The following is a 57,671-nucleotide window of genomic DNA, read 5'->3' as shown; positions in this document are numbered from 1 at the left end:
TGATTTAATAAGAGCAGGTTCAGACTCTTCTTTAATAGATAAGATTAACAAAGCAGAAGGCATCTTTTTTGCTGGAGGCAATCAAGCTGATTATGTAGATTTTTTAGAAGGGTCTCCCGCTCTTACAGCATTAAATAATCGTATTAATCAAGGCATTCCTTTTGGAGGAACAAGTGCTGGTACTATGATTCAAGGGGATCACATTTACGACTCTATCTCAGCAGGCTCTACAACTTTAGATTCTAAAACAGCGCTAAACAATCCTTATAGTTCTCTTATTTCCTTTACAGATTATTTGATTCAAACACCTCATAACAACAACATTCAAACAGACACCCATTTTGAACAACGAGATAGAATGGGACGCTTTTTAACCTTTCTTGCACGTAATATTAAAGATGGAGAAGAAACTGGAACAAGCGCAAAAGGGATTGCTGTTAATGAACAGTCAGCACTGTTGGTAGAAAAAGATGGTTCAGCTAAGGTCGTAACACAGCCGGGCTCTACAAATGCAGCTGTTTATCTAGCTAAAACGAATATGGCTCCTACCACTTGTGCAAACGGTCAGCCGCTGACGTTTAATAATATTTCTATCTATAAACTATTTAATGGCAGCACTTTTAATCTTTCCACTTGGACAGGTTCTGGAGGATTAGCTTATACTTTAAACGTAAACAGCGGTGTTATTACTTCTTCTACAGGAAAAGTTTACGGCGGAAATCAGCCGTAAACGGTAATTGAATAAGAAAAGGGAAGCTTGATCAGTAAAGTTTCCCTTCCTTACGCACATCAAGGATTGATTAAATGCTGTTTTGTTTTTAAATGATATAGATAATGCAGTCCTTTTTCTGTTATTTTCGTTCCGGCTCTGCCTCTGCGCTTTATAATATACTCTTTTTCTTCTAGTACATCCAAACGATTTCTCACCTGCTGTTCTGTAAGCGTAAAGCCTTTTAAATGCTGGGTGATCCACTTTCTGCTTGCTGCTTTTCCTGTATCATTACACTGTTTTATCGTTTCTAACAGGGCACGATTTTCTTGAAGTTCGATTAAGTCAACCGATTCATTTTCAACTTCATACAAAGAATGATCTTCTTTTTGACTACTAAGCCTATACTCTACGTCTCTTGCTTTCACTTCGTTGTCATCGCAGACGGTAAGTAAATACTCAATTACGCCTTTTAATTCTCTTATATTTCCTAACCATTCATGTTCGATAAGCAGCTTCATCGCTTCTGGATGGATATGCGTCCACGTTTTCGATTTGGACATAAAATGATGAATCAGTAAAGGAATATCGGTTCTTCTATATCTTAAAGGAGGAATCGTTAAAGATAATACATGTAAACGATAGTACAGATCTTCTCGAAACAGACCTTCTTTCATTTTATGTAGTAAATTGTTGTGAGTGGCTGCTATGATTCTTACATTAATCGGAATGACTCTTGTACCTCCTACCCGCCTAATTTCTTTTTCTTGAAGCACCCTTAAAAGCTGAGTTTGTAAACGCGGGCTGATATCACCAATTTCATCTAGAAAGATTGTACCTTTATCAGCGCTCTCAAACAGCCCTTTTTTGCCGCCTTTCTGCGCTCCTGTAAAGCTGGCTTCTTCGTACCCAAACAGCTCACTTTCTAGTAATGTATCGGTCATGGCACTGCAATTTACGGCAAGAAACGGTCCATTTTTACGTGTAGAATGATTGTGGATAGCCTGAGCAAACAGCTCTTTTCCTGTACCGGTTTCTCCTTGAATCAAAATAGGATACTCAGTGGCAGCCATTTTCCGGGAAATTTCAATCGTTTTAAGCAAAGCTGGGTGTTCTCCTATAATATCTTGATAGTTATACTTAGCAGAAAATCCGTTTTTTCTAAGTTCTGACTGCGCTTTTCCTTCTATTTCAACAGCTTGATTAACACTTTTAAACGTTGCTACAGTAGTATTGCTTTTCTCAATCATCGACTTATAGATAACCATTTCGTACCCATTTATGTTAAAGTACTGACTTTTCTCATCGGACGATATAATAAACTCCACAAGGCCTTTGTTAGAAATTACGCTTTGAATCTCATGATCTATAGCATCGGAAGAAGCTAGCTGGAACAGTGATTCTAACCTTTTATTGAATAACGTAATTTTTCTATTAAAATCCACGGCAAGAATACCATCTTCTACTACGTTTACAATACTCTTTACATGAAGGTGAAGTTCTTTCATTTTCCCTTCTGCTTCTATTAGTTTTTTTTGCAGCACAATGATGTTTCGCAAATAGCGATCCCAAATAATTGAATGATTAGACTGATTAAAACCGAATGATTTTATAAGTTCAAAAATGGTCGCCATGTCAAAAAGTCTAACGCCTATATCAATTACATGCTTTACGTATGGGGGACACAAGTGAACCTCACCTGGAGAAACTGCAATTTCAACACCTTCGTAATAGGTCTTTTGCTTTTTAAAAGGGATAAACTGAACATGATTAATGCCTACTTGATAAAGAGATTCTATTAATTTAAGAGTTTCTTTATCGTCATCATTTACAATTAATACTTTTGTATGGGCAGGGATTTTCAGTAATTCATTTATATGCTTATGATGAATTGTTCTATTTCCTACAATTTCATGTGCATGCTGAACGTCTAATCTGTTCTTCATTTCATGATATATACTCTCTGATGAATAAAGAACAACATCTCCATCAATTTTTCTTGGTAATTCTTCATCAATCGCAAAGCATTCAATAAAAATATAATCGCCTAGCAACTCTTTTAATTGATTGTGTAAAATGATTCTAGTTTGCTTGCTTCCTGTTATTAAAACTAATTTCTTTTTCATCGTATGGACACCTTTCTACAGGCCTTTAACTTGACTTGCCTTCAGAGATTAGTCTTGGAATACTATACCTATCATTTTATACTTTGCTGTGCATTTCATCTAGCGGACGTTTGTCCCTTTTGTAAATAAAAATAAGTAGAAAAAAGCGCCTCCACTTTAATGGGTGGAGGCACGATATGCTAAAGTGCTAGATGCATTGAATTACTTTTTTCTCATTTAATGTCTACGTTTATTGGTTTGATATCTAAGGCTACTTTCACAATAGAGTAATCGTCTTTTTGACCGTCGGTATAAGCCCAATAGCCATTGCTTTCAGGGCTTTTTCTGAAGGTAAGCTCAAAACCTTTGCCTTGGTTAAACGCATAGCTCTTTATTTCTTTGCTCTGAGCGTTATCGATAAGATCGTAAGCTAAAAATTTCCTTAATACACCGTGCGGAGAGAAAAGACCCGTGTTTGGCCCAACCTTTTCACTGTAGTATTCATTTTTTCTAGTAGATGTTTTAGCTGGGTTTATGACGATTTCTTTTGTTGTGATATTTACTTTATCACCTGGCGTAATACAAGAGATAAGAATATTTTTGTAATCACTCGGAAATTTGTCATTTGCCTGTACCTTTGCTAAGTCAACTAGCGTAATACCGCCTCTTCCAACAACTTCTATTTGTTTTTCTTTATTGTTTACCACCATAGCAGTATCTTCATCGATGCCGTAAGAAAGCTGATTTTTATTTCCTTTTTCATATGCTGTTGCAATAAGGCGTCCTAGTCTTGCTTTGTTGTCAAAATGCTGATCTACAAGACCGTATTGGAAAAAGCCGAGCCCTTTTTCTAAATAAGCAGGACCGCCTTCTTGCTGAGCCATATCATCGTACGTGTCTGTAAATCCGTATGAAAGCGCTCCGTAGCTATCTCCGCCAGCCAGCATAGTATTACTCATAATTGCCGCTCCGGCACTCGTACCGCCAAGTACTGCCCCGTTTTTATACGTATGCCATATGGCTTGTAAAACGTTTGAGTCCGAACCATTTTCATTACGCAAGGAGCCCGTAATCAAGGTTTGATCTCCTCCTACAAACCAAATGCCTGTTAGCCCTTTAACTTTTTGGGCTAGTTTATCACTGTTCATATTTGTTTTCCAAGTCAACTCATCTTCAGAAGTTCCTTTAAAGTCGTGGTTTGAAATAGGTAAAATCTCTATATTTTCTGCCTTCACTCCGTATTTAACTAAATCACTTTTAAACTGATTAGAGGAGTCGAACTTAGTACTTGCTGCAGGAACAATCCCTATTTTGGCCTGCTTTCCTCCTGCAAGAGTAATAAACTTGTCATACACGCTTGAATTACTGCTTCCAAGCGCTCCTCCTGCAATTAAGAGATTACCTTTAATCTCATCGTATGCAGGACTTTCAGATGAAGAAAAAGTAGGTTTTTTATACGTTAAACTAGTTTTTTTATCCGGTTGAAATTTTACGGTTTTAGGTGTAATGTCCATTCTTACATTGACAATGGAATAATCATCTTTTTGTCCATCAGTATACCGCCAGTAGCCGTTTGTGTCATTATCCTTTTGGAAAGCAATTTCGTATCCAGACCCTTTACTGTCATAAACATAGCTGTTAGCAGATTTCATTGATTTATTATCAACGAAAGAATATGATAAATAAGCCTTTAATCTTCCATACGGTGTAAAAACACCCGTAGCAGGCAGTGCGTTAAAGGAATAATATTCAAACCCCTTTGTTTCTACTTTATCTTTTGGAAATTCAAATGACTTTAAATGAAAGTTAATTTTATCTCCAGGAGATAAGTAACTGACTTTTATGTTCTCTAAGCCTGAACGCACTTTTTGCTTAGATATAAGCTTAGCTTTGCTCATATCTAATACAGCTAATCCACTTCTTCCAACGACTTCAACCTTTTGATCTTTATTGTTAACGACCATAGCAGTATCTTCGTCTACACCGTATGCAAAGTTTTTTTCTTTGTCACGTTCAGCATTATACGCAGCTACTGCCAGTCGCCCAAGTCGTGCTCGTTCATCCATATGCTGATCAATTATGCCGTGTTGGAAAAATCCCAGCCCTTTTTGAACTGATAGAGGCTCGTATTCTTTCTTATTGTGTTGGTTTTCGTTTACATGTTTATTTTCCTTGTTTCCTATACTTTCTTTTAAAGCTCCTAGACTGTCTCCTCCTGTAATCATGACGTCACTCATAATTGCAGCTCCTGCACTTGTACCTCCGATAACTGCTCCCTTACGATATATATCCCAGATAGCTTTTAACGCTTCAGAATCGTTTCCATTATTTTCACGAAGGGAATCCACAATTTTTGTTTGGTCTCCTCCAACAAACCAAACTGCCGTTAGTCCTTTAATCGTACGGGATAACTTCTTGTCGTTCACTTGATTCTTCCAAGTCGATTCATCTTTTTGTGTGTCAGAAAAATCGTGATTGGAAACGGGAAGAATTTGAATAGAATCTGAGTTTACTCCGTATTTCACGAGGTCTTCCTTAAACTTTTCAGAAGACTGCAGCGTTGTGCTAGCAGCTGGAATAATCCCTACTTTGGCTTTTTCTTTTCCCCCAGCAAGCAAGAGAAATTTTTCATATATATCGTGATTGGATGTTCCTACACCTCCGCCGGCAATAACAAGGCTGCCTTTAATGCCCTCAGTATTTTCTTGTGCTTTTGCAAGCAGGGGTGTACTCAACGAAGAAAGTAATGTAAAGCTGATGAGACATGAAACCAGTTTCTTTTTCATTTGAAAGATCCTTTCCACGCAAATTTTAATACCCTTCTCTAATTAGCTCGTATCCTTTCCGCGATACTTTCGATAAATGATATCTAAACCCTGTTATTCAAACGTTCCTTTCACAACAGGGACACCGTCTTTTACCATTACTTTACCTTGAGCAAAAACCGTTTTAATTGTTAGCGTCTCTTTGTCTAAAAGGACTAAATCTGCATCTTTTCCGGGTTGAATATGCCCTTTATTGGACAGTTTTAATACTTTGGCAGGATTAGAAGTAATGACTTGAAGAGCTGTTTCTAACGGTACTGATTCCTCTAATACTGCATCTCGTACTTCTTGAAATAAAGAAGACACTTTTCCAACTTGAAGACCTTTATAATCTCCGTTATCATCAAAAAACGGCAGGCTCGCGTTTCCATCGGATGAAAACGTAATGCTGTCAATCGCCACTTTCTCTTCCAGCATGATGCGTAACCCTTTGCTGCACTTAACTTCGCCTTCTTCTAAAAAGTGAGGGATCGTGCTAGTCGTAAAATCTACATATCCGCCTCGCTTTGCAAATTGAATTCCTTCTTTAAACAGCTCTTCATTTCTATTAATATGTGTAGGGTGAAACTGACGAATTGGCAGGTCTGTTTTATCTGCGATTTGATTCAATAAAGATAATTTTCGTTCTCCGTCTCCTACGTGAATCTCTAATATTCCGGCTTTCCCTGATAAAATCCCTCCATTGCGGGCAGCGGAAGCCACCTTCACCAGTTCTTCAAATGTCGGTTCAGAAGAACGGTGGTCGGAAATGGCAATTTCACCTACTCCGATAATTTTATCAATTAAAATAAGATCTTCTTCAATGCTATTAGTTAACGTTTTTACCGGTATTTGATAGGAACCTGTGTGAATGAAGCAGCTGATCCCTTCTTCTTCTAACCCTCTTGCTTTGGCCAGAAGGTTTTCCATTCTTCTTGTTGTACCGTCTGTTCCAAGTACACCTACAATAGTTGTAACACCGGCAGTCGTTGCATCGGTTAACATTAGTTCAGGAGTGCGTGTTTTATATCCACCTTCTCCTCCTCCGCCAATAATATGAACATGTGAGTCAATGAAGCCTGGAGCTATAATGTGATTAGCGGCATCTACAACATCAATAGGAATGGACGTATTTACATGATCAATACAATCTTTTATAAGGATGATTTTGCTGTCTGCAAGCAATATATCTTTTTTTCCTAAGTGCTGTGGTGCATATACTTCTGCGTTTTTGATTAAGGTTAACAACTTCTATTCCTCCTAGTAAGCTCAACTTACAAATTACATTTTTCTATCTCTTAAAATGGCCCGTAATTGATAAAATAAGCAATCACAACGGCTATTAGACCAATCACATATTGAATAAGGACTAACGGCAACACCCATTTTGCCCACTTTGTCCATGAAATCCCCGCAATCGCTAAACCAGCCATCAATGTTCCAGCCGTTGGGAAGATAATATTTCCGATGCCGTCTGCAAAAGAAAAAGATAATACAGCCGTTTGTCGCGTAATATCAAGCAAATCTGCAAGAGGGGTCATGATTGGCATCGTCAGCATCGCATGACCCGTTCCAGACGCTAAAATAAGATGAATCAGCGCTTGGAAGTTGTAGATTCCGATGACGCTTAAATATCCCGGAATATGTTGAATAGCTCCAGATACTTGATGAAGCATAGGGTCTACAATATGACCTTCATTTAAAACAACAAGAACTGCGCGAGAAACTCCAATAACAAGCGCTCCTCCAACTAGTGCTGCTGCCCCGTTTGTAAACGACTTAACCGTATTTTCAACAGAGAGCCTTCCAATAATCCCAATCACCACTGTCAAAATCACAAACAGAGAGGCAATTTCAGTAATGTACCACTTATATTTAATAACACCAAAAGCAAGAATTACATAGTTAACAAGAAATGCTGCCATAATCCATTTATGCTTTCTAGTTAACTTCGCATCAGAGTTTAAAAGTTTATGTGCATTAGTTATGCTGTATTTTCCGTATGTTCCTATAGAAGGACTTCTTTTCACTTTCATCGCATATCGGTAGACAAACCATACTGAAACAGCATAAACAACTACGAATAAGATGAGACGAAAGCCCATTCCAGAAAACATAGGAAGCTCTGCTACTCCTTGTGCAACACCTACTGTAAATGGATTCATAACAGCCGTAGTAAAACCAGCCGATGCGCCAATTAAAACAATAGCAGTCCCTGTTAATGCATCGAATCCAAGAGCAAGTGCCAGCGGAATTAAAAGAGGAATATAAGCTAGCGTTTCTTCCGCCATCCCCATTAAAGAACCGCCTACCGCAAAAAATAGCATCATAACAGGAATTAATAATTTTTCTCTAGTAGCAAGCTTTTTAGCCATCGTTGTAATCAATACATCTACTGTCCCCGTAGCGCTTAGTACACCAAAGAAACCGCCGATAATTAATACAAAAAAGATAATGTCGGCTCCTTCTACCATTCCTGTATGTATCGCTTTGACCATATCAAAGAATCCAACAGGTGTAGAACCAATCCATTTAAACGACTGAGGATCTACCGTTGTTCGTCCGTCTACTTCTACACGTGCGTATTCTCCGGCTGGCAAGATATACGTTAAAATAGTAGCAATCACAAGAAAGCCTAACAATAAAGCAAAAACGTTTATTTTTCTCTCTTTTTTCCGTACCTTATTTAATGAACTCATTTCCTTTTGCGGTTCACTCATTCTTCTTCTCCCCTTCATTATGAAATAGTAACTTTAAACAGACATCTCGTTCTTTAAAAGCAGCTTCCTTATCTGCAGCTACACATTGCTCCTTTCTCTTGTATTCTTCACATATAGTACAAGCAATTTTCGTGCCAACGTATAACCGTTTAATTTTCTGAATTATGATATAATTAAAATGTGTTTTAGGTGTTAATTGGGTGTTTTTTAAAATTTAATAACGCCAATTAAGAAGCTAGTTGATAGAAAATCTGGAGCATGAAACCATTAGCTAGTTCTTTTTTTAAAAAGGGGCAAAACGAAAGATAAAAGAATTTAATCTATAGACATAAAAAAATACTACACTCAAATGGCTAGCTGAAAAACATGCGGATTACAAACTTACAAAAGTGGCTGCTACAGTAGAACACGCACTTTATCAAACGCTTCAAGATGAAGTGAAAACGAAAGATTTAGGCGGACATGCCTCTACATTGGAGTTTACAGCAGCTATTTTAGAGAAAATAAAATCCACGCAAAATTAACAGCAATTTATCCATTCTATAGAGGTGATCATAATGAAAAAAAGAAAGATTATTATGGACTGTGATCCAGGTCATGATGATGCTATTGCTATTATTTTGGCTGCCGCACGACCGGAATTAGATATTTTAGCGATCACAACTGTTTCGGGAAACGCAGAAATTGAAAAAACGACAGTGAACGCTTTGAAAGTGTGTGATTTAGTATTTTTACATAACGTGGTTGTCTCAAAAGGAGCAAGTGAACCATTGATTCGCACGCGTGAAAACGCTCCTAGCATACATGGTGATTCAGGGTTAGACGGCCCTGAGTTCCCTCCTCTGTCTCGCAGCTGGAGTGAAGAACACGGAGTAGATACTATTATACGAATGGTAAAAGAGTCAGAAGATCCCGTTACACTTTTACCTACAGGCCCTTTAACAAACATTGCCTTAGCTTTAATGAAAGCTCCAGAAATGAAAGAAGACATTGAAGAGATTATCCTTATGGGCGGTGGAACCTTCGGGAACTGGACACCAACGGCTGAGTTTAATATTTGGGCAGATCCAGAAGCGGCTAAAAAAGTGTTCGATAGCGGCATCCCACTCGTAGTAATGGGGTTAGATATTACGCATCAAGCCGTTGCAACAGATGACGTTATTAACCAAGTCATGAACATCGATAATAACGTAGCAAAAAAGGTCGGGGAATTATTAGCATTTTTTAAATCTGCTTATAAAGAAACCTTTGGATTTAATGGCCCTCCTGTTCACGATGTATTGACCGTTGCTTATTGTGTAGCTCCAGAACTATTTACGCTAAAAGAAATTAATATTGTAGTAGAAACACGCGGAGAATACACGGCTGGAACAACTTCAGTTGATTTGCTTGGAGTCACAGGGAGGAAACCCAATGCTAAATTCGGTTTAACTCTTGATGTAGACGGATTTTGGAATTTAATGATTGAGGCTCTCAAAACATATTCAGCTTCGTAATGTTCATCTAGAAGATAAATTTTATAGAGGCAGCACCAGAACGTCGAGTTCACAACTTGCTGGTGCTGTCTTACGTTTATTCATACTATCTAGCTGTTTTTTTCGCTTTTTGATTGAGCATTAAAGTAATGATTGAAGCAACAATCACACCTGTAATCAAGCAGTTGGATATATCTTTATAAATTACTCCCATTACTGTCCCGCCTATAACACCTACACTAATGAGTGAAATCCGTTCTCTTTGGTTCATAATTTATCCCTCCATCTTTTTTAACAAAATATTTAATTTATGAAGAGCAAACTGCAGGTCTATTTGCTCTTCTTCATTTAATTTGGAGATATTTGTATTGAAATTACTATAAATCCCTCTCCATTTTTCTTCTTGAATATTTTTTCCTTTAGACGTTAATGAGACTAAAACTGCACGCTTATCTCGCGGATCAGGCATTTTGATTAAATATCCTTCATTTTCTAATTCACTGATAACATTCGTTAACTGTTGTTTGGCAATATTTAATCCATTACTAATTTCCTTAATATTCAAATCTCTTTTTTTCATATACATGAATTCAACTACGTGATTTTGTAAATGTGTTAATTTCACTTCATTCTTGTTTAAGTTCTTGAAGTTTTCAAATAAAACCGGTATTAAAGCGATATATTCCTTAGCCAGTTTTTCCTCCATAAGATACTCACCTTCTTTAGTAAATATATTATTACTAATTTTAAATAAAAACAATATAAATAGTTTATTTTAGTAAAAATATATTTACTAAAATCCATACACACTTCTAAAGTTATGTTATCTCGCTCTAAAAAAAAGTTTATTAATCCTATGTAAGCAGCTATTTAACGATAAAAAAAGCAAGGAAGTATACTCCCTTACTTTCTGTTTACAACTCCCGTTAAAAAATTCAAAAATACATGTACGCCTGCTTTTACAGTTATTTCTCTTACATCACGCAGCGGATCTAGACAAACGATATCCATTGCTTGAACAAGCGGATGACTCCCAGCCGTGTATACCGCTTCAAACAATTCCTCCGTTCTCATTCCCCCTGTGGTTCCTGCTGGAACTCCAGGTGCGTAAGCAATATCTAACACGTCCATATCAACGGTTAAATAGATCATGTCTACTTCTTTGCTCAGCTGTTTTAGTACTTCTTTCACCGTATGAGTTACTCCCGCTTTTCTTGCTTGCAGTAGCGTTACATAATGAACGCCTTTGCTATCCGCATATTCCTTTAACGATTTTGAGTTGTAAAACCCGTGAAGCCCAATATTCCATACATGAGTTGCATCAATTGTGTTGCTTTCAATTAAATTTCGTATGGGTGTTCCGTTAGAAGGGCCATTGTCTTCTAAGCTTCGTAAGTCAAAGTGCGTATCAAACTGTAAAATTCCTATTTTCTGTTCGGGATGTGACTCTTTCCATCCTTTTACTAACATAGCTGTAATGGAGTGGTCTCCTCCGAGCATAACAGGCAGCGCATGCGGATGACATTTCCGCATAGACATCATCGCTTCTTTTATATACTGATGAGACTTCTCTATATCCGTTACGTGCTGTTTGACGTCACCTAAATCCAACACTGACAAGGAAGTCAAATCCGTATCATACTCAATATGATACGGATTAAAGGATTTCCAGAGTTTCCTCATGGCCATTGGCGTCTCACTGGCTCCAGAAGCGCTAATGGAGGATCTTGAAAGAGGCACGCCCAAAACCGTAATATCTATCGATGTAAAGTCGACTTTGCACCCATCTTCAACTGTCTGAATCCAATCACTTACTTTTGGGTCAGAAGTACTTTGACGCTGCCAGCAAAAAGGCGGTCGATCAAGCTGTGGGTACGGATAGTTCATGTAAAACACCGCCTTCAACCACAACTTTCCCATCTTTTAATACCGTGTCTACAAGATTTACGGCATAGTTATACTGCAGCGTTTGGTAATTGGGCGCATCAAATAGCACTAAATCGGCTTTTTTACCTACTTCAATACTTCCGATTTGATCCCCTTTGCCAATGGCATGAGCCGCGTTGATCGTACAGGCTGTTAAAACTTCTGCTGGCGTCATTTTCATCGTTAAACAAGCTAAATTCATAATAAACGGCAGCGATTCCGTAGGAGAAGACCCTGGGTTTCGATCTGTAGACAAAGCAACCGGTACCCCTGCTTCGATCATTTTTCTAGCACGCGCCGGCTCTTCCATTAAAAAGAATGCAGTACCCGGCAATAGAACGGCTATAACTCCGCTTTCAGCCATTTGCTTAATTCCTTGATCCGATGCTTTTAATAAATGATCCGCAGACACAGCTCCCACTTTAGCCGCTAATTCTGCCCCGCCAAAAGACACAATTTCATCGGCGTGGATTTTAGGTTTTAGTCCGTATGCTTTTCCAGCTTGTAAAATACGCTCTGACTGTTCAACTGTAAACACACCTTCTTCACAAAATACATCACAAAACTCCGCTAGCTCTTCTTTTGCAACAATTGGTATCATTTCTTCAATAACGTGTTGAACAAACGCATCTTCATTCCCTTTGTACTCAACCGGCACCGCATGAGCTCCCATAAAGGTTGAAACAACATCTACTGGATGCTGTTCATTCAGTTTCTTCGCTACTTTTAATTGTTTGATTTCATCTTTAAGATTTAAACCGTACCCGCTTTTGGCTTCGACAGTTGTAACTCCGTACTGCAGAAATTTATTTAAACGTTTTGTAGATTGCTTGATTAGCTCCTCTTCTGTTGCTTGTCGTGTACTAACGGTTGTTTGTAAAATTCCTCCTCCCGCTTTTAAAATATCAATATACTTTGCCCCGTTTAAGCGCATTTCTAATTCTTTTTCACGACTGCCTCCAAACACAAGGTGAGTGTGGGGATCAATTAACCCAGGCGTTACGATTTTTCCTTCGGCATCAATTATATTAATAGGTTCATGGATATGCTCAAGGTATTCCTGCGCTTTGACGTCAGGTCCAACAAATACAATTCTTCCATTTTTCACGAGTACGCTGCCATTTTCAATGATTCCTAGAGCTGACATTTCTTCCTCTCGTCTAGGCTTACTTCCGCCTTTAACCGTAATGACTTGTTCAGCGCATTTGATATACGTAATAGTCATACGTATCCCTCCTTTTTTATTCATGTAACGCAGGAATTTGTATCCCTTTTTCTTTTGCAGTTTGAATGGCCTTATCATAGCCGGCGTCTACATGACGAACAACACCCATGCCAGGGTCTGTTGTTAAAACACGTTCTAGACGTTTGGCGGCATCTTCCGTCCCGTCTGCTACTACAACCATTCCAGCGTGCAGAGAATACCCCATACCTACTCCTCCTCCGTGGTGAACGGATACCCAGCTTGCGCCTGCTGCCGTATTGACTAATGCATTTAAAATAGGCCAGTCTGCTACTGCATCACTGCCATCTTTCATTGCTTCAGTTTCACGATTTGGCGAAGCCACAGAACCGGCATCTAGATGATCTCTGCCAATAACGATAGGCGCTGACAGCTCTCCGTTTGCTACCATGTCATTAATAATTTTTCCAAAGCGCGCTCTTTCTCCGTAGCCTAGCCAGCAGATACGAGCCGGCAACCCTTGAAATTCAATTTTTTCTCTCGCCATTTTAATCCAGTTGCAAAGATGCGTATTATCCGAAAACTCACGTAAAATGACTTCATCTGTTTTATAAATATCTTCTGGGTTTCCTGACAAAGCGACCCACCTGAACGGTCCTTTTCCTTCACAGAACTGCGGACGGATGTACGCTGGGACAAATCCCGGGAAATCAAATGCATTCGCGACACCTTCATCGAGCGCCACTTGGCGAATATTATTGCCATAGTCAAAAGCAACCGCGCCTTTTCTTTGCATCTCTAACATAGCTTGAACGTGAATAGCCATACTTGCTTTTGATTGTTTTATATATTCATTTGGATTTGTATTCCGCAATTTTTCTCCTTCTGCTAAGCTGACTCCAATCGGCAAATATCCGTTAAGCGGATCATGTGCCGATGTTTGATCTGTCACAATATCTGGGATAAATCCTCGCTTTATCATTTCAGGAAGAATCTCGGCTGCATTTCCAACTAATCCAATGGACAGCGCTTTGCCCAATCTTTTTGCATCTTCAGCTAACTTGATTGCATCAGCTACACTTTCGACTACCGTATCGCAATACTTTGTTTCGATACGTTTTTCAACACGCGTGCGATCAACATCAATTCCAATGACAACGCCGCCTGCCATCGTAACGGCTAGTGGTTGTGCACCTCCCATTCCTCCTAATCCAGCTGTTAACGTAATGGTTCCTTTCAAAGTTCCGTTAAAATGCTGGTTGGCACACTCAGCAAATGTTTCATACGTTCCTTGAACAATGCCTTGGCTTCCGATATAAATCCAGCTTCCTGCAGTCATTTGCCCGTACATCATTAACCCTTTTTTATCGAGCTCATGGAACGTCTCCCAATTCGCAAAAGCAGGAACAAGATTTGAATTTGCTAATAAAACACGCGGCGCATCACTGTGCGTTTTAAAAACCGCAACCGGCTTGCCGGACTGTATGAGAAGCGTTTCATCTTCTTCTAATTCTTTTAACGTATCTACAATACGATCGAACGCCTCCCAGTTACGGGCTGCTTTTCCGATCCCTCCGTATACGACTAACTTTTCCGGATGCTCTGCTACTTCGGAATCTAAATTGTTTAGAAGCATGCGAAGAGCGGCTTCTTGTACCCAGCCTTTTGTCGTTAGTTCTGTTCCACGAGGTGCTTTTATTCCACTTTGTTTTGTCTCCATTTCGTTTTCCTCCTCTATAAAAATGAAAAACTGTTAAACTAACTTTTTATTACAGTGCTAGTTCATAATTCGTATCTTGCACAAAAGTTTTGAAATCAGCTGCTAACGCCTCAATATCACGTGAGAAAATTCGATCTTTCATAATGGTTGGTACGGTTTTTCTAATTCTTGAATACATTTTTCTTGTTTCTGAAGCAAGTTTATCCACTCCTTGAATATCGGCTGCTTGAGCCGCACAAATTGCTTCGATTGATAGAACTCTTCTTGTATTTTGGATAATTTGATAAGCATGACGTGCAGCAGTCGTTCCCATGCTGACATGGTCTTCTTGATTCGCTGAAGATGGGATAGAATCAACACTTGATGGATGCGCTAATACTTTATTTTCGGAAACTAATGAAGCCGCAGCGTATTGAGTAATCATGAGCCCGGACTCTAGACCTGGATCTGCACTTAAAAATGCGGGCAGCCCGCTAAGCTGAGGGTTTACTATTCGTTCAATGCGCCGTTCAGAAATATTCCCAAGCTCCGCCATTGCAATTCCTAGAAAATCCATAGCAAACGCAATGGGCTGCCCGTGAAAATTCCCTCCAGAAATTACTTTGCCGCTGTCAGCAAAGATGAGCGGGTTATCAGTTGCTGAATTAATCTCAATTAACAGCTTTTCTTTTACATAATTTAAAACTTGATAAATAGCACCATGAACTTGAGGAATGCAGCGCAGTGAATAAGCATCTTGCACTCTTATTTGACCTTGAGAAGTAGTTAATTGACTGCCTTCTAAGTACGAAAGAATTCGGGCAGCTACCTGCTGTTGTTCCGGGTAAGGTCTTACTGCATGTGACTCAGGCATGAATGCTTCTACAATACCTTGCAGACCTTCTAATGTCAGTGCTGCAATTCCGTCAGCAAGATCAGCGAGCTTTTGAGCTTCAAGGTACGAAACTACTCCTACAGCCGTCATTGCCTGAGTGCCGTTGATCAAAGCTAGCCCTTCTTTTGCCTGTAATTGTATAGGTTCAAGCCCTGCTAGCTTTAAAGCATCTTCTCCTTGCATTCGCTGACCATTATATACAGCTTCTCCTTCTCCAACTAGCAGCAGCGCTAGATGTGATAACGGGGCTAAGTCACCGCTAGCTCCAAGCGAACCTTGACTCGGGATAACCGGTACTACGTTTTGGTTTAAGCAATCGATAAGAAGCTGCAAGGTTTCCAGTCGTATTCCGGAATACCCTTTAGCTAATGCGTTCGCTCGTAAAAACAGCATGACTCTGCTTACTTCTAACGAAAATGGCTCTCCTAGTCCGCAGGCATGACTGCGAATCAGGTTAATCTGCAGATCAGCTAAGTCTGTTTTTGAAATAACCGTATCACTAAACTTTCCAAATCCCGTATTTACTCCGTAAATTACGTTGTTGTTCGTAATGCTCTCTTCAACTAACGTTCTGCTTTTTTGTATATGTTCAACTGCGTGATCGCTAATTTTCACGGAGTATCCTTGGTAAATAACTTTGTAAATTTGGTCGAACGTCAGTGAATTTCCATCAATTTGAATAAACATCATACCCGCTCCCTTGTTAAACTGTAGACTGCCTTTTCTTTTTGAACACAAAAAGGGGCTATATCAAAGAGGAAACAAGCTCCTTTTGATATAGCCCCCTATAAACTAACCTACTTACACTATGGGCTTTTATTAATAATCAGTATTTCACTTATACATACAATCGCTAAATGACTAAATCACTATACACTTTAAGCTGTACAACTTAAAGCAACTAGGGTACCTACACTAAGTATTACGCTGAATTAATCATTTGTCAATTATTATTTAAGAAAATTTTAAATAATCTGAAATAAAATCGTTATTTTTTATAGCAGCGATGATTCACGGCTGCACAATTTTATTTTTTAAACGTTATCGGACGTTCATGTCGCTTGGGTGCGGACCTTTGCGGCGGTTGCTGTTTAATCCATTAATCTCTGCCATATCATCAGCAGTAAGTTCAAAATCAAACACGTTAAAGTTTTCTTCTATTCTAGACGGTGTAACTGACTTAGGAATGACAATTGTGTTGTTCTGTAAGTGCCAGCGCAATACAACTTGAGCCGGAGTTTTGCTATGTACTTCAGCAATTTTTTGAATAACCTCGTCTTGTAACACTTCTCCTCCTTGATCAAGAGGGCTCCATGCTTCCACGAAAATATTATGTTTGGCGCAAAACTCTTTTAATTCATTTTGAGCAAGATACGGATGGCACTCAATTTGGTTTAAAACAGGCGTTACGTCACATTCATTTAACAAGCGCTCCAAATGCTCAATTTCAAAGTTGCAGACGCCAATTGCTTTTACTTTGCCATCGTGATAAAGCTTTTCTAATGCTTTATACGTCTCCACATACTCATCATATTGAGGAGTAGGCCAGTGAATCAAATATAAATCCACATAATCAAGTCCTAATCGTTCTAGGCTTTCATCAAACGCACGTAGTGCATTTTCATAGCCTTGGTCGCTGTTCCAAACTTTTGTTGTAATAAACAGCTCTTCCCGAGGAACAGAAGATTCTTTAATCGCTTGACCTACTCCTTCTTCATTTTTATAAATCATAGCTGTGTCGATAGAGGTATATCCAACTTCAATTGCTTTTGACACTGCAGCTGCTGCTTTGTTATCTTCTACTTGCCATACGCCAAATCCAAGCTGAGGCATTTTTAAGCCGTTGTTTAATGTGACAATATTCATTTTACATGTCTCCTTTTTTGTTAAAAAGTTCAAAGTTTTAATGATGGTGCCAGCCGATCAGCATAGCAACCTGGCCCATTATAATGCCGACTGGGATTCCTACAATCATGGCTCCAAATCGAAATTTAAAAGACCATGCCCGCGGTACAAGGGAAAACAAATAAATCATACTCATCGTTGCCATACATGTACTGCTAAAGAAACTGACGATAGTGTGTAAATTTGGCATTCCTTCTCCTCATTTCACTAGAACATTTGCGCCTTTTCAATTTCATCATTTATCTTTTGTTCTAATGCCTATGTTTTCGCAGCCGACATAGTTACATTCGTCAAAGGGTTCCGTAATCCTGCTTCAATCAGCTAAAAATACTTTACCTACGTAACTTTTTTAATTAAAACGAATATGTGCTTTTAACTGAGAAGTTGTGTATAATTTCCGTATATACAAAATAATAAGAATTTTTTATTTCAAAGAGAAACTGTACATCCTCTGTAAGGCAATCATACATATTTGCAAGAGTTAACGAAAGGAATGGATATAAAAATGGCGATTGAAAGAGTAAAAGCATATTTTAAACAATATGGCATGGAGAATCGAATTATTGAAATGGATGAGTCCAGTGCTACTGTAGAACTGGCAGCGCAAGCTTTAAAATGTGAGCCGCAACGGATCGCAAAAAGTCTTTCTTTTAACGCAGAAGGAACCGTTCTATTAATTGTGGCAGCAGGAGATGCGAAAATTGATAATCGAAAATATAAAGAAGAGTTCGGAACCAAAGCAAAAATGCTTGGAGCAAGTGAAGTAGAAACGCTGATTGGTCATGCCGTAGGCGGAGTATGCCCATTTGCCGTTAATGAAGGTGTTCACGTGTATCTAGATGAATCTCTGAAACGTTTTGTTACCGTTTTCCCTGCCTGTGGAAGTGGAAATAGTGCAATTGAATTAACAATACCCGAACTAGAAGAATTTTCGAAATGCTTAAAATGGGTTGATGTGTGCAAAGGATGGAATGAATAACTTAGGTAAATTAAGGTACAGATATACATAAAATAAATCAATCAGTACGCCAATAAGCTGAAACAGTTTTTTGTTTCAGCTCATTGGCGTACCTAAACGAATTTATGAAACAGCTTAACCCAACCTAGGTAAGAAACCCCTAAGAGAAATACAAAAAGAAATAGTAAAGGAATGTTCCTAGGGATAAAAAGCCAGCCGTCTAACGTATTCCACAGAAATTCACTTTTATTTGCTTTTCTCATCATTTTCACCTCAAGCAGATTTACTATTTTGTATTCAAAAATTCTTTTACATAGTTATATACAGTATCTTCAACTTATGACCTTTTTTCAAGAAAAACGTGCACGAAAAATGGACTGAATCTGAATCTTCTTAATGTATACCTGTTATGTACTCATTCATCGTCTTAGTTTCATCTGTAAAAAAGAAGAAGCCTACATGTTTAGATGCAGGCTTCTTCTCGTTGATTCAGTCTTTCCTTTGTTTGCCTAGTCAGGCCCTTTCGTTACGTATATCGGTTCATAACCAAAGTGCCTTGCGTGAGATACGGATATCTACTTTCAATTTGCGGTAATACATTTGCTGAAGTCGCTGTTAAGCCTTTCAAAACTAATCAGTCCCTTCAAACGCTAAGTATTTAACCTTTCACAACAACCATTTGCATGATAGCTGCTGTACTATATGTGTACCCCGTATTTATATAGTAAAACCTAAAAAAACAATTTTTTATTACATGTAATTTTCTAGACTTTATAGCAAAGAAAAGTTAGATAGTATAGGTGAAAGAAGCACGACAGCCATTAGCGCTCTACTGTTCAGATTCACGCATTCAAAGAAAAAATCTGAACTTGAAATTCAAAAAATTATTTAATGTATGGTTTCATCAATTTTTTGAAATGCATCTTCAAGTGAAGTATATCCGTTTGTTTCTCCTTCGTTACCTTGAAGAGTCCATTCTTGCTTTTCGACTGCTAATTTCCCGTCTTTATCTTTTAGATAAGGTCTGTTAACCATAAACACATGATCATTCTTTTTTACTGTGTAGCCAAGATAATAGTGATTACCTTCTCCTTCCTCTTCATATACGGAGACGCCTTGAAGGTTATATTTGTTTAAAATGTCATCCATATGATGAGTCAGTTCACTTACAATCGCTTCTCTTCCTACATATTCCACATTTCATACCCCTTTTCATTTCGATTTATACTTAGCATTCCCTTGAGCATATTCAATTACACTATCTTTCAAACGTTGTATGAACAAAGCAAGTCAATATAATAGTCATTCATTACATAGTAATAAAAAAGCTACCTCACTATAATGCAACGAAAAAACATTGCTAAGTGAAGTAGCTTTTTTGTTACCGAAATCTACAGAGAAACTTGATTATAGTTCAGTTAAAATAATCGGTTCACCGTTTGTTACAACAATCGTATGTTCACATTGTGCTACAAGACTATTATCAGGTGTAACAAACGTCCAACCGTCGTCTCCGCGTTCAATGATATGATCAGCCTTCATAGAGATAAACGGCTCTACAGCAATAACAAGACCTTTTTTCAAGAGGGCTTTATCCATTGGATCATAATAGTTTAAAATGTGGTTAGGAGCGTCATGCAAGCTGCGGCCAACACCATGACCCGTTAAGTTTTCAATAACAGCATATCCGTTTTGGTGTGCAAAGTTAGAAACAGCACGACCAATTTGATTTTGTTTTGAACCAGCTTTTACTTTTTTCATAGCTGCCCAAAATGCATCTACTGCAGCTTGACACAGCTTTTCTTTTTCTTCGTCTTGCCCAATAACAAATGAAATACCCGTATCCGAATAATAGCCATCAAGTACTGCGGATACATCCACATTTACTAAATCGCCATCTTTTAATACGCGGTCTCCCGGAATACCGTGAGCCACTTCTTCGTTGACACTAATGCACGTTACACCTGGGAAATTATATTCTTTTTCAGGTGCAGAAATAGCACCGTGTTCATCTAATATTTTTTTACCGATCATATCAAGCTCTTTTGTTGTCATACCTGCTTTTGCTTGTTTTTTCATTTCTTCGCGCGCAAGTGCAACGATACGTCCAATTTTGCGTAAACTTTCTAAATCCTGTTCGTTACCAATAATCATAAAAAAACACTTTCCTTCCTCGAAATATATATCCTATCCGATTTTATCATATTTTTATGAGGATTTTTCAAAAGACCTTTTAAGAACTAAAATGTACGATTAATTAGACTAGTAAGATATTTATCATATGTAAAAATCCTCTTCATTAACCTATGAAATTCAAAAAAGCATGCTACTTCACCGCAGCATACTTTTTTATGTTATATAAAAGCTGCCTTAGTAAGCGGCAGCTTTCACAATTCCTTAATCCACTGTTTCAAATTTCACTTCATTAAACAAACTAGTAGAATTCCACACATTCAGCCCAGCATAACCTTCTGAAAAGGTAGGGTCCATCGTATCGATCACCGGCTTATCATCGAGATAAACTTGAATGTGTTCTCCTTCAGCCGTCACTTTTAGATGGTAATCCGTATTTGTCTTTAAATCCAGCTTTCCCCCATCATCGTAAATAATGAGATCCTTGCCTATTCCGTCTCTAAACGCAATGAGCTTTATTTGATTATTCAGCACATCTACATTCGCAGCATAAGCATTGTTTGCCTGTTCATCCGAACGGAATACTAGCGCTCCTGCTCCTGTAGAATTTGAAACAGAATCGTCTAACACCTTTATCTTTGCTTCATATGTGAAATTTTTTGCTTCTTTTGATGATAAGGTAAAGGAATCTTCTTTGCTTCGTCCTTGTTTTCCGTTAATCGTATCGGCCCATAGTCCGCTAATATTCTTCCATCCAGATAAGTTTGTATCAACAGGACTTTTATTCCAAATAGATTTTAACGGATACATCTTAAGAGAATTTAATTTTACAGCGCCTCCTTTGCTGTAAAGCTTTATTTTATTACTTGAAAGCGTCGGAAAGAGCTGGTCTGTTATTACTGCAGTGCCGTCATTGCCAAATACTTCTACAGACGAATGGTCTACAAACATATGGAGCTTAATCTTTCCCTCTTTTGGAAGCATGGGAGCAGAGTGTTTGCCTTTCACATTTTTACCAAAATTAAAACTTCCAGAGTGTGTTCGATCAACAGATAATTGCTGCTTGTTTATGTTATAGCTGACTTTTGTATTTTCGCTGCCTTCTTTTTGAATTTGAAAACCAAATTCTTGTGCATCTGTATTTGAAACATCGAATTCTGCAATGATTTCATATTTGTTTTCCTGTATGCCTGAAAGAAGATTTTTGTTTTCAGTAACCATCAGATTCTTCAACACCTTTTTTTCTTGCTTATTGCGAATTGAATCAATTGAAACAGGTATTTGTTTTAAACGAAGCCCTTTTGCTGTGTTGGTGAGTTCTATTTTTCTTGGGATTGACATAGAGCTTCTCCAAGTAGTAGTTGGGGTATTGTTGGCATATTGCCAGTTGCTCATCCAGCCTAGCCAATACTTTTCTCCGTTATCTCCTTCAACTCCGCTCCAATCTACAGCGGCATAAAAGTCGGCACCATAATCTGTCCAAAGCACTTCCTCTGGCGGGTTTTCATTTTTAAATGTTTTTCCGTCAAAATCACCAACAAAGTACTGCATACCTGAACCTCCAGCTGCCGCTCCATCATTGATGCTGACTTGCAGCACCCATTTTTTCTTTGTGCTGTCTCCATCAACCGGCAGTTGAAGTAAAGTAGGACACTCCCAAATGCCTCCGTTGCTTCCGTGAGTTGAATTCACCCATTCTCCTGACACTGTGTTCCAATCTGAAAGCTCTCCGCCTTCTCTTTGTTTAGCTTCCTCTGGTTCTTTTGCTACACTGTCTACTTTCTCCGGCATTTTTTCTGTATTAAATACATTTACATCATCTAGATTAATATGCCCCCATCCGCCTACAGCTTGATCAACGGCTTTAATGTACAGTACTTCTCCTATATACTTAGAAGCATCCCATACGTAGCGCTGGTACTTTTCATCTGCAAACTTTGTATTCGCTTGACGAATCAATTCTTTATCGTCGGATGCCCGGACTAAGGCTACATAGCGGTTTGTGGGGTCGTTTCCGCCTCCCATTAACAAATTAATTTCACCTGAACCGCTCAATTTAAAATAAGACGAATGTAATTCTCCAGTGGCATTATCGCCATCTTGCTTATCAGAAAAACCCCATAAATGATACTTTCCTTTTTGTTCAAAAAGACCGCTCCAATTTGCGGTTGCATCCGTTACATGATCGTTTGTGAATGCATTTCCCTTTATCGTTTTCCAGCCGGTGAGATCTCCTGTTTCAAAACTTTTATTTTTAATTTCTTTTTCATCTGTATCAATAAACTTTGTCATGTTAACGTCTTGAAACCGGACTGAAGATTGATTAACATGTAGTCCAAACAATCCTTTTGAAAAAGTTTCATCTTTTGCAGTAAGGGTGAAGTTATCGTCTATATGCAAATCAAGTTCATTTCCCGATGCAGTTACTTTTACTTGATGTGATTTGCTCGTATCAATTTTTTCGTTTGTTTCAGCAAGGACAGTTGAAATGCCATTTTGAAGTTTTACTAGTTTGATTGTATCCTTAGAAGCATCTACGCTAGCTATATATCCGTTTTTGGCTTCCGCGTCTGCTCGGAAAAGTAGCGCACCTGAACCATGGTTTTCATCTAAAAATGTCATATTTGACTCGTAAATGAACTGATCTCCCTGTTCTTCACTCATAATATATCCGTCGCTGTTAGATTTACCGATTTTTCCAGCAGCAGTATCATTCCACGTTCCCGTAATAGATTTCCAGTTAGATAGATTGGTTATGAAATTAGATTGATTCGTAAATTTAACATGACGAAAGACAGCTGTGGAATTCCATGCTGTTAGTCCAAACTGACCGTTTTCAAAAGATGCATCACTGCCTTCTAAAACCTGTTTTCCATTTAGCAGTATCTTAAAGTGGTGACTGTTTGCTTCTACTTTCACGTGATACGCTTGTGACGTATCCAGCCTCATTGGCTTTGAAACAACGGTCGTTACGCTTCCTTTCTCTACTTTGTTAAGTGTTAAGAGGTTCTTTTCAGCATCTAAATTGACGGTATATGCGTTTGTTGCATCTTTATTAGAACGAAAAACAAGGCCTCCTGCACCTTCGCGTCCATTCTTTTCTACAAGCATAATTTCTCCCTCTAGAGTAAAAGATTGACCTTTTTGTTCAGACAAAGTATATGAGTAGGCACCGCTTTGACCGTTTGCTTGGATGCCTCCATCAGGTCCAAACTCACTTGCGTATTTCCAATTTTTCAAGTCAGGTGATGTATAAAACATAATTTTATCTTTAGCAGCTAAAGACATCATCCACTGCTTGGTTTGCTCGTGCCAAAACACTTTTGGATCCCGCCAGTCAGGAACTGGGGGATTTGGCATAACAGGATTTCCTTCATATTTGGTCCATGTTCTTCCGCTGTCCGTGCTGTATGCTAGACTTTGCACCTGCCCTTTACTGCCTGAGTGCGTAAAGATAGCTACCATCGCTTCTTTTCCAAATCCTGCGGTATTATTCCAATCGATAACGGCACTTCCTGAAAAGATCTCTCCGTTCTCATCTGGCGAAAGAGCAATCGGAAGGTGTTTCCATTTCACTAAGTCTGTACTAACTGCATGCCCCCAGTGCATAGGTCCCCAGGTGGTACCGTAAGGATAATACTGATAAAAAAGGTGGTACTCCCCGTTATAATAGACCATTCCATTTGGATCGTTCATCCAGTTCGCTTCTGGAGAAAAATGAAATTGATTCCGGTATTTTTCTTGATAATACCCTGTATTATCAGCTAATACAGGGTATACAGAAAACATACTTATGGAACAAGCGACTCCAATCATCAATAACTTTTTGACGGTTCTTTTCATCTTTCTTTCCTCCTTTATTGGCATACTGGCTATGCAAAACATGTTCACCAGCGGATGCTAGAAGAATAGATGACTCCTCTTATTTATCAGCCTAAAAAGCCGATCCAATAACCTCCTATACCGATTAAGAAAATACCGAAAATAATAAGCAGCGGATTTGTACCTTTTCGAAGCATCCATGCTACTAATAAAGTTAGCGCTAAAGGAAGCAGTCCCGGTAAAATACTGTCGAGTACGTCTTGCACGGTTTTCACGACAACTTTACCAGAATCATCTTTGATCCTAGAAACAACCACTGGTATATTAATAGTGGTCCATTTCGAAACCAATGCTCCCATTACAAACAGTCCTAAAATGGATGCACCTTCCGTCAGTTTTTGAATTCGATTGCCTACTAAATCTTTTAAAATTTCTGTTCCTTTTAAATAACCATATTTTAATCCATAATATTTTGTACTTAATCGAATGGCATTAATTAAGATGAAAAACAGCAGTGGCCCGGCAATATTCCCGCCTAACGCAAGAGATGCGCCTAGTGCTGCGAGGACTGGTCGCAGCGTTCCCCAGAAAATAGGGTCTCCTACGCCAGCAAGCGGTCCCATTAATCCAATTTTCATTCCGCTGATGGCTTTTTCATCAAAATCTTTTTTGTTTGCCATTTCTTCTTCCATTGCTGCCGTGACGCCGAATATAGGTGCAGAAATCCACGGATGTGTATTGAACCATTCTAAATGACGCTTTAGTGCTGCATTTCGCTGTGCCCCTGGTCCGTATAAACGTTTAATTGCTGGAATCATCACGTAACAGTAGCCCATTGCCTGAACACGCTCAAAGTTAAATGAACCGAGTAAAAAATTCGAGCGAATAAACATGCTAAAGATGTCTTTTTTCGTTAATCTTTTTTCATTTTCCATCTCTATCCCTCCCTTAAGTTCGCCGTTTAGGCATCTAAATCATCATCGTCGTCATATACTTGTTCGCTCCCTGTAGCTGCGGGAACGCCTGCCGGCTGCATTTGATTTCGCTGCTGCATTACTTGCTGATAAAGAAGGGCTAAACAAAGACCTAACGCCCCAAATCCTACCAGGTTAAACCCTGTAAATGCCGCTAATAAGAACCCGATATAGAAAAAGGGCTTTAAATGAGGAATGTTCATCATATTGATAACCATGGCATATCCTACGACCACGATAATGCCTCCCCCAATTTGCAGACCTTTTGTAATAACTTCCGGAATATTTCCGAGGAAAGTTTGCACGGCGCTTACGCTGATTAATGTAACAATTAACGTTGGAATCATAACGCGGAGAGCCTGAAAACCCATAGCAGTAATATGCATAATTTCAATTCCTTTAAAGTTCCCTTCTTCCGCGTACTTATCAGCTCGATGAATTAAAAATACTGTGATGGTACGAACAAAAATGGTGAGTACTTGCCCTGCAGCTGCTAAAGCTATAGCTACCGCAATGCCTTCACCAATCCCCTGACCAGCTGTGATAACCAAAATAGTTGAAATAACAGAAGCAATAGCCGTATCAGGTGCCATCGCCAATCCAACATTCATCCATCCAAGAGCCATTAATTCCAGCGTTCCGCCTAAAATAATGCCCGTTTTTAAATCTCCAAGCACCAAGCCTACTAATGTGCAGGCAATGAGAGGACGATGGGATTGCCCTTCGTCCAATACGCTTGCGATGCCAGTTACCGCTGCAATGACTAATAATAAAATAATTTGTATGGAAGACATAAACTCATCTCCTTATTTGATTTTTGTTTCATTTCTCAGTAGTTGAATAAAATTTTCGCTAGAATCTGAAGGTAATTGGCGCAGCTCAAGCTTTACGCCTAGTTCCTGCAGTTTCTCAAAAGCATCGATATCTTTTTCGGTAACGCTTACAGATTTGGTGATTTGTTTTCGGTCATTAGCAAAACGCATGCCGCCTACGTTTACTGTCTCAATAGGCACTCCAGCTTGAACAAGAGCAACAATATCTGCGGGACTTTCAAACAGCAGCATGGCTGTTGTATCCTGATAACGAGGGCTGTGAAATGCTTTTGTCATTTTAGAAATTGAGACAGCACTTGCTTTTATATTCGAAGGAGCCACAGAAAGAATAAGCGTTTTTCGCATTTCATCCGCTGCCACCTCATCTGAAACAATGATAATTCGATCTGCTGCATTTGTTTTGATCCATCTTGTTAATACCTGCCCGTGAATAAAGCGGTCATCAATTCTTGCTAAAACGATTTTCATAATAATCCATCCTCTCCGATTTGGTTTGCTTGCTGGACTTTCTCCAAATGTTCACTGCACACTTGAAAACTTTCTTCATTCACTTGCTTTAATCTCCCTAGCATCTCTTTTAATGTAACGTGTTCCCTCATGGCTAACACTTCTAATAACATAGGCAAGTTAACTCCGGATACCATATCCGCTGTTTTGTTTTTAAGGATATATGGAGTAGCCGCATTGTAAGGTGTACCTCCAAAAATATCGACTAGAAAAAGCACTTCATTTTCTAAGGGCATCTCCTCTAATGCTTGCTTATATTTTGCTTCAAGCGTTTGGATACCCTCTCCTTTTAGAAAAGGTACGGCTACTACGTGATTCTCTTCACCAAATATCATTTTGGAAGCCCCCTCTAATGCTGGTGCGAAATCACCATGCCCACTAATAATGACTGAAATCATGTACACTTGCTCCTCTCTTTTACGTTCTACACTTATTTATTGCAAGTATCGTGCCAACAAAGAGTATTAAGCGCTTTCATTTATTTTTCAATACCTTTTTCTATGTTGTTGATACAGGTTCCTTAAAATAAACAAACCTGTATCAAAACGTCATGCGTTTTAATACAGGTTTTTCTGTTATTTAAAAAATGGGATAAAAAAAGAAACTAGCGGCATATAAATTAAACTAGTTTCTTGGGATTATCATATGATTTTTACATTTCATCCGCAAAAATGGTGGCAATAAATAATTTTTCATCTCTTGTTAAGGTAAGTTTAAGCTTTTTTTCGACGGCTTGTAATGTTTTTTCCGTTTTTTGATAAATACTTTCTAACTGATGAGTGATTTCTTCATCCTCCGGAAAAGCAAGGGGTTCGTTTTTTATCATTCTTTCTAAAGCAAAGGCTGTATGCATCACAATTCGAATCATAACGGTGTTGCTTAATTCCATTTCTAACTCATCTTGTACGTGACTTAACCACTCTAACAGAATTTCACTTATGAGATACGGATTAATAAATAGAAGGTACTTTCGCAAGTTTTCTTCGCAAAGTTCACGCACTACAATATTCCCTTCAGTCTTCTCCTCATCATAGCGTATCGTTTCTTTTGTAATTGCCTGTTGAAGTATTCGCTCTCCCTGCCCTTCAATAAGGACTTCTAGTGATACATGAGGCGCATCAATCTTAGGGTTTTTGGTACCTGCTGTTGCGACAATTTCATATTCTTTTTGAATTTCCCGAATGTTTGCTGCTAATTTAATAGAAGAAACGGTTAGAATTTTAATAGGCTCTTGAGATACTTTCCGTGAAATAATCGTTAAGATTTTTTCTAATTGTTTTGCTGTACCGCTTCCTGTTGTACAAATAGAAACAAGGGCTTTCTTTTTCCCAAACACATGCTGCTGCTTATCTATAAATTCCATAAAGTCTTTTTGCACCGAATCAAATATGGCATATAAATTTAAGTCTAAATAATTTACTTTTCTAACGGTGTCTAACACCATAGACGTCGTCACGTTGCTGATTGTTTTAATCTTAGTCCCTGTTTTTTGTTCTAACTTGCTTTCTAACATGGCAAGCGAGCCCATGTCTACAAGCATTAATACGCCTTCTCCTTCATCTACTTTCTTAATTCCCTGGATTAATCTATCTACAATTTCGACTGGAGATACCGTCAAAGGCACATCAATAGCTATAATAGGAGTACTTCCTAAAAGCTCCGTAGCCACTTCTACCATAGAAGTTGCCGTGCTGTTTCCATGGGCAGCAACTATAATTCCTACTCGTTTATTTTCTTTTAACGTTCGAATTGATTGAATAACCATTGTGAGATAAATAACTTCTATTTCTGGTACGCTGATGTTAAACCACTTTTCGATTCGATTTTTAAAAAGCAGGGCTACCGCATATTCTTTTGGATACGTTTCGCGAATTTCATCTATCTCCTTTGTATTTAATACGTCTACTTGTTTTTTTCGCTTTAAAAAGGATTCCATATGCATACTCAAAAAATGAATAAATCTGCGATCAAATTTACAGTTCAATTCTTTTTCTGCTAAATGTTTTAATTCTTTTGTAAGCTGAATTACGTCGTCTTCTACGAATTTCATTAAATTAGAACTCTGGCCATTTTTTTGATTAAAAAAGCTCCGAACATTCAAATGAATGTCGGTAAGAATATATTGATTGATGTCTTCTTGAGATAAACCTTCTTTTGTTAAAACATCTACTTTTTCTTCTATTAACTGATATAAATTAAACGATACGTCTTCCTCTATTTTTATTTCTTGGCTCTCCATAGCCGGAGAAATGATCGTTTTGAGATTTACATATTCAGAAATTTTTCTGCTGCGCTCCATATTTTTACTATTTGAAATCCAATCTCGTTTAATATCATCAGGCAAATCTCTCACTGTAAGTTCCACCATATGTTTACTATCAAGGTTATTTAAAAATCCGTGTGCGCACACGAGCTGTACATTGGACTTTAACTGCCCTACATTCCCAAATTTTTCAGTGTGGATTAAAGCATTTAATACATCAATGTGGACACTTAGCTTTTTATTAATTCGTTTAGCTTCTTGTTCTAAAAGAAACGTTGTGAGATGAATCTTTTCTTTGAGAGATCGCTCTTCTAATGACGGAATATGGATAGTCATCGGAATTCTTCTTAAGAAAGTTTGCAGTAAGGCTGAACCGGGATTTTCAGTTGTAGCACAAATAATTAATACTTTAGACGTTCGCTTATGATCTGTTTCCCCCAGGCGATTGTACGTACCTTGATCAATGAGGTAAAAAAGCATTTCTTGACCTTCAGGAGGAAGCCGGTGTATTTCATCCATAAAGAGAATGCCTTCATTTGCTTGTTCTACTAAACCTACTTTACTTTCAGTTGCTCCAGTGAAACTCCCTTGCTTATGACCAAATAACTGAGAAAGAAGTAATTGAGGATTGTGATAGTAATCAGCGCAGTTAAAGGTAATGAACGGGGCCCCTGTTTTTAACCTCTCTGAATATATAGCAAATTGATAGATTCGTTTTGCAAAAAGAGATTTGCCTGATCCCGTGGGACCTAATAGCAGCATATGTAACCCATTGGGCGGGTAAAGAACAGCAGCTTTTGCTTGAGAAATCGATTTTTTCAAACTGCCTGTGGCTCCAATCATTAATTCAAAAGGATTAGCAGAAAGTGCTTCTTCTTTTCCCCCATTAGATAGCTGCTCTAGTTTTTCCACTTCCATCTTATTCGTATCCCACTTTTGACGAAAAATGGTTTCGACAATCTCTAGCGGAGCGTAGCGAACGGGGAACATTTTAATTTTAATTACTTTTTGCATGCGGACAAGTTTGTTCAGTTCAAGACTTACATTAGATCTCTCTAAATCTAACTGTTCAGCAATTTCAATCGCTGAGCTTCCTTGGTTATGTAAAAGTTCCACTTCTGTAAACTCCTGAAAATTACTCAACAGCTGATTGTATACCTTATCAATTCGTTTCATTAGAAGCACCTTCTTTATTTTCAGTTCACGATCGGAAGTTTCTCTTTCAAAGAAATGAGACATTCCCTACTACTACAAGTTATTTCACCTATAAGTACCATCATGTCATACTAATCTATGAAAGCGTTTCAAGCCATTATATGTAAATATATTAAGTTAGTCAACCTTGCATGTCAACCGGTTTCATTCTTAAAGTTATAGTCTGTCTGAATGTTTCATTTTCTTTGAATAACTGTGAATCTGTATATACTACTTTTTCATTTTACTTAGCACTGCAGTTACAGCATATTTTTGCTTACATAATAAAACGAAAGAAAACAGCAGCAGTTGTCGCCATTCTCTTTCGTTTTTAAAAATTATTTATCTGCAGTTAATTGTCCTTGTTGTAAAATACTATTTTTCACAACAGCTGTTTTTGATCCTTTAATACTTAACAAGAAGCTAGGAGCAAACGTAGAGTGTTCCTCTGAATAGAAGCCTCTGTTTGTCATGTAACTTGTAATCACGACATTGTCTCCTTTAACTTGCGGAACTGCAAAATGTGAATACGTGAACGTTTTGTCATTAGGATCGAGGTTCATATGTAAAACAAGTCCTGTATCATTTAGCGGTTTGTATTTTCCTGTCAGCGTATTTGATACGTATCCTAGCATATATACGTCATCTTGGCCGATACCATCAATGGTCATTTTAGACCCGCGAGAATCTGTGAATAAGTACCATTTTCCATCTTTTTTGAATACATTTGCGCGTTCAATTTCATCTGTTACCGTGTTTGAGGTAATCAGTGGATCCATTACTTTTTTTAAGGTATAGTCGTTATTTAGTTCTACAATGCCTAATGCGCCGTTTGCTAAAGAGGCTTTCTTTTTATTAGAACTCTGCAGTAATTTCTCTTTTTCTGATTGGAAAAATGGATTGTTTCCACCGTAGTAAGCTCGATTGTAAAGAGAATCCTCCCCTTGATAACCATCTTCAGTTCCTGTGTTTGCTTCAAACACAAGGTATTTATGCCCTTTATCTTCTACATAGTGAGGATCTCTCAACGTATGATTATCTTCTGAACCATATGCGCCTTCGTCGATAAACTGCTGAATATTTTGATATTTTTTACCATCACCATCAAAAATGGATTTATGATCTTCAACACCTTCAATTTTTAACGTATCTGCACTTGGCTGAGATACATTTACTTGAGCTGTTGTTAAAGTTTGTTTTCCATAGTTTGTACCTGAAAAATTAGTATAGAATAAGCGTACTTTTCCGTCTGATGTTAAAGTAGCAGATCCTGACCATTCTTGTGTTTGTTTTTTCAAATGAGGGTCATTCGGTACAAATTTATCACTGTCTTTGAACACTCTTCCTGCATTTTTCCAACTGTCAATCGACTCTTCACCTATTTTTTTATAAAACACATAAATAGATGTATCATCCGCATCTTTAGGATTGCCTGCTAGCGCAAATACAACTTGGTAACCATGGTAGTTGGCTACTGTTCCGTCAGCATTTTGCAGAGGCCAGCTGTCCCATACGTCTAAGTCAATTAAATTACCCGATTTATCATACCCTTTTGCAGAGGCAATATTTTTGATTGTTGCTTTATCAAAAGCTGGAACTTTAAACTGTTCGCTTTTTTGCTGCTGAGGAATTTTCAGCATGTTATCACGTGTAATATGAGAAACTCTATAATTATTATTTGTATCTTTATGATTGCTTTCAGCTGCCCATGTTTGAGATCCAGCACCTACTAACATAGCTGCAGCAAAAGATAATGCTGTTGTTCGCTTTGCGATTTTCTTAATGTTCATCTGTTTTCTCCCTTTTGTATCATACTTTTTCTTGTGTTACTCACAAGTGATCCATTTTCTATGTATCGAGAAGTCATATCCATCTGGCGAAATAACAGAACCGGTTCCATTACCTTTCCAAGATTACTTGCATAATATTGAAAAGTCAAATAGGTAAAATGGAGTGATCATACCCTTTTTTATCCCTTTGTTTTTTTAATTTAGTTATAAAGTCTTAAATCTTTAACTTTTTAATTAAATCGGCAAATTCATCATCATATTTAACCTACTATTCTTTTATAAGCTTTTCTACAGCTGTTAAAGTACCCAGGCTTCAAGAAAATATCGTTAATGTATTTTTTGTGAAATAGTGGAATAATTTATTATATAATAGTTTCTACTGGTAATAATAAGAGACAAAAGAATTAGGTAATCTCTTTTTATTTTGATTCTTTTATACTGTTAAATTTTATGCAGCTCTTCCCAAGTAATCGCTATCATTTCAATTAATCAATCATACATTTTTCAGGAAATCAAAAAGAGCTCTTTATAAAGAGCTCTTTTTGGTTTCATTTATGCTGTCTTTAAATAGCTGTTCTTATCTAAATAAATCAAGTGCCGCAGTACGTTTGATAAGGCTGATTAGACGGAGCAGACGGTGTACAATACTCTGACTGATCCGGCGATTCATATGGGCTAGAAAGCACTTCTAGAAGATCTTCCATAACGCTGTAGTCTCCTTTTTGTGCTGCATCTAGCGCTGCTTCTACTCGGTGATTTCGAGGAATGACAGCGGGATTGTTATGTTTCATAAGCTCTTCCGACTCTGCTTTAGATTGTTTTTGTCTGCCTAGTCTTTTCTGCCATAACTCCTGCCACTGTGCAAATTCTTCGCTTTCAAACAGTTCACTCTTTCCTAGCTTATTGAAAGTTAATGCACGAAATGTATTTGTATAGTCAGCTTTATAGGTTTTCATCATGGTAAGAAGCTCTTGGAATAATGCTTCATCTTCTTTTTCTTCGTTAAAAAGCCCAAGTTTAGCCTGCATACCCGCCAGCCAGTTTTCTCGATAGAATTTTGGAAATTCCGTCACGGCGTTTTGTGCTATTTCAACTGCTTTTTCTATATCTTGATCCAACAGAGGTAATAAAGCTTCAGCAAACCTCGCAAGATTCCACCCTGTAATGCCTGGTTGATTTTGATATGCATAGCGCCCTTGTACATCAATTGAACTAAATACAGTTTCTGGATCATAGGTATCCATAAATGCACATGGCCCATAATCAATTGTTTCTCCGCTAATTGTCATATTATCCGTATTCATGACGCCATGAATAAAACCAATAAGCTGCCATTTAGCAACTAGGGTAGCGTGACGCTTAATCACTTCTTGAAGCAATGATAAATATTTTTTTTCATTCTTTTCTATGTGGGAGAAGTGACGTTCTAATGCATAGTCAGCTAAAGCTTGAAGGTTTTCGACTGTTCCCCATTTTGCAGCAAATTGAAATGTGCCAAAACGAAGGTGACTGGAAGCTACACGCGTCAAAATCGCCCCCGGCAGTTCTTTTTCGCGAACAATGGATTCGCCTGTTGTTACGACTGCCAGGCTCCGAGTAGTCGGAATACCAAGGGCCTGCATCGCCTCACTAATCATATACTCACGCAGCATAGGTCCCAGAGCTGCACGACCGTCTCCACCCCGGGAATACGGAGTTCGGCCTGAGCCTTTAAGCTGAAGATCCACTCGTTCACCCGAAGGCGTAACTTGCTCCCCTATCAGCATAGCCCGTCCGTCTCCTAGCATGTTAAAGTGGCCAAATTGATGCCCCCCATAAGCTTGTGCAAGCGGGAAAGCACCTTTTGGAACACTGTTTCCAGCCAAAATGCTAACTCCTTCTTGGCTTTGCAGCTGTTCTTTTTGTAACCCTAGAGATGCGGCTAAAGAGTCGTTAAATTTGACTATTTTAGGTGAACTCACTGGATTAGGATCAAGAGGCGTAAAAAAAATGTTTGGTAACTCCGCATAGCTATTACGTAAATTCCATCCTGTTTCTTTTTGATTAGTCATCGTATCTCCTTTTCTTCTTGTGTCTTAAAACATAACTCTTTTCTTTACTGATCGTGGTTTTATAAGTGCAGCAGCCCTGCTCTATCCTGCTTTCTTTTGGGCATCTTAGAGCAGGACAGTTTCTCTTTCATTCATTATCTCTTTTACTATTATATCGTATTTGCTCGTACTTTTAATCTAAAGTGCCTTATCCATTTATATACCGCCACTTTGTTGACGAGCTATTAAATGCTCAAAAAAGAAGAAGTATTAATATACTTCTTCCTCTGTATTTTACCCCCAAATATCTTTTAAATTCCAATACGTTAACTCTTTTACGATTACGTCTCCTCCTTCAGTAAATAACTCAATTCCAAGCCTGCTTTCTTTTGGATAAATGCGGCTTGTCATGGTAGCTTGTCCTTCGTTTGCAAATACTTCGATGGAAGAACGATCCACAAATATTCGTAAAGCTAGTGTCTCACCTGCTTGCAACGCTACTTTCCTCACTCCATCTTCTTTTCCCGAGTGAGTACAGTCAAGCACTAGCTTTTGCTCATTAAGGTTATAACACATAAGCGTTTCATCATTGTTTATTCCACAAATTTTTATTCCTACTGATGAAGCTTGGCAGTCCGCTAAATCAAATACAGCTTGTATCTCTAGCAAATCTTCATTTACTTCTACTACACAGCTTTCAGAAAGAGCTTTATTGGTTAGCATATTATATTGAGTTTTCCGAAGTGATGTCAGCTCTTGGACGGGGTTCATTAACACTTTATCCTCTCTTAAAGTTAGTTCTCTCGGAAGCGTTAGCGCACCGCACCATCCATCCTCTTTCGTTGGCATATTAGCTTCCCACATGTCCATCCACCCGATTGCAATTCGTCTTCCTTTATCATCTAAAAGCGTTTGAACAGCATAAAAATCGTGGCCGTGATCTAATTCAGTAAATGACCCATGATGAAAGGTATTGGTTTCATAACTATATTCTCCAACTAAATATCCCGTTTGGAAAAGGTTGTGATAGGAATCACCTTTTGCTTCTATCCCTTGAGGAGAAATCATTAACACATGCTTTCCGTCTAACTCAAAGAAGTCCGGACACTCCCACATATATCCTAGATCTCCATCGCTTTTAGCAAGGACGCCAACATATTCCCATTTTCGTAAATTTGAAGACCGGTATAAAATAACGCGTCCCTCTTGTTTCTTTGTTGAGTTTCCTAGAATCATATACCAGAAATCCTCGTGCTTCCATACTTTAGGGTCTCGAAAATGATGAGAACTATCTGCCGGCGGCTCCGCAATAACTGGGTTGACCTCTACTTTTTCAAAGGTAATGCCGTCTTTACTAACAGCTATATTTTGGTTTTGAAAAAAAGTATCCAGCTCTTTGTCTATATAATTATGTCCTGTATAAATTAGCGTAAGCTCTCCTTCGTTATCCACGGCACTTCCAGAAAAACATCCATCTTTATCAAATGTATCTCCAGGAGCTAAAGCAATCGGTAAATGCTGCCAATGAACAAGATCTTTGCTTTTGACATGTCCCCAATGCATCGGTCCCCAATTCTCGTCATAAGGATGATGTTGATAAAAAACATGATATTCTCCTTTATACTGAACCAACCCATTCGGATCATTAATCCAGTTCGCTGGCGCCATAATATGATACCCTAACCGATATTGATGATTTACCTTTTTCTCTGCTTCATTTAATGAACGTTGAGCTTGCTCGATTTTATTTATCGTTAACATCATCATATCCCCCTATATAATCTGCGTGTTTTCTTGTACATCTTTTCTTATAAACTTATGTTTTTTAGAGTTTAGTAGTGTAAACATGGAAATAACGTTAAATACCAAAACCATACCTCCCATAATTAAATAGGTACGGGAAAAGCCTACGCTATCATATAATCCTCCCGCTATGGGTGAAAGAACTGAAGCACCTATTTGTGAAGCGAATTGGAATCCAACCAAATAAAGGATAGAAGATAGGCGCGTGTCAAAGTTAGCTGCCAAATATTTAAAGATGGCAATGAGCATAATAGGAAGTTCTAATGCATGAATAAGCTTCATCGAAGATATTCCAATTGGACCAACCACAAGTCCTGACCCAATAATACGAAATCCCATTAGAAATCCTGCTAAAATCAAACTATTTTTTGCACCGATCTTATTTACAATAAACGGTGCTGCGAACATCATTCCGGCTTCTAAAAATACTTGAAACGAATTTAAGTAGCCAAATACTTGATTACCTATCGATTCAGTAGGAAACAAAGATGCGTAATAGATAGGAAATTGCTGATCGTATACCCCATACACGCACGTAACGCCAACAACATAAATCATAAAAAACCAAAATTCCTTCAATAAGAATAAATTACCTACATCTCTCAGCGTGACAGATTCAGCTTTTTCCATTTCATAGCTGCTCATTTCTACCTTCACAGAAAAAATAATAGCCACTAGGATAACCGCTGAAACGGATGCCACCCAAAAATTAATATGAGGATTAATGTTAAATAGTTGTCCTGCAAAGAATGTAGCTGCAGCCCAGCCTAATGACCCCCACATTCTAGATTTCCCGTACTCAAATTTATATTTTCGGCTGACTTTCTCTATGTATGTTTCAATCGCTCCGATGCCCGCCAAAAACGCTACTCCTAAATATAAGCCTCCAATAATAGCTCCTATCAACACATTGTATTGAAGTAAGGGCCCATAAACAAAAATATAAAATGGTCCTACAAACACTAAAAGACAGCTAATAAAAAATAAAATGTGCTTCTTTAAACCTATCCTGTCAGATATATATCCGTACAAAGGCTGCATACACAATGCAAAGATAGCGTTTACAGAAAAGATTAAGCCTGTAGCTGATCCGTTCAACTTAATCTCTTGCCCTAACCAGATAGAAAATAAAGAGTAGCTCGACGACCACGTAAAAAAGAAGAAGAAAAAATATGCACTCAGCTTCCAATATAAACTTTTTGAACTTTTCATTTTAGTTACCCCTTTAGCTTAAGATATAAAATCTTTTATCTAACAAAATGAAAGCACTTTCAACTTGATTTTATGTCAACCGGTTTCATATGTCAACCGGTTTCACATTTTATATTGCAAAAAGCTTGTATTAGGCGTAAAAGTGGGCTTTGTGGTATGTTTAAGTTGTTCAATAAACCGTTTACAATCCTTACATAGATTTTTATGTATCAAAATAAAACGTAGCGACTGGAAAGCTGCTTGCTTGATTGCATTTATTTTAAGGCTTTTCCACAGCAGATATATACTATAAAAGCAAGGTTTTGGAGAAATTAGGAGGAAACTAGATGAAAGCCAAAATTAGTGATGTAGCAAAAATTGCAGGTGTTTCACCGACTACAGTTTCTCGTGTATTAAATAACCGTGGTTACATAAGCAAAGAAACGCGAGAAAATGTCTATAAAGCAATGAAAGAAATTAATTATTTCCCAAATGATATTGCGCGTTCATTATTTAATAAGCGAACAAATTTAATCGGGATGATTGTCCCGCAAACGAGCAACCCTTTTTTCGGAGAGTTAGCCTTTCATATTGAAAGTATATGTGCTTCCCTTAACTACAAAGTACTTCTTTGTAACAGTCTGAATCGCATTGATAAAGAAAAAAAATATGTAGAAATGCTTATCAGAAATCAGGTAGACGGTGTTATTGCCGTTACTTATAATAGAGGTATTTTTGATTCCGAAAGTCAAAGCCTTCCTGTAGTAGCAGTCGATCATTATTTATCAAAAGATATTCCTACCGTATCTTCTGATAACTATTCTGGAGGAGAACAAGCCACGGAATTGCTTATTTCAAAAGATTGTAAGCATATTATTCATATTAACGGTCCCCTTAAACTTGAAACTCCAGCTAACTTAAGAAGGAAAGCATATGAAAACGTGATGAAACAGTACGGAAAACAGCCTATCACGTATGAGATTTCAAATACCTTTGACCGCAACATTCAGCGAGAAACTATTTCTAAGGTTTTTGAAGAACATCCGGAAGTAGACGGTATTTTTGCAAGCGATGACTTACTTGCAGCTTTAGTAGTTGCTGAAGCACAAAAAAGAGGAAAATGCATCCCAAAAGATTTAAAAATCGTGGGCTATGATGGAACAGAAGCCAGTCAGACTTTGTTACCTGGCCTAACTACAATTCAACAGCCAATCGAATCGATTGCTCAAACAGCCATTGATATTTTACTAAAAGAAATTGAAGGAGAATTTAGTAATGTCCCCCGTGAAATCTGTCTTCCTGTTAAGCTTCTAGAAGGGCAAACGACGTAAAAATATGTTTTTTATAAAATAAATATCAGTTTGTTGCATATTCTTCTTCCTTTATTCACACCTTAACGTTACAGAAAGGAGTTGAATACAATGGCAAACAATAAAAGCAGCAATAATAATGAATTATTAGTATACGGAGCTGAACAAGCAATCGATCAAATGAAATATGAAATCGCTAGCGAGTTCGGAGTAAATTTAGGAGCTGACACTACTGCACGTGCAAACGGATCAGTAGGCGGCGAAATCACAAAACGTCTTGTACAATTAGCTGAGCAACAACTTGGCGGCGGACGTTTCTAAGACAATTTCATACACACCATGACTTAAGGAAGAATGGATATCCATTCTTCCTTTTCATATATTTAATTTCCATCTTTATATAAAAATTATTATTGCTCATCTTCTTTACTGACTGATTTTGTTTTTCCTTTCTTTAGTACAGCACTGATTCCTAAACAACAGACAGCTGCTATCCATCCGGAGATGAGAAAATAAACAGAAGTATTTGCAAAGAGTGTACCTATTAAAATAAACAGGCCTCCGAGAATAATAAAAAAGACGTGACCTTCACCAATTTTTTTCACCTTCATCACCTCTCCCCTACCTGCGTATACAAACTAATGTTCAGATACAAAAGAAACTTCTTGATAAACAAGAAGTTTTCTTACGTCCGTTTCTTTTTCAATAAAAAATAAAGGTGTTTTCTTTTTATTTATTCAACAAAACCACTCAATATTCTTCTCAATTACGTGCTATTTAATAATTTCTTCTGTTTTATACTCTTTCATAAATACATCAATAACATCTCCTGCTTCCTCGTTCTCCTCCTGCATTTGAACGAGTATTTCGTTTTGTGCATTTAATGACATTTTTTCTTATGTCTTTTATTTAAGCAAAACAAAAAAACGGCTTTTATCAGCCGTTTTTTTGTTTTGCTTTTCGATTATGAAAAAGCATATTTATTTCTTTATTTGACCGTTCTCTGTATCAGGTATCATACGTTTATTGATTCCGAATGCGTAAAAACTAATGACAACGAGAGCGAGGAAAATAACCCCTACAATAAGTGAAATACGCGTTTCATCATTAAACCACATGCCTACAAGCACCATTAGTAGAAAAGCAATGGTTACATAGTTCGTTACAGGCGCAAAAGGCATTTTGAAAGGATGACTATCCATTTCAGCACCTTTAGCTTTACGGAAACGAATTTGGCTGATAAGAATAATGAACCAAGGAATCATTCCAGGAAGCACGCTAGCACTGTATACATAAACAAATACATTAGGTGGAGCGATGTAGTTTAAAATAACACCAATTACTAATCCAATCATAACAGCGAGCGTACTGTAAATTGGAACGCCGTTGCGAGAAATTTTTGTAAAGAATTTAGGTGCTTGACCGTTTACACCGAGCGTATAAAGCATGCGTCCTGCACTAAAGATTCCGCTATTACAGCCTGACATCGCTGCCGTAATGACTACAAAGTTAATGATACCTGCAGCTGCCGTAACACCAACTTTAGCAAATGTAGATACAAATGGACTTCCTAAAGAATCTAACTCATTCCAAGGATATACCGTCACGATGACGAAAATAGCGCCAATATAAAAAATTAAAATGCGCCAGATGATGCTTTGAATTGCGCTTGTTAACGTTTTTTTAGGATCCTTTGCTTCACCAGCTGTAATCCCAATTAGCTCGACTCCTTGATAAGCTGCAATAACAAGAGATAGCGCGAAGAAAAAGCCTGACCATCCGCCTGCAAAGAAGCCTCCGTGTGCCCAAAGATTTGATAACCCGATTGCGTCTCCATCATTTCCAAATCCAAAGAAAATTAATCCAAGTCCCGCGATAATCATTAAAATAATTGTTACAATTTTAATCATCGCAAACCAAAATTCAAACTCTCCAAATGATTTCACTGAAACTAAGTTTGCTGTGCCTAAAATCAACATGGCGATAATACCAGGCACCCAAGCTGGTAAATGAGGGAACCAGTAATGCATATATGCTCCTACCGCTATAATTTCGGACATCCCTACGATTACAAATTGAAACCAGTTACTCCAAGCAGCCATATAACCTGCTAATGGATGAATATATTTGTGGCCAAATGTAGCGAATGAACCTGTGCTTGGTTCCATGTACAGCATTTCGCCCATAGCACGCATAATAAAGAAAATAAACATTCCGCAAATTGCGTAAGCAAGCAATACCGATGGACCTGTCCATTGAATCGTGCTTGCTGATCCCATAAATAATCCAACGCCAATTGTTCCACCAAGCGCGATCATTTGAATGTGACGAGATTCTAAGCCTCTTTTTAACTCTTTGTCTGCCATTCCATTTCCTCCTCCTAAACTTGTTATAGCTCTGTTAGGAAAGATACTTTCTGTTTCTGATGGAACAGCTGTCGTTTTTAAATCATTCCATTTTTACCTAGTACCTTTACAACTAAACTATTTTTTCTATTTTTAGCTATTCGACTGTATAATTACTTATTTTATAATAATAAATTTTCCTCAGAAATACAATTGTTTTTTTCAGAAAAACACTTAAGTAAACCATTTACCTCTGTCAAATCAGTCATTTTCGTAAAATAGTTTTTCATTTCAGTATAATTAAAATTTTATGAATATTAAAATAAATATAGTCTCAGCTTGGATGCTGGAACACTCTCTTTCACAAGGATAACGAAATGAAACCATTACTTAATCGAATAAATTCCTTTTTTCTACTTTTACGTTTTTTCTTTCTTTTCTTAGGGAAAGTATCCATAGAAAATAGAGATGAGGAGGGATTTTTCATGTGGCAAGCTGCGATGTGGGGCGGAATTTCAGGATCAGCTGTCCTTCTTGGTGCTTTGGCAGCAGTTTTTTTGCCTATCGGCAAAAAGATAATTGGTTATATTATGGCTTTTGGGACGGGTGTATTAATTGGAGCATCTACCTATGAGCTGCTTGGAGACTCGGTTCATAGCGGCGGGTTAAAAGCTACTTCTCTTGGGTTCCTTGCGGGGGCTGTCGTTTTTACTTTTTTAGACTATCTAATTTCACGTCAAGGAGCGAATAAAAGAAAGAGGTCTACAAAACAAATGGCCGCGAATAGTTCTGGAATTGCTATATTTATAGGAACCGTCATGGATGCAATCCCAGAGTCCATTATGATTGGAGCTAGCTTAATTGAAAAAGCAACCGTTAGCTGGCTTCTTGTTATCGCTATTTTTATAAGTAATATTCCTGAAGGACTGTCCAGTACGACCGGTCTAGTAAAAAGTGGATTCTCTAAGAGGAAAATTTTTTTACTATGGGCAGCTGTTTTGTTCATTTCAGCTTTTAGTTCATGGACAGGCTTTGTTTTTTTAGATCATGCATCTGAGACACTTATGGCTGCTATTGCTGCTTTTGCCGGCGGTGGTATTATTGCTATGGTAGGTTCTACAATGATGCCAGAGGCCTATGAAGAAGGAGGTTCTATTACAGGATTGATTGCTGCACTTGGATTACTTGCTTCATTGATACTGGATCATTTTTCTTAATCGGCTTCATACTACTTTTATCGTTTCCAAGTAGAAAACAGAAAGCCTTCTACTTGGAGATATTTATCTCAAGCACATTATGATAAATGTGTCTTCTTAATAAATAAAATCGTAGTTCTCTCTTATTTCCTGAGTAAAAGCTTTCCAATCCGTAGCTTCAAATTCCGCATCCCGTGCTTTTAACTCTTTTTCCATTCCTTGAATCTCTTGAACAGCTTCTATTGTTCTTTCACTTCCTGGCCCTACTCTCCAAATTAATTCTTTGTATTCTTTAATTTTATCCATTAGATAACCTGTCTCTAATTCTTTATATTTAGACATATTAGCTGACTCCTTTTACTTCATTCTTTCTTCTAAGATATCATATTTCTCCTTTATGGATAAGCCTCTCCTCTGACGTTTCTTTAACCTCAAAGATAGGAAATACAACAACAAAAAAGCAAGCACAAGTGCTTGCTTTCACTATTATTAAGGCAGTGGTTCAACCGCTACGTTCCCTACCGTTACAGCTTCTGTATATGCGTTCGTACTGCTTTGGCGTAAACGGAGATTAGCACTCCCCGCTGCACTTGGATTTAGTTGGACATTTACAACCTTTTCTCCATTTCCAGCTGCGTCCGTTGTAATTGAAAAATTGCTGCTGTATCCATAGGATGACGGCCAGCTTCCATCTGCGTTTTGGACTTTAGCAATTTGAGTTCCCGATCCGTTATATACACCTAGATTAAACGTGCTGTACGCAGTGTTAGCTGAAAGCCCGCTTACCTTTACGCGTATTTGGAATACGCCGCTCGTTGGTAAAATGGCTTGATGTTCAAATGTGTAAGCACTAGCAGTTGGTGGTTGCGTAGTTCCACCTTTATAACCATATGAACCAGATGCAAAAGTTGACGTATCGTACCATTTATACCCTGCTGTAGGTGAAGACCATGGTTCTGGCTGAGGCTCAGTGGACTGACTTGGCGTTTCCGACGAAAGTAATGCTGTAGCTTGATCCAATTGAAGTCCTGATACTTGATTCAAAGAAATATAGCTTTCTTGCTTCGCTAACCAATTGACCATATTTACAAGCAGTGTAGAATCGTCTTGTTCCTTAAATCCGTCATATGTGGTTTTAGAAGATCCTGTATCTTCTCGTTTATATTTTGGTGTAGCATCTTCAACCGGTGAAGAATCTCCTATAAAAGCAGCTTTACCTGCCCCTACTTTTGAAACAGCAGCAAAAGGACCTTCTGCTCTTCCCCCTCCGTTATACACTCCTTGATCTACAGCATTTGACCATTTTGCCGTTGTCTTAGGAAGATACACAATTCCTTTTGCTTTGTTTGGGTCCGTAATTGCAACCGTAGAACCTGCATGCATAGCAACGGTGGAAACACCTAGCGTAATACCGAATGCTTGAGAAGGAGATACAATATCATTGGCTGTCACATCACCAATGGCATTATAGCGAAAGCGAACACCAAAGTTACTTGCTAACCAGTCAGAACTTGTTACGTTTTGCATTGCCTCAGAGTTTGCTTCTTCCGTTGTCATGCCTTTTGCTGGGTTTGTCCATGCTCCACGACGGTACCCGTTAAAAACTTCTGAAGAATCCCAGCGGTTTTTGTTTCGGTCTGCATTGTAATGATCAGCAATAAAGAAGACGCTTCCCCCGTTCTGAACATATTGTAAAAGGGCAGCTTGTTCAGAAGATTTATACGGAATATTTGCTTCTGGCACAACAAACACACTATAGCCGCTAAGGTCACTGTATGTAATCGGCGTAGATTTCCGCAGCTCTTTTACATCAAACCCGCTGCCAGCCAGCCCTTTCCCAAAATCAGAAAAACCTCCGTCAATAACCCAATCTGCTGTACCCGCCGTTTGACCATGGGTATTATCAAACAAGATTTTTTTACCATTGTTTTCATTTACAACAGAAGCTTTAATTTCTGGTGCAGGGTCAGCAGCGCTTTCTGCTGATGCTGGATGAGTAGTAAAAGGCAGTGAGATAGATAAAGCTGTACACATTGTCAAAACGGCATAACCTACGCGATTATATTTTTTCCGCATATAAAATGCTCCCCTCAAATTTTTGCAACGCTTGTCTTTTCAAGAGGATTATAGCAGGTTCATTTATGATTTTTTTAAATTTATTGTAAATAATATATATTTTTTCAAAAAAGGTTCTTTATACCTTATATTTGTCGAGACATTCCCTTTTAAATATGCCCATGATTATATGTAAAATTTGTTAACGATAACGACTTGAATATTCGAGAATACTGCGCAGCATTTGACGTGTACTCTTTGATTCGTTTGCGCGTTCTTTATATTCAAGAGGACGACTAGGCGTTGACTTATTTTCTTCTTTATACTGAGAATTTTTGTGTTCTGACACGTTTTTTCACTTCCCTATCTCTATTTTATCCAGAGCAGCTCAAAGCTGCTCTTTTGTCTGTCACTCTTTTATTTGTTATGACGACTTGCTTTTGCTTTTTGAAGCTCATCTGTATGAATATCGTTTGATAAAATATTTTTATTCACATTATCAACAGGAGCTGCTGCACTGCTGCTGACTCCTTGGTTTGTGCTTTTATTTTGTTTACTCATTTCATCCACCTCCATGTGTAACGTCTATATTTTATGGAGTTATAAAAAGAAAATAAGAGGTAGTATTAGGAAAATGACTTTCTTTTCTTTTTGCTTGCATCCTCATATTGAATAAAAATAAAATCTCCATATTTAACAGAATGCACCAGAAATAAATGTTCATACTAAGAGTAGAAATTCTGCATATTCATTTTGAAAATATAGGAGGAACTAAGTGTGAGTACAAATAGAAACACACTATCCATTTTTGCTTTAGGGGGCATTAATGAAATAGGAAAAAATATGTATGCCGTTCAATATGATGATGACATCATTGTAATTGACTGTGGCTCTAAATTCCCTGACGAAAGTTTATTAGGAATTGATTTGATCATACCTGATATTACATACTTGCAAGAGAACCGAGAAAAAGTTCGAGCACTGGTTGTTACACATGGTCATGAAGATCATATCGGAGGTATTCCTTATCTTCTAAAACAGTTAAGCCTCCCCATTTATGCAACAAGCCTTACACTCGGATTAATCGATATTAAACTCCAGGAGCATCAATTATCTGCTGAGACGGAGCTTATTGAAATCAACGAAGAGTCAGAAATTACATTAGGCAATATTCCGCTTTCTTTTTTTAAAACGAATCACAGCATTCCAGATTGTCTTGGAATTGTCTTTCATACGCCTGAAGGAGCTGTTGTACATACGGGAGATTTTAAGTTTGATTTAACTCCTGTTAACGACCAATATCCAGATCTTCATAAAATGGCGAAAATCGGCAGTGAAGGTGTACTGGCTTTAATATCAGAAAGTACAAATGCTGAACGCCCCGGATTTACACCTTCAGAAAAGCTAGTTGGCAAACATATAGAAGAAGCTTTTCGTAAAGCAAAGCGAAAAGTGATTATTTCTACTTTCGCCTCGAATGTTAACCGCGTACAGCAAATTGTCGATGCAGCGATTAAAACGAACAGAAAGCTTGCGCTGCTAGGAAGAAGCATGGTTAACGTTGTATCAGTTGCCTTAGAGAAAGGATATTTAACCATTCCTGAAGGGATGCTGATTGAACCTTATGAAGTACATTCACTTGCGCCTGAACAAGTCGCTATTCTCTGCACTGGAAGCCAAGGCGAGCCGATGGCCGCTTTATCTAGATTAGCCAGCGGAAATCATCGACAAGTAGAGATTCTTCCTGAAGACACGGTCATTTTATCAGCAGGGCCTATTCCTGGCAATGAACGTAATATCTCTCGTATTGTCGACAGTCTTTTCACACTCGGGGCTCATGTGATTTACGGTTCAGGAAGCGCAACAGGCATGCACGTATCAGGACATGGCTATCAAGAAGAGCTAAAATTAATGGCTACATTGATGAAGCCAAAGTATTTTATCCCCATTCACGGTGAGTTTCGAATGCTTCATCACCACAGCTTATTAGCAGAATCCGTAGGGGTGGAAAAAGCGAACATTTTTATTATAAATAACGGTGATATTGTCGACATCAAGGGCGGAACAGCTGTTCAAACAAGAAAAATCTCTGCAGGCAATGTATATGTAGATGGGTTTGGCATTGGGGATGTTGGAAATGCGGTTTTACGTGACCGCAAACAGCTTTCAGAAGATGGTATGCTGGTTATTGTGATTACTTTAAATAAAACGGAAGGAAAAATTGTGTCGGGTCCAGATACAATTTCGCGAGGTTTTGTTTATACAAGAGACTCAGAGCAGCTATTAAAAGACGTTAATCGACAAGTGACTAAAATTGTAAATCAATTGCAAAAAGCGCACGTTCACCAATGGAACATCATGAAAAAAGAAATTAAGACCACCCTTGGACAGTTCTTATATAACCAAACGAAAAGAAGACCTATGATTCTTCCCATCATTATTGAAGTTTAATCCCTCCAGCAAAAACTGCCTTAGTCCCCACTAAGGCAGTTTTTCCCTTATAAATCCGAAGCTTAACCTAAAGTTAGAAGTTGCCTTCTGTAGTTTATGAATAGGCACTGCTTTTATATGTATGGTTAAAAGTGTTAGGTGTATTTCTTCTTTTTTACCCCATTCTATAAGAGAGATATTTCACCGCAAATATCTTGTGAAAGTATCCTATCCTTGAGGTGATTATGATGAATGATAAAAATCATGTAGATCAGCATTCAGAACTATTCCGCCACAACTGGACGAGACCGAAGCGTTCAAAGTCCCAAGTAAATGGACATACAGAGATGTCTCAAACGAACATCATCTTGCGAAGTAATGCAAAAGCTCATCGTTGGTAAGGATACACTTCAACAAAAAAAAGACGCGAACGCGTCTTTTTTTGTTATTGGCCGTCTGCCCCGCTTTGAGTTATCTTGCGAATATGACCATCTTCATAATTATTTTCTCGTAGCGCTTTTGCTTTGTCATCTACTACTTGTTTTTGATCTACTTGTGAAGAAGGAGTCTGCTTGTTTTTTGGCATGATCATAACCACCTTTTATTTTGTAATTGTACAACGTGCATAGTGTCCCTCATAAAGATTAAATATATGTTAACTAGCGGCTTCTTCTTCTTTCCACTTATGGCGCAGTTTTAAAATAACAAGGCTTATAACAATTAAAAAGCCTAAGCTTGCAAAGAAACCTGGTCTGCTTGCAGATTCTAACAGCGTACCGCTTACTGCTAGCAGGATTAATAAGAGGCCAACAGCTTGTTTTACTTTATCCCAAACGGTTTGTTTAATTAAGCGATGAAACGAAATTAAAATAAAAAACCAGTTATAAATCAGCATCAGTCCAGCTGCTGTTGTAATGTACTCATAAATTTTCCCGGGCAATAGCAAGGAAAGGACAATAGAAATAACTAATCCCGCTGTTGTTAAAAGTAAAGCCGGTAAAGGAAACTGCAGCTTTTTCTGTTTTTGTTTTGAAAACAATGCAGGAGCATCTCCATCTTCTGAAAGAGTGACAATCATTGTTGTTACGGAAAAAAAAGACGCTGACATCGTTGAGAAACCCGCAATAATCATTGCTCCATTAAAAACATGAGGAAAAAATGGAAGATGATATGTTTCTAAAGCCTTTATAAATGGACTTTGATTTCCATGGAAATCATGAAATGGCACAATTAAAATAGCTAAACTCAGTGAAACAATATAAATAATTCCAAGAAGAATAAGCATACTTCTTCCCGCTTTCGGTGCGTCTTCTTTTTTTTGTAAACGAACCGTCATGATTCCCATGACTTCGATGCCGCCGAAAGCATAAAAGGCATAAAGCAAAGCGCCCCATAAACCTAAAAATCCATGAGGAAATACTTCATTTATCGTTCGCGGCACTCCTTGTTTTGCACCTTCGTCAAGAAATCCAAATAAAGCGAGACTAGCTAATACAATAAACATTAAAATAGCAGCCACTTTTGTGACAGCAAATACATTTTCCATTCGTTCAAAGCCTTTTGTCCCGATTAATACAACACTAATGCCTAAAACAGCATAAATAGAGGCAAAGACCCACAGTGGAATATCTTCAAACCAAAAACGTGTAAAAAGAGATAAAGCCGTGAGCTGACTCCCCATGATCAGCATCTCTGAACTCCAGTACACCCATCCGCTGCTAAATCCTGCCCATCTTCCATAAGCTTTTTTAGCATAGGAGCGAAACGAACCTTTTTGAGGATCTTGAGCACTCATTTTAGCAAGCGCCTCAAATACAATAAATGTGCATACTCCTGCCAGTAAAAAAGCAATTAAAACAGAGGGCCCGGCTGCTTTTATGGCAATACTTGATCCTAAAAAATAGCCTGTGCCGATTATGCATCCTACTCCGATTAAAGACAGCTGCCACCATTTTAATTTCCCTTCAACTTGACTTCCGCAGCCTATTTTCTTTTTCAAACTATCACTCCTCACACTTCGATGTAGTGTGTGATAGTTTGAAAAATTTATGCGTAAAAAGAAGCATCTTTTCTATTATTTTTCAACGTACTGAAAACACTTTAGATTCAGCACTTCTTTTAGCCTAATTGCTGTGCGGCTTGCCAGCCGAAATATAGGCCAAACCCTATTAAAGATAACCCCGATACAACGGACACGGCAGTTAAAAACGTCGCAGCTAAGTATCGTCGAAACGTGCTTGCTAAAGCTGCCATCGCAATATCCCAGGCCAGAATTCCCGTAAAAATAGCGCAGCTATATAAGATAAGCTGTTCAGTTTCATATGTATTAGCCGCTTTTGCTAAAACAGAGCCATAAATGCCAAGCCAAAAGAGAATTGTAAGCGGATTCGTTAATGACAGCAAAAAACCTGAGAAAAAACACTTTAACACAGAATCACCGTTTGTTTTTCTATGCTGTGTAATCCTCCCTGCACCCATTAGCCCCTCAACACCTGTATAAATTAATACAAAGCACCCAAACGAAAAAAGAAACGTTTTCATAAAATCGCTACTTAAAAAATGAACGGATCCAAAATAAACTACAAGCATATAAAGAGCGTCAACCGATGTTGCTCCTATACCTAAGAACCAAGCATGCAAAAAACCACTTTTAATTCCTTTATCAAGCTGAGCTGCATTGATTGGACCGATTGGCGCAGCTAATGATAGCCCTAATAATACATAGCTGAAAAAAGCCCCCACATAAATCCACCCTCTATCACTTCTAAGATTTTATAAATTGAACTATGATAAATCTATGCAACCTGCTTAGCTTGTACTACGTAATTTTTATTTTATTTCTAAATCCTTTTGTATAGCTACGAAGAACCAGCGCATGTTAACTGTAAATACTATACAGAAGGATGAGAGGCATGAATTCATACACTCATATTAAAGAAGCACTACAATTAGCTGAACAAGCTGTTTGTCAAGGGCAGATGAATTTGGATGCAGCCAATTTTCAAAAAGCTCAAATGCAGTTGAATATGGTTCAGCAGCAAATTAATGAACAAAAAGAAGCGGCGTCTGGTGATAAAGAATTAAATCGAATGGAAGAACACTTAAGACATTTACGCGAAGCACAGCAAGCTATTCAGCAAAATTTTTAATAAGAGTAATAAACATAACTGTTTTCTCACTTCCAGATAAACAAATCTGAAAAAGCTCTAAGAACACACTGCGTTCTTAGAGCTTTTAATCCTTTATCCTAAAAAAAGAAAGGAGAAAAACTCCCTTCTTTTTTTACATTAATTATACTTTTGCCGGAACTTTAACGCCCATGATCGCTTTTGGCTCTAGATATTCTTCAATACCAAATGCTCCCCACTCGCGTCCAATACCAGATTGTTTGAATCCGCCGAATGGCGCAGCTCTGTCTTGCTCGGCATCGTTAACGATGATTTGACCAGCTCTAATGTTTTTAGCAACATAGTCAAGTGTTTCTTGGTCTTTTCCGACCGCATAGCCTGCAAGTCCATAAACTGTATCATTTGCAATTTCAAGAGCTTGCTCTAGATCATCATACGTAATAATAGTTGTTACAGGTCCGAAGATTTCTTCTTGTGCAATAACCATATCATTTGAAACGTCAGTAAAGACTGTCGGTTTAACAAAGTATCCTGTCTCTAAGCCGTCCGGTTTGCCCGTTCCGCCAGTAAGAAGCTTTGCACCTTCATCCATTCCTTTTTTAATATAATCCTGTACGCGATCCCACTGTTTTTCCGCTACGAGCGGTCCAGTTACGTTGTCTTTATCTAACGGATCACCAACTGGGAATGATGGTAGAACCTTTTTCACTGCTTCTTCAAATTTTTCTTTCATAGAGGCAGGAATGATAATGCGCGTTGCTGCCGTACATACTTGTCCTGTATTCATTGCAATGTGTGAAACTGCTATTTTAGCCGCTTCTTCTACATCCGCATCCTCTAATACAACTAGCGGTGATTTCCCGCCTAGCTCAAGCGCTACTTTTTTGATTGTTTTAGCAGCGTTTTGCATAATTTTCTCGCCTACAGCACCTGATCCTGTAAATGATACAAAATCAATGTCCGGGTGAGAACTAATACCGTCACCGATTGTGCTTCCCGTTCCGTTTACAAGGTTAAAGGCACCTTTTGGTACACCAGCTTCATCAATGATCTCTGCTAATATCATCGCTGCATACGGTGTAAGTTCTGATGGTTTTAATACCATTGGACTTCCTGCTGCGATAGCTCCTGCAATTTTAGTAGACGTTTGATTTGTTGGGAAGTTCCATGGTGTAATAAGTCCGCTTACTCCAATAGACTCTTTTACGACCTTGTAGCTTCCATGATCTTTTTCAAATGTGTAATCTTCAAGCGCATTAGCTGCTTCTTTAAAGTGGCTAAGTCCCATTTCATAGTGCACTTCTTCTGAAATTTTTAAAGGAGCGCCAAGCTCTTCAGTCATAACTTCAATAAGCTCCTGTTTACGCTTTTCATATCCTTTTGCAATATTGCGAAGCATTTTAATTCGCTCTTCTTTTGTTGTTCTTGAAAATGTGGGAAGGGCTGCTTTAGCTGCTGCCACGGCTTTATCTAGATCTTCTTTTGTACCTAAGCTAATTTTACCAATTGATTTTTCAGTAGCAGGATTGATCACATCTGACGTTTCGCTTCCTGTTGATTCAACCCATTCTCCGTTAATAAAGTGTTTTAAATTTGTACGCATTGATTTGATCTCTCCTTTTAGTTTGTTAATTATTGAACTATGTCATCTAGTTTTTATCTACCCGCCTGTCTGCTTCTCAAACACCACTGGTATTATTTTTTGTTTCTTTCACAGCCTTATCCCTTTTCCAATCGGCTTTTTGCAGCTGAAATTTTTTTCCTCTGCAGCTTTTTAGTTCTTTATAACAAACAGAGATTGAGTCATAACGAAATCAATCCCATCTAAAGATAAACAAATGGGATAAAGGACTTAGTATGGGTTATTTGTTATTCCGCTGTTGATTTCCCTGCAAGCCTTTTCTTTCTGCGTGCGGTCGATTAGCCTCCTCATCGCTTACGCTTCTGCTTGGTCTCACTAAATGAAACTCATATTCACCATAACCACAAAAAAATCCGAACGAGTTTGATTCTCCATCAAGAATCTCGATTACTCGTTCGGATCTTCCTTCAACTAAAACACTTTTGTTCCAGCTTCTTTTTTATTAACGTACTTCTTGTAAACGATGTACTGCTCTGCTTTCAATTAACGGTTCAGTTTGCTGTCTGTATTGTTGATAGTGAGGTGTTTCAATGTGAGCTTCAACATCTTCTTTGCTTTTCCATTTCTCATAAAAAACAAATGTGCCTGCTTTGTCTGTATCCTGGTGGAGAGTGTATTGAATACATCCTTTTTCTTCTCTTGATGGTTCAATAACTTTTACTAACTCTGATCGAAGCTCTTCTTCTTTTCCTGGCTTGGCTTGTAAAATGGCGTTAATAATAACTTCTGACATCGTTTTTCCTCATTTCTTTTAAAAAATAGTCTCCATAAAAAGCTTCCCTCTTTTTGTATTCATTACACTGACCATCATATTTTTTGTATGATGATGGATCTCTCTAGTCCAAAACAGCAAAACATACACATTATCTACGGCGGTCTTTGTTGATGCTGTTAATAAAAAAGCCTGTAGTCCTACAGGCTTTTTTACATCTTAGTTTAATAATTGTTTCACGACTGCTTTTGCTACACTGATTGTTGACTGAGGATTTTGACCTGTTATTAGGTTGCCATCTTCTTGTACATTATCTGTCCAGTTTGGAGCAGTTACTACATTTGCACCAAGTTCACGCAGGCGTGTTTCCAAAAGAAACGGCATGAAGCGGTCTAATGTTGTTTCACGTTCTTCATCATCTGTAAACGCAGCAACATCTTTTCCTTCCACCAACGGCTTTTCATCTGATAATGTAACACCTACTAAGCCTGCGGGTCCATGGCATACAGCGGCTACTACTTTGTCTCCTTCGTATAGTTCACGAATTAAAGCATGAAGCATTTGATTATCTGGCAGATCAAACATTGTGCCATGACCGCCTGGTAAGAAAACAGCATCAAATTTAGCACTGTCTGTAATTGTATCAAGTTTTAGGGTATTCTCTAGATGCTTAGCTGTATTTAAGATTTCTTGAGAAGTCTCTCCTTCAAGGCTGCGAGCATCCACCGGCGCTTTTCCTCCTAGAGGACTTGCTACAGTAATCGTAAATCCAGCTTTTTCAAACTCTACGTACGCTTCACCAAATTCTGAAAGCCAAAGGCCTGTTGGATGATTTTCTTTCATTTTGTCAGCCGTTGTTACGACCATTAATATATGTTTAGACATAGTAACGTCCTCCTGTAAATAAAGATAGTATTTTCTGTTTCCGCCTTACACATCATATTGTAAGAGAGGAATTACTATAATACAAATTAGAAAATATCTGCTTATCCATAAATATTTTTATAGATACTGTGGACGTCTTTGTTAATAAAGCATCTGTGAAAGAAACAATCATCTAACACCTGAACTTATTTTTTGACACACTCAAAAAAAACCGCCCTTTTGAGTAAGCGCGGTTTTTTCCAGAAAAGCATAGAATCTATTTTTTATGTTAAAGAGCAGATTGAGCGTTCATTTGTTTCACGTTCTTTTCTCCCGTTTTTTTAAGACTCACCATAAAAATTAACGAAATACAGTACAGCCCCGCCAAGTACGTCATCGCTACCGTCATATCATAGCTTTGCAAAAGATAGCCGACAAGAATGGGTGACAACCCTCCGAGCGCTCTCCCGAAGTTAAAAATAGTGTTCGTTGCAGTACTGCGAACTTCTACCGAATAGTGACTGTTGATCAAGGCTCCGTATCCTGCGAACATTCCGTTTGAGAAAAATCCGACAACAGCTCCTCCTATAAGCAGCCCTGCACTTCCTTCGGCATACGAGTATAAAAATACCGCACACGCTGAAGCGAGAAGAAAAATTCCAAAAGTACGCTTCGAACCAAAACGATCCATAAATTGACCAAATGTTAGCATGCCTATAATCATTCCAACGGCTGTACTGATTGTCCAAAGAGCTGAACTTGAAACAGAGAGTCCTTGTGATTGCTGAAGCATAGACGGAAGCCATATCATGAGTCCGTTATAGCCTGCAATTTGAACGGTAGCCATCACTGCCAGAGAAATAGTCGTCATCGCCGTCTTAGGCGTAGCAAATAGTTGACGTAGCTTGCCATTATTTTTAACAACGGCTGTTTTCTCTTTTTGAGCTTTTAACCACTCAGGAGATTCGTTTAAATTTTTTCGTACGATAAAAGCAAAAATGACGGGGATAATTCCGACAAAAAACAGCGCTCTCCATCCGAAAATCGGCAGGATCAGAGAACTTAAAAGCGCCGCAAGAATAACTCCAAATTGTGCGCCAATACTAACATAAGATGAAGCTCTTCCTTGCTTATGTTTCGGCCACGCTTCTGCAACAAGAGCCATACCGATTCCGTACTCTCCTCCAGCCCCAATTCCGGCAATAAATCGTGAAGCATACACTTGTTCAACATTTGCTGCAAAACCTGTTAATGCCGTTCCGACTGCAAATAGAAGAACCGTGTAGGTAAAAACCCGCACTCTTCCAAATTTATCTGCTAAAATTCCGAAGATGACTCCGCCTATCAGCATTCCTATATTCGTAATAGAAGAAATAAGTCCACCCGTTGCTAAATCAATGTGAAATTCAGCGATAATCATTGACATAGCAAACGAGATAAACATAATGTCCATCCCTTCTAACGTCAAACCTGCTACTGATGCTACAACTGTCTTGTTACGATAATTCATGTTGTTCCACCCTCCACTGTATTCTTTCTGTATCAACGCTCTTTCTTTTTTGAAGGAATGGATAAAATAACATATGTCCATTCTCTTTTGAAGCCTCTCTGGACTTCGTTTAAAAGAGGTACGCAACGCATAAAAGCCCTTTTGTCGCAGAGGGCAAAAGGGCACAGATAGGCATAGAAGCAGTAAATAAGTGATCCGTCCTTTTCGGCCTCTCTGGACCGTCTTAAAGGCAATTATTATATTAATCATTATGTTAACACGCCGCACAAAAGCTTTCAATAAGAAAAATATCTTTTTTAAAGCAGCTATGTGCATCTCTCACTTTTTACGTTCATACTATTTTGTCCATTATTTTTAAATATGGTTAAAACCAAAACCTAACGTATCATGTTCAAAGCCTTTTTTCGGTGCGCCTATCGTTCCATACACACAAACGCTAATCCATTCGTCGCTTGATCCTGAGAACTCAATTTTTCCGCGCACAATTGAAAATGTGAGTCCTACCGTCCGTAAAATATCACCTAGCTGCAGCGTTCCTCGACTAACTCCTTGAATAGCTTCAAGTATAGCATGATAAAGAGCGTGGACTTCCCGGTACGACTGGGCATTAATAATGTTGTTTGTCTTGGCGCTCGTTTCAATTGCGGCCACAACTTTAGACAGCTCCATCGCTCCGACTTTTCCAACTGTATAGCTATATCCTCTCTCATTGATTTCCTTTTCAATACCTTCAGCTAGTTCCGTATTATGTAAAAGAACGAGTAAAGATGTTAATCTTCCCATTGAAAAATCATTAACTTGTTGAAATTTATTGCTCAACTGTCATTCCCTCCCTTCTATCCCCTTATTATTTTAACAGACGGTACCTAAAAGGGTGCTGATTATTCAGCGAACGAGCGCTCACTTAAAGGGTCAGAGAATCTATGTGTACTGTCCACCACTGTTACGAAGTAGAACTTGCAACAAGTAACTCACCTTTTAGTAAGCGCTTACTTTATTGTCAAGGAAGAAATCATTTTTCTCTACTTACGTTAAGACAAGCTGTGATTCAACTTTTAACTTTCCCAGCATCTCTCTCGTCATTTTTTCTAGGTTATATTCTGCTTTAAATCCCCACTCTTCTTTCGCACAGCTGGAATCTATATGGTTGGGCCAGCTTTCAGCAATTGCTTGTCGAACAGGATCTACTTGGTAATTCAGCACAAATTCCGGAATTGTTTTTCTGATTTCAGCTGCCATTTGTTCTGGATCAAAGCTCATGGCAGAAACGTTAAATGAATTTCGATGCTTCAGCTTAGAACCGTCTGCTTCCATTAGTTGGATGACAGCGTTTAGTGCGTCAGGCATATACATCATATCCATATAGGTTCCTTTGTCGATATAAGACGTATAGCGCTTATGTTTAACGGCTTCATAATAAATTTCAACAGCGTAGTCCGTTGTCCCTCCACCTGGAGGCGTTACGTATGAAATTAAGCCTGGAAAACGTAGCCCTCGTGTATCTACTCCGAATTTATGGTGATAGTAATCGCAAAGTAATTCACCCGCTACTTTATTGACACCATACATCGTGGTAGGACGTTGAATTGTATCCTGCGGCGTCCAGTCTTTTGGAGTCGTTGGACCAAATGCACCAATTGAACTTGGAGTAAAAAATTGGCATTTCAGCTCTCGAGCTACTTCGAGCGCGTTTACTAATCCGCCCATATTTAGATTCCAAGCTAGAAGCGGCTTTTGCTCGGCTGTCGCTGATAACAGCGCAGCCAAGTGAATAACCGTATCGACTTTATGCTTTTCGGCGATTGTAAATAACGCAGTCTGATCCGTTACGTCTAAAATCTCGAATGGACCTGAAGTCACAACATCGCTCGTCGTCTTGCGAATATCAGTGGCAATAATATTTTCTGAACCATATATCTCTCTCATTTTCATTGTTAATTCAGAACCGATTTGTCCTAGAGACCCCGTTATTAATACTTTTTTCATCTCAATATCCTCCTCATGTACTGCTTAGATTCAACGTTTAGATTAATTTCATTTCCTTGCCTACTTTTTTGTAGATACGAAGTGCTTCATCTAACATTTCTTTTGTATGAGCAGCCGTTGGCATATTGCGAACGCGTCCTGTTCCTCTTGGAACGGTAGGGAAAACAATTGATTTAGCGTATACCCCTTCTTCTATTAATCTCTCACTAAAAATCTGCGTTTGATTTTCATCTCCTATAATGCACGGAGTAATAGGTGTTTCACTTTCGCCGGTATCAAAGCCCAGCTCTTTTAATCCTTGCTTTAAATAACGGCTGTTTTCCCACATTTGATCCTGCAGCTCTGTACTTGTGCTTAGAATTTCAATCGCTTTAATACATGCAGCAGCCGTGCCTGGTGTAATAGCAGTCGAGAATAAAAACGGGCGGCTTCGTACTTTCAACCAGTCAATTAAGTCTTTTTTTCCAGCTACGTATCCGCCTACAGCTCCAATCGCTTTTGACAATGTTCCAATTTGGAAGTCTACTTTTTCAGATAAGCCAAAATGTTTGACTGTCCCCATACCGTTACCTAATACGCCCGATCCGTGAGCATCATCTACGTATGTGATTAAATCAAATTCCTGTGCGATTTCTACAATTTCCGGAAGCTTAGCAATGTCTCCATCCATTGAGAATACACCGTCGGTAATTACCATTATTTTATTATAGGCACCGGACTTTTGTGCTTCGCCTGCTTTTGCACGGAGATCTTCCATATCCGAATGTTTGTAAGGAATAATTTTTGCTTTTGATAGCCGACACCCGTCAATAATTGAAGCGTGATTCAGCTCATCTGATAAAATCGCGTCATGTTTATCCATAACTGCAGAGATGGCTGCCATATTGCAGTTAAAGCCAGATTGGTAAGCTATAGCTGCTTCCGTATGCTTAAACTCGGCAAGCTTTTCCTCTAGCTTAATATGAATATCTAGAGTTCCATTAATCGTTCGGACAGCTCCAGCTCCCACCCCGTATTTTTCAGTGGCTTCGTTGGACGCGTTAATAAGCCTTTCGTCTGTAGCAAGCCCCAAATAGTTGTTGGATGATAAATTAATTAATTGTTTTCCATCAATTTGAATCACAGGTCCATTTGGTCCCTCTACTGGATTAATGACGTTGTATAGCCCTTTATCTTTTAAATCTTCTAAATTATTATTCAAGAATTCTTTTAAACGTCTGCTTGTCATCTTCCATACCCCCTCATTGTTGTTCAACACGTCTTATAAACTTCTCTTTTCCCCATTAAAAGATTAATCTAAGCACTTGTAGTATATGAATTAAAAATCAAGTGTATTCCTGAGAAAGACAAATGTTTCTTTTGCAAGCGCTTAAAATTCAATACTTATAGAATTTATAATAATCAACAACCAAGTAAATGTCCATACTAAAAAAACAAAAAATAAGAAATTTTCGGCAATAATAAAAATCCGTCCTTCTGTTAACGATTTTTCCCGAACGTTATTAGACAATATCTTTTTTCTTTTCTCTCTTTGATAATTCTTTTAAAAAAGAGACTAATGCATAACTAATTCA

General features: G+C 38.2%; 50 protein-coding genes (1 of these 50 running past the window's edge). 10 read left to right on the top strand and 40 right to left on the bottom strand.

Annotation, left to right across the window (positions count from 1 at the left end; translation table 11 throughout):
- On the top strand, window positions 1-730 hold the 3' portion of the coding sequence (locus tag MKX72_RS08205; RefSeq protein ID WP_033578531.1) for a cyanophycinase. The gene continues 347 nt to the left of window position 1, outside the view; 730 of the gene's 1,077 nt are visible here — the last part of the coding sequence; the start codon falls outside the window, past its left edge; the stop codon is at window positions 728-730.
- Between the two features lie 59 nt (window positions 731-789).
- On the opposite strand, the gene MKX72_RS08200 is transcribed toward MKX72_RS08205, so the two are convergent.
- The 4 genes from MKX72_RS08200 to MKX72_RS08185 all read right to left on the bottom strand — a co-directional run bounded on the left by MKX72_RS08200 (window position 790) and on the right by MKX72_RS08185 (window position 8,338).
- Window positions 790-2,835, bottom strand: coding sequence for a sigma 54-interacting transcriptional regulator (locus MKX72_RS08200; protein WP_034267785.1), 2,046 nt, complete (start codon window positions 2,833-2,835; stop codon window positions 790-792).
- A gap of 212 nt (window positions 2,836-3,047) precedes the next feature.
- The gene (locus MKX72_RS08195) at window positions 3,048-5,600 is read right to left on the bottom strand and encodes a cyanophycinase (RefSeq protein ID WP_154991505.1); all 2,553 of its coding nucleotides are present in this window, start codon (window positions 5,598-5,600) and stop codon (window positions 3,048-3,050) included.
- A gap of 93 nt (window positions 5,601-5,693) precedes the next feature.
- A complete protein-coding gene (gene iadA / locus MKX72_RS08190; RefSeq protein ID WP_028413918.1) occupies window positions 5,694-6,866 on the bottom strand; it encodes a beta-aspartyl-peptidase in 1,173 nt (390 codons plus the stop codon).
- Between the two features lie 50 nt (window positions 6,867-6,916).
- Window positions 6,917-8,338 carry a YfcC family protein gene (locus MKX72_RS08185; RefSeq protein WP_028413919.1) on the bottom strand — a complete coding sequence of 474 codons (1,422 nt, stop codon included), beginning with the start codon at window positions 8,336-8,338 and terminating at the stop codon, window positions 6,917-6,919.
- Window positions 8,339-8,727: 389 nt separating this feature from the next.
- Between MKX72_RS08185 and MKX72_RS08180 the strand changes: the two genes are divergently transcribed.
- Both MKX72_RS08180 and MKX72_RS08175 read left to right on the top strand, forming a co-directional pair.
- Window positions 8,728-8,862, top strand: coding sequence for a hypothetical protein (locus MKX72_RS08180; protein WP_258524438.1), 135 nt, complete (start codon window positions 8,728-8,730; stop codon window positions 8,860-8,862).
- 33 nt (window positions 8,863-8,895) lie between these two features.
- On the top strand, window positions 8,896-9,834 hold the full coding sequence (locus tag MKX72_RS08175) for a nucleoside hydrolase (protein ID WP_049163823.1): 939 nt from the start codon (window positions 8,896-8,898) through the stop codon (window positions 9,832-9,834).
- Window positions 9,835-9,919: 85 nt separating this feature from the next.
- Here MKX72_RS08175 and MKX72_RS08170 read toward each other — a convergent pair whose 3' ends face one another.
- From MKX72_RS08170 to MKX72_RS08135, 8 genes are all read right to left on the bottom strand, one after another.
- Complete coding sequence (locus tag MKX72_RS08170) at window positions 9,920-10,084, bottom strand: hypothetical protein (RefSeq protein ID WP_165573357.1); 165 nt, start codon at window positions 10,082-10,084, stop codon at window positions 9,920-9,922.
- A 3-nt stretch (window positions 10,085-10,087) separates the two neighbouring features.
- Window positions 10,088-10,519: a MarR family winged helix-turn-helix transcriptional regulator gene (locus MKX72_RS08165; protein ID WP_033578526.1), complete on the bottom strand. Its 432-nt coding sequence runs from the start codon at window positions 10,517-10,519 to the stop codon at window positions 10,088-10,090.
- A 197-nt stretch (window positions 10,520-10,716) separates the two neighbouring features.
- Window positions 10,717-11,700 carry a formimidoylglutamase gene (hutG, locus tag MKX72_RS08160; RefSeq protein ID WP_033578525.1) on the bottom strand — a complete coding sequence of 328 codons (984 nt, stop codon included), beginning with the start codon at window positions 11,698-11,700 and terminating at the stop codon, window positions 10,717-10,719.
- On the bottom strand, window positions 11,675-12,964 hold the full coding sequence (gene hutI, locus MKX72_RS08155) for an imidazolonepropionase (protein WP_033578524.1): 1,290 nt from the start codon (window positions 12,962-12,964) through the stop codon (window positions 11,675-11,677). The genes hutG and hutI overlap by 26 nt, the downstream gene beginning before the upstream one ends.
- 16 nt (window positions 12,965-12,980) lie before the next feature.
- Window positions 12,981-14,642, bottom strand: a complete 1,662-nt coding sequence (gene hutU / locus MKX72_RS08150; protein ID WP_049163815.1) for a urocanate hydratase — start codon at window positions 14,640-14,642, stop codon at window positions 12,981-12,983.
- A 49-nt stretch (window positions 14,643-14,691) separates the two neighbouring features.
- Window positions 14,692-16,203 (bottom strand): histidine ammonia-lyase, encoded by a 1,512-nt coding sequence (gene hutH / locus MKX72_RS08145; protein ID WP_049163810.1) that lies wholly within the window; start codon window positions 16,201-16,203, stop codon window positions 14,692-14,694.
- A gap of 354 nt (window positions 16,204-16,557) precedes the next feature.
- The gene (locus MKX72_RS08140; protein ID WP_028413925.1) at window positions 16,558-17,382 is read right to left on the bottom strand and encodes an aldo/keto reductase; all 825 of its coding nucleotides are present in this window, start codon (window positions 17,380-17,382) and stop codon (window positions 16,558-16,560) included.
- A gap of 37 nt (window positions 17,383-17,419) precedes the next feature.
- Window positions 17,420-17,611: a hypothetical protein gene (locus tag MKX72_RS08135; protein ID WP_033578521.1), complete on the bottom strand. Its 192-nt coding sequence runs from the start codon at window positions 17,609-17,611 to the stop codon at window positions 17,420-17,422.
- 315 nt (window positions 17,612-17,926) lie between these two features.
- Between MKX72_RS08135 and MKX72_RS08130 the strand changes: the two genes are divergently transcribed.
- Window positions 17,927-18,400 carry a YbaK/EbsC family protein gene (locus tag MKX72_RS08130; RefSeq protein WP_034267780.1) on the top strand — a complete coding sequence of 158 codons (474 nt, stop codon included), beginning with the start codon at window positions 17,927-17,929 and terminating at the stop codon, window positions 18,398-18,400.
- Window positions 18,401-19,267: 867 nt separating this feature from the next.
- Here the strand turns inward: MKX72_RS08130 and MKX72_RS08125 are convergent.
- The 12 genes from MKX72_RS08125 to MKX72_RS08070 form a co-directional block, all read right to left on the bottom strand.
- On the bottom strand, window positions 19,268-19,576 hold the full coding sequence (locus MKX72_RS08125) for a DUF5634 family protein (protein WP_028413927.1): 309 nt from the start codon (window positions 19,574-19,576) through the stop codon (window positions 19,268-19,270).
- Window positions 19,577-19,786: 210 nt separating this feature from the next.
- The gene (gene map / locus MKX72_RS08120) at window positions 19,787-20,533 is read right to left on the bottom strand and encodes a type I methionyl aminopeptidase (RefSeq protein ID WP_014460782.1); all 747 of its coding nucleotides are present in this window, start codon (window positions 20,531-20,533) and stop codon (window positions 19,787-19,789) included.
- 243 nt (window positions 20,534-20,776) lie between these two features.
- Window positions 20,777-24,355, bottom strand: coding sequence for a GH32 C-terminal domain-containing protein (locus MKX72_RS08115; RefSeq protein ID WP_155008587.1), 3,579 nt, complete (start codon window positions 24,353-24,355; stop codon window positions 20,777-20,779).
- A gap of 86 nt (window positions 24,356-24,441) precedes the next feature.
- Window positions 24,442-25,269 carry a mannose/fructose/sorbose PTS transporter subunit IID gene (locus MKX72_RS08110; protein ID WP_013056298.1) on the bottom strand — a complete coding sequence of 276 codons (828 nt, stop codon included), beginning with the start codon at window positions 25,267-25,269 and terminating at the stop codon, window positions 24,442-24,444.
- Window positions 25,270-25,295: 26 nt separating this feature from the next.
- The gene (locus MKX72_RS08105; RefSeq protein ID WP_013056297.1) at window positions 25,296-26,102 is read right to left on the bottom strand and encodes a PTS mannose/fructose/sorbose transporter subunit IIC; all 807 of its coding nucleotides are present in this window, start codon (window positions 26,100-26,102) and stop codon (window positions 25,296-25,298) included.
- Window positions 26,103-26,114: 12 nt separating this feature from the next.
- Window positions 26,115-26,609 carry a PTS system mannose/fructose/N-acetylgalactosamine-transporter subunit IIB gene (locus MKX72_RS08100; protein ID WP_155008588.1) on the bottom strand — a complete coding sequence of 165 codons (495 nt, stop codon included), beginning with the start codon at window positions 26,607-26,609 and terminating at the stop codon, window positions 26,115-26,117.
- Entirely contained in the window at window positions 26,606-27,046 is a 441-nt protein-coding gene (locus MKX72_RS08095; protein ID WP_033578518.1) for a mannose/fructose/sorbose PTS transporter subunit IIA, read from the bottom strand. The genes MKX72_RS08100 and MKX72_RS08095 overlap by 4 nt, the downstream gene beginning before the upstream one ends.
- A gap of 254 nt (window positions 27,047-27,300) precedes the next feature.
- Entirely contained in the window at window positions 27,301-30,087 is a 2,787-nt protein-coding gene (locus MKX72_RS08090; RefSeq protein WP_155008589.1) for a sigma 54-interacting transcriptional regulator, read from the bottom strand.
- A 356-nt stretch (window positions 30,088-30,443) separates the two neighbouring features.
- Entirely contained in the window at window positions 30,444-31,895 is a 1,452-nt protein-coding gene (locus MKX72_RS08085) for a glycoside hydrolase family 68 protein (protein WP_033578516.1), read from the bottom strand.
- A gap of 590 nt (window positions 31,896-32,485) precedes the next feature.
- Window positions 32,486-33,946, bottom strand: a complete 1,461-nt coding sequence (locus tag MKX72_RS08080) for a protein adenylyltransferase SelO (RefSeq protein ID WP_033578515.1) — start codon at window positions 33,944-33,946, stop codon at window positions 32,486-32,488.
- Window positions 33,947-34,219: 273 nt separating this feature from the next.
- Window positions 34,220-35,677, bottom strand: coding sequence for a glycoside hydrolase family 32 protein (locus tag MKX72_RS08075; protein ID WP_034266694.1), 1,458 nt, complete (start codon window positions 35,675-35,677; stop codon window positions 34,220-34,222).
- A gap of 21 nt (window positions 35,678-35,698) precedes the next feature.
- Window positions 35,699-36,940, bottom strand: coding sequence for an MFS transporter (locus MKX72_RS08070; protein ID WP_028413935.1), 1,242 nt, complete (start codon window positions 36,938-36,940; stop codon window positions 35,699-35,701).
- Window positions 36,941-37,266: 326 nt separating this feature from the next.
- On the opposite strand from MKX72_RS08070, the gene MKX72_RS08065 reads away from it, so the two are divergent.
- Together MKX72_RS08065 and MKX72_RS08060 are read left to right on the top strand one after the other, a co-directional pair.
- Window positions 37,267-38,250 carry a LacI family DNA-binding transcriptional regulator gene (locus MKX72_RS08065; RefSeq protein ID WP_028413936.1) on the top strand — a complete coding sequence of 328 codons (984 nt, stop codon included), beginning with the start codon at window positions 37,267-37,269 and terminating at the stop codon, window positions 38,248-38,250.
- 90 nt (window positions 38,251-38,340) lie between these two features.
- On the top strand, window positions 38,341-38,550 hold the full coding sequence (locus tag MKX72_RS08060; RefSeq protein ID WP_013058452.1) for an alpha/beta-type small acid-soluble spore protein: 210 nt from the start codon (window positions 38,341-38,343) through the stop codon (window positions 38,548-38,550).
- Between the two features lie 89 nt (window positions 38,551-38,639).
- Here MKX72_RS08060 and MKX72_RS08055 read toward each other — a convergent pair whose 3' ends face one another.
- Both MKX72_RS08055 and MKX72_RS08050 read right to left on the bottom strand, forming a co-directional pair.
- On the bottom strand, window positions 38,640-38,840 hold the full coding sequence (locus MKX72_RS08055; RefSeq protein WP_028413937.1) for a hypothetical protein: 201 nt from the start codon (window positions 38,838-38,840) through the stop codon (window positions 38,640-38,642).
- A gap of 369 nt (window positions 38,841-39,209) precedes the next feature.
- Complete coding sequence (locus MKX72_RS08050; RefSeq protein WP_033578512.1) at window positions 39,210-40,595, bottom strand: amino acid permease; 1,386 nt, start codon at window positions 40,593-40,595, stop codon at window positions 39,210-39,212.
- Window positions 40,596-41,059: 464 nt separating this feature from the next.
- Here MKX72_RS08050 and MKX72_RS08045 point away from each other — a divergent pair, with 464 nt between their 5' ends.
- Complete coding sequence (locus MKX72_RS08045) at window positions 41,060-41,791, top strand: ZIP family metal transporter (RefSeq protein ID WP_033578511.1); 732 nt, start codon at window positions 41,060-41,062, stop codon at window positions 41,789-41,791.
- Window positions 41,792-41,887: 96 nt separating this feature from the next.
- Here MKX72_RS08045 and MKX72_RS08040 read toward each other — a convergent pair whose 3' ends face one another.
- The 4 genes from MKX72_RS08040 to MKX72_RS08025 form a co-directional block, all read right to left on the bottom strand.
- Window positions 41,888-42,112, bottom strand: coding sequence for a hypothetical protein (locus MKX72_RS08040; protein WP_028413940.1), 225 nt, complete (start codon window positions 42,110-42,112; stop codon window positions 41,888-41,890).
- Between the two features lie 147 nt (window positions 42,113-42,259).
- Window positions 42,260-43,846, bottom strand: a complete 1,587-nt coding sequence (locus MKX72_RS08035; RefSeq protein WP_155008590.1) for a DNA-binding protein — start codon at window positions 43,844-43,846, stop codon at window positions 42,260-42,262.
- A gap of 181 nt (window positions 43,847-44,027) precedes the next feature.
- The gene (locus tag MKX72_RS08030) at window positions 44,028-44,174 is read right to left on the bottom strand and encodes a hypothetical protein (RefSeq protein ID WP_155017158.1); all 147 of its coding nucleotides are present in this window, start codon (window positions 44,172-44,174) and stop codon (window positions 44,028-44,030) included.
- A 68-nt stretch (window positions 44,175-44,242) separates the two neighbouring features.
- Window positions 44,243-44,386: a hypothetical protein gene (locus tag MKX72_RS08025; RefSeq protein ID WP_165635728.1), complete on the bottom strand. Its 144-nt coding sequence runs from the start codon at window positions 44,384-44,386 to the stop codon at window positions 44,243-44,245.
- Between the two features lie 216 nt (window positions 44,387-44,602).
- Between MKX72_RS08025 and MKX72_RS08020 the strand changes: the two genes are divergently transcribed.
- Both MKX72_RS08020 and MKX72_RS08015 read left to right on the top strand, forming a co-directional pair.
- Window positions 44,603-46,276 carry a ribonuclease J gene (locus tag MKX72_RS08020; protein WP_034266664.1) on the top strand — a complete coding sequence of 558 codons (1,674 nt, stop codon included), beginning with the start codon at window positions 44,603-44,605 and terminating at the stop codon, window positions 46,274-46,276.
- A 227-nt stretch (window positions 46,277-46,503) separates the two neighbouring features.
- A complete protein-coding gene (locus MKX72_RS08015; RefSeq protein WP_014460817.1) occupies window positions 46,504-46,656 on the top strand; it encodes a YpzG family protein in 153 nt (50 codons plus the stop codon).
- 44 nt (window positions 46,657-46,700) lie between these two features.
- Here MKX72_RS08015 and MKX72_RS08010 read toward each other — a convergent pair whose 3' ends face one another.
- The 3 genes from MKX72_RS08010 to MKX72_RS08000 all read right to left on the bottom strand — a co-directional run bounded on the left by MKX72_RS08010 (window position 46,701) and on the right by MKX72_RS08000 (window position 48,997).
- Window positions 46,701-46,841, bottom strand: coding sequence for a hypothetical protein (locus MKX72_RS08010; RefSeq protein ID WP_013082476.1), 141 nt, complete (start codon window positions 46,839-46,841; stop codon window positions 46,701-46,703).
- 69 nt (window positions 46,842-46,910) lie between these two features.
- On the bottom strand, window positions 46,911-48,254 hold the full coding sequence (locus MKX72_RS08005; protein WP_155008592.1) for an amino acid permease: 1,344 nt from the start codon (window positions 48,252-48,254) through the stop codon (window positions 46,911-46,913).
- A gap of 119 nt (window positions 48,255-48,373) precedes the next feature.
- Window positions 48,374-48,997 carry a LysE family transporter gene (locus MKX72_RS08000; RefSeq protein WP_155008593.1) on the bottom strand — a complete coding sequence of 208 codons (624 nt, stop codon included), beginning with the start codon at window positions 48,995-48,997 and terminating at the stop codon, window positions 48,374-48,376.
- 170 nt (window positions 48,998-49,167) lie between these two features.
- Between MKX72_RS08000 and MKX72_RS07995 the strand changes: the two genes are divergently transcribed.
- Window positions 49,168-49,404: a hypothetical protein gene (locus MKX72_RS07995; RefSeq protein ID WP_155008594.1), complete on the top strand. Its 237-nt coding sequence runs from the start codon at window positions 49,168-49,170 to the stop codon at window positions 49,402-49,404.
- Between the two features lie 142 nt (window positions 49,405-49,546).
- Here MKX72_RS07995 and MKX72_RS07990 read toward each other — a convergent pair whose 3' ends face one another.
- The 7 genes from MKX72_RS07990 to MKX72_RS07960 all read right to left on the bottom strand — a co-directional run bounded on the left by MKX72_RS07990 (window position 49,547) and on the right by MKX72_RS07960 (window position 57,325).
- A complete protein-coding gene (locus MKX72_RS07990; RefSeq protein WP_049163757.1) occupies window positions 49,547-50,986 on the bottom strand; it encodes an aldehyde dehydrogenase family protein in 1,440 nt (479 codons plus the stop codon).
- Window positions 50,987-51,467: 481 nt separating this feature from the next.
- On the bottom strand, window positions 51,468-51,758 hold the full coding sequence (locus MKX72_RS07985; RefSeq protein ID WP_033578504.1) for a putative quinol monooxygenase: 291 nt from the start codon (window positions 51,756-51,758) through the stop codon (window positions 51,468-51,470).
- A gap of 198 nt (window positions 51,759-51,956) precedes the next feature.
- Window positions 51,957-52,622 (bottom strand): type 1 glutamine amidotransferase domain-containing protein, encoded by a 666-nt coding sequence (locus MKX72_RS07980; protein ID WP_155008595.1) that lies wholly within the window; start codon window positions 52,620-52,622, stop codon window positions 51,957-51,959.
- Window positions 52,623-52,890: 268 nt separating this feature from the next.
- A complete protein-coding gene (locus MKX72_RS07975; protein ID WP_155008596.1) occupies window positions 52,891-54,111 on the bottom strand; it encodes an MFS transporter in 1,221 nt (406 codons plus the stop codon).
- Window positions 54,112-54,465: 354 nt separating this feature from the next.
- On the bottom strand, window positions 54,466-54,930 hold the full coding sequence (gene hutP / locus MKX72_RS07970) for a hut operon transcriptional regulator HutP (protein ID WP_028413950.1): 465 nt from the start codon (window positions 54,928-54,930) through the stop codon (window positions 54,466-54,468).
- A 207-nt stretch (window positions 54,931-55,137) separates the two neighbouring features.
- Window positions 55,138-56,097, bottom strand: coding sequence for an L-threonine 3-dehydrogenase (locus tag MKX72_RS07965; protein WP_034266646.1), 960 nt, complete (start codon window positions 56,095-56,097; stop codon window positions 55,138-55,140).
- A gap of 37 nt (window positions 56,098-56,134) precedes the next feature.
- A complete protein-coding gene (locus MKX72_RS07960; protein WP_028413952.1) occupies window positions 56,135-57,325 on the bottom strand; it encodes a glycine C-acetyltransferase in 1,191 nt (396 codons plus the stop codon).
- Between the last annotated feature and the right edge of the window lie 346 nt (window positions 57,326-57,671).

This window comes from Priestia sp. FSL R5-0597 (genome assembly GCF_038006305.1).
GTDB lineage: Bacteria > Bacillota > Bacilli > Bacillales > Bacillaceae_H > Priestia > Priestia zanthoxyli.
This window is presented reverse-complemented; position numbering and strand designations above follow the sequence as displayed.

Coding starts and splice junctions, on each gene's coding strand:
- MKX72_RS08200 (WP_034267785.1), bottom strand. CDS start 2,835: ATGAAAAAGAAATTAGTTTTAATAACAGGAAGCAAGCAAACTAGAATC.
- MKX72_RS08195 (WP_154991505.1), bottom strand. CDS start 5,600: ATGAAAAAGAAACTGGTTTCATGTCTCATCAGCTTTACATTACTTTCT.
- MKX72_RS08185 (WP_028413919.1), bottom strand. CDS start 8,338: ATGAGTGAACCGCAAAAGGAAATGAGTTCATTAAATAAGGTACGGAAA.
- MKX72_RS08175 (WP_049163823.1), top strand. CDS start 8,896: ATGAAAAAAAGAAAGATTATTATGGACTGTGATCCAGGTCATGATGAT.
- MKX72_RS08170 (WP_165573357.1), bottom strand. CDS start 10,084: ATGAACCAAAGAGAACGGATTTCACTCATTAGTGTAGGTGTTATAGGC.
- MKX72_RS08165 (WP_033578526.1), bottom strand. CDS start 10,519: ATGGAGGAAAAACTGGCTAAGGAATATATCGCTTTAATACCGGTTTTA.
- hutG (WP_033578525.1), bottom strand. CDS start 11,700: ATGAACTATCCGTACCCACAGCTTGATCGACCGCCTTTTTGCTGGCAG.
- hutI (WP_033578524.1), bottom strand. CDS start 12,964: ATGACTATTACGTATATCAAATGCGCTGAACAAGTCATTACGGTTAAA.
- hutU (WP_049163815.1), bottom strand. CDS start 14,642: ATGGAGACAAAACAAAGTGGAATAAAAGCACCTCGTGGAACAGAACTA.
- hutH (WP_049163810.1), bottom strand. CDS start 16,203: ATGTTTATTCAAATTGATGGAAATTCACTGACGTTCGACCAAATTTAC.
- MKX72_RS08140 (WP_028413925.1), bottom strand. CDS start 17,382: ATGAATATTGTCACATTAAACAACGGCTTAAAAATGCCTCAGCTTGGA.
- MKX72_RS08135 (WP_033578521.1), bottom strand. CDS start 17,611: ATGCCAAATTTACACACTATCGTCAGTTTCTTTAGCAGTACATGTATG.
- MKX72_RS08130 (WP_034267780.1), top strand. CDS start 17,927: ATGGCGATTGAAAGAGTAAAAGCATATTTTAAACAATATGGCATGGAG.
- map (WP_014460782.1), bottom strand. CDS start 20,533: ATGATTATTGGTAACGAACAGGATTTAGAAAGTTTACGCAAAATTGGA.
- MKX72_RS08115 (WP_155008587.1), bottom strand. CDS start 24,355: ATGAAAAGAACCGTCAAAAAGTTATTGATGATTGGAGTCGCTTGTTCC.
- MKX72_RS08110 (WP_013056298.1), bottom strand. CDS start 25,269: ATGGAAAATGAAAAAAGATTAACGAAAAAAGACATCTTTAGCATGTTT.
- MKX72_RS08105 (WP_013056297.1), bottom strand. CDS start 26,102: ATGTCTTCCATACAAATTATTTTATTATTAGTCATTGCAGCGGTAACT.
- MKX72_RS08100 (WP_155008588.1), bottom strand. CDS start 26,609: ATGAAAATCGTTTTAGCAAGAATTGATGACCGCTTTATTCACGGGCAG.
- MKX72_RS08095 (WP_033578518.1), bottom strand. CDS start 27,046: ATGATTTCAGTCATTATTAGTGGGCATGGTGATTTCGCACCAGCATTA.
- MKX72_RS08090 (WP_155008589.1), bottom strand. CDS start 30,087: ATGAAACGAATTGATAAGGTATACAATCAGCTGTTGAGTAATTTTCAG.
- MKX72_RS08085 (WP_033578516.1), bottom strand. CDS start 31,895: ATGAACATTAAGAAAATCGCAAAGCGAACAACAGCATTATCTTTTGCT.
- MKX72_RS08080 (WP_033578515.1), bottom strand. CDS start 33,946: ATGACTAATCAAAAAGAAACAGGATGGAATTTACGTAATAGCTATGCG.
- MKX72_RS08070 (WP_028413935.1), bottom strand. CDS start 36,940: ATGAAAAGTTCAAAAAGTTTATATTGGAAGCTGAGTGCATATTTTTTC.
- MKX72_RS08065 (WP_028413936.1), top strand. CDS start 37,267: ATGAAAGCCAAAATTAGTGATGTAGCAAAAATTGCAGGTGTTTCACCG.
- MKX72_RS08060 (WP_013058452.1), top strand. CDS start 38,341: ATGGCAAACAATAAAAGCAGCAATAATAATGAATTATTAGTATACGGA.
- MKX72_RS08055 (WP_028413937.1), bottom strand. CDS start 38,840: ATGAAGGTGAAAAAAATTGGTGAAGGTCACGTCTTTTTTATTATTCTC.
- MKX72_RS08050 (WP_033578512.1), bottom strand. CDS start 40,595: ATGGCAGACAAAGAGTTAAAAAGAGGCTTAGAATCTCGTCACATTCAA.
- MKX72_RS08045 (WP_033578511.1), top strand. CDS start 41,060: ATGTGGCAAGCTGCGATGTGGGGCGGAATTTCAGGATCAGCTGTCCTT.
- MKX72_RS08040 (WP_028413940.1), bottom strand. CDS start 42,112: ATGTCTAAATATAAAGAATTAGAGACAGGTTATCTAATGGATAAAATT.
- MKX72_RS08035 (WP_155008590.1), bottom strand. CDS start 43,846: ATGCGGAAAAAATATAATCGCGTAGGTTATGCCGTTTTGACAATGTGT.
- MKX72_RS08025 (WP_165635728.1), bottom strand. CDS start 44,386: ATGAGTAAACAAAATAAAAGCACAAACCAAGGAGTCAGCAGCAGTGCA.
- MKX72_RS08015 (WP_014460817.1), top strand. CDS start 46,504: ATGAATGATAAAAATCATGTAGATCAGCATTCAGAACTATTCCGCCAC.
- MKX72_RS08010 (WP_013082476.1), bottom strand. CDS start 46,841: ATGCCAAAAAACAAGCAGACTCCTTCTTCACAAGTAGATCAAAAACAA.
- MKX72_RS07995 (WP_155008594.1), top strand. CDS start 49,168: ATGAATTCATACACTCATATTAAAGAAGCACTACAATTAGCTGAACAA.
- MKX72_RS07990 (WP_049163757.1), bottom strand. CDS start 50,986: ATGCGTACAAATTTAAAACACTTTATTAACGGAGAATGGGTTGAATCA.
- MKX72_RS07985 (WP_033578504.1), bottom strand. CDS start 51,758: ATGTCAGAAGTTATTATTAACGCCATTTTACAAGCCAAGCCAGGAAAA.
- MKX72_RS07980 (WP_155008595.1), bottom strand. CDS start 52,622: ATGTCTAAACATATATTAATGGTCGTAACAACGGCTGACAAAATGAAA.
- MKX72_RS07975 (WP_155008596.1), bottom strand. CDS start 54,111: ATGAATTATCGTAACAAGACAGTTGTAGCATCAGTAGCAGGTTTGACG.
- MKX72_RS07965 (WP_034266646.1), bottom strand. CDS start 56,097: ATGAAAAAAGTATTAATAACGGGGTCTCTAGGACAAATCGGTTCTGAA.
- MKX72_RS07960 (WP_028413952.1), bottom strand. CDS start 57,325: ATGACAAGCAGACGTTTAAAAGAATTCTTGAATAATAATTTAGAAGAT.